This is a genomic window from Aquirufa sp. (genome assembly GCF_044239315.1).
Taxonomy (GTDB): domain Bacteria; phylum Bacteroidota; class Bacteroidia; order Cytophagales; family Spirosomataceae; genus Aquirufa.
Genome location: NZ_JBIIBQ010000010.1, coordinates 57,672 through 98,689 on the forward strand (window position 1 = coordinate 57,672; position 41,018 = coordinate 98,689).

Genomic DNA, 41,018 nt, shown 5'->3' on the forward strand with positions numbered 1-41,018 from the left:
TGTCGCTTGAAACTTAGCGAAGTCTTTGGTCTGAACAAAATAAGTTACCGAGATATCGATGGAATAGGCGCTAAAACCTTCAAAAATCACTTTAGGAGCTTTTTTCTTGCATAGAGGCTCATCTTGTATGAAAGCTTCTATGGCAGCGATAGCTGCTTCAATTTGCGCAGGTTTTGTGTTTAACTCACAAAGTATCGTGTATTTGGCTCGTCTAAAATCTCGTTCACTCATATTCTCAAGAGATTGTGAGGTGAGCAAGCGATTAGGAACTAGGATCAAATTTCCATCTGCGCCTCTGATTCGCGTACTTCTGAAGCCAATTTTTTCAATATCTCCACTAATGGTCCCTATTTGAATATTATCTCCTACTACAAAGGGTAAATCTAAAAAGATGGTGAATGAGGCAAATAAATTCTCTAGGGTTTCACGAGCTGCTAAAGCTAATGCCAAACCTCCAATTCCTAAACCGGTGATTAATGCTACTACATCTACCTCAAAAATCCGACCAAGGAAAACAAATCCAGAAGCCGTGATAATAAAGACCATGGATAGGTCGTTCAGGAAGGGAATGAATTGTTGTTTGGATTTTTGGTCTGCACCGTTCCACTTTTCTTGCGCAACTAAAATAACCACCTTCATTAAGCGAACTATTACCCAGGTAATGGTGAAAATAACCGCTGATTCGAAGGCTTTTTCAATCAGGTAAAGTAGTCCAAATTTTTCCATCGGCTCGATATTCCAAGCGGATGGCACATGTAAATTTTGGACTGCAAAATATAAGAAGATCCAAAATATGAGTAACTCGAAGGGTTTGCGGATGAGTTGAACACAATCTTGAATGGAGATGGATTCATCTGGGATAAAGCGGTAAACAATTTTCGAGAATGAATTAGAGAAAAAACGTCTTAATATAAAACTGATTAACATAATTCCTCCAAAAAGGATCATATCCCATGCTGAATTATCCAAATAGACCCCATTTTTTAAATCTTCAATCATTTTGTCAATCATTTTGAATTCAAATATAGCTAATATCTTAGTCGAATGTGAAATAAAATTACGACCTTTGCAGACTATTATTCCCGAAAGGGAGGATTTCAATTGTATGAATTTTATTTCTTTGGACAAGCCTACAACCTATACAAAAACGCTTCGTTTTCTACTAATCGTTTTGTTTCTAATCGTGTCTCCTGTTGTTTGGGCGCAAACCATTTTGAATTCACCGTATTCCTATTTAGGTATGGGAGAGATTCAGAGTGGCGATAATGCTACTCAAATGATGATGGGTGGAATTGGCGTATCTAACTCGAATGGTATTTATGCTAACATGGTAAATCCTGCTTTGTTAGCTAGAAATCGTTATACGAATTTTGAAGTAGGGGTAAATACGGAATACAAAACTTTACAAGATTATCGTCAGCAACAAAAGATTTTTGGAGGAAATTATCAATCATTAAATTTGACTTTACCTATCAGTTCACGCTGGACGATGTCCGTGGGAATTCGCCCTCATTCGGCGGTGGGATATGAGACGAAGTCGTTTCGCAGACTTAATTTATTGGGTGTGGATAGTTTGATTTATTCTTACAAAGGAAGTGGCGGGGTAAGTAAAGTTTCCATTTTAAATGGTGTTCGATTAGCTAAAGAGTTCTATGTTGGATTACAAATGGATTACTTATTTGGCCAAGTAAATCGTAACGTTGCGACACAGAATTTGTCAGATGGTCAATTCTATAAAGTGCAATTAGAAGATTTGTCTTCTTATTCTGATTTTCAGTTTAAGGCAGGTTTTGCTTATCGTCAAAAAATCAAGTCAGATATATTTTTGAATGTAGGGGCTACTCTTGATCTGAGCTCATCAATTAATGTAAATCAGACTAAGCGTTTCGCGACATTTGACGTTTCAGGTTTAAGTATTATAAATGCGGATACACTAGATAAACCTGCTGCATCTGTACAACAAATTCCGGTAACCAAGCGTTATGGTCTTAGTATCGAGAAATTAGCAAATTGGATGTTTGGAGTAGATTATACGACTACAGATTGGAGTAAAGTTACTAACAATTTAGGTCGGTCTACTTCTTTACCCACTTCTCATAAAGTTTCAATTGGAGGAGAATACACTCCCGATATTGAATCAATTTCAAATTATTTCAAACGTACTACCTACAGAGTGGGTGGTTCCATTGAGAAAACCCCCTATGATTTCCTAGGTAATGGAAGTTATGCGATGGATAAGAACGTTAGCTTTGGGCTTGCCTTACCGCTTCGCAATCTATCTCTTCTAAACATCGCCTACCAACTAGGTCGTCGTGGTTTGATTACAGAAAATGGGATGGAGGAACAATATCAAAGAATAACTTTGGGATTAACCTTTAGTGATCTTTGGTTCCAAAAGCAGAAAATCAACTAATTTGCTCTCATGCGCAATTCGAGCCTACTCTTTTTGCTCTTGGTTACTTGCACTTTTTTTTCCTGTCGCGAAAAGGCGGATGATTCTAAGACTTTCTATTCTGGTCCGAAATCTGAATTGTTTGGTATTGATATGGTTTATTCAGATTCTGCCAGAAAAGTCGTAAGAATGTTGACGGATGTCCAATTGACATTATCTACAGAGGATCGAGTCTATCCGAAAGAAGTTAAACTTTGGTTTTATGATAAAAAAGGAAGGATTACCTCAGAGGTTCGAGGTGATTCTGCACATTATTTTCGTGTAAAAAATACCTACAAGCTGATTGGACACGTTGTTATTAACAACATTGAAAAAGAAGAAACCCTGAAGACGGATGAGTTCAATTGGGTGGTTTCAGAAAAACGGATATTTACTGACAAGCCGGTTCAATTAAGAACCCGATCTGAATTAGTCAATGGGGTGGGTCTTGATGCCGCCCAAGATTTTTCTACCTATTCCTTGAGACAAGTACGTAATTCGGTCGTTGCCGTGGAGGGATTGCCTACCAATTAGCGACAGTTTTTTAGTGCTAATTTCACACTGTCTATTGGATAAATCTGCTTTTTAGCGCCCCATTTTTCACGCATGTACGTAGTCAATTCCGCGATATCTAATGTTTGAAGTTTAGCATTAGCAGGCATAAACCCATTACCTTTCTTTCCATTTCTAATTAAGCAAGCTAGCGCCTCCGGACTCAAATTCGATTTTTGAATCGAAGGGTACAAATCACGTAATCCCGCGCCATCTGCCTGGTGGCAATTTTCACAATGCGTTTGATATAAGGCCATGCCTTCAACGGAATATTGCTGCTGGAGTATTTCCTCCTTGCTTTGGCAAGAGAAAAAGAAAAATGCGACGATTGCGATAGGGATGTAATTTTTCATATTTCAAAGTTCAAAGCTCAAAGCTCAAAGTTCAAAGAGTTGTATTTGATCTTTGCTCTTTGAACTTTGGTATTTTTTAAAGGAGTAAAAATGCCAAAGGCATTTTTACTCCTTTAAAAGCAACTCCATATCCTCCAACAAATGATTCACTTCAGCTTCCACTGTACCATCATAAATGCCTCTGACATGTCTGTTTTTGTCTACTAAAATAAAGGCTCCACTATGCACAAATCCACCTGCCTCATTCGGATCTTCTTGCGCGGAAACTAGATAACTTTTTTGGCCTAATCTATAAATGGAAGCTTTATCGCCCGTCAATAAATTCCATTTAGGAGCCTTTACTTGCAAGCGTGTAGCATAATCTTTTAGAACAGAGGTGTTATCGAAATCAGGATCAATGCTATGTGAAATAATGCGTACATCGTCACGCTCTTTATAACGCTCATAAATGCGCAACATCTGTGTTTTCATTTTAGGGCAAATGGTAGGACAAGTGGTGAAGAAGAAATCAGCCACATACACTCTACCCGCCACGTCTTTCTCTGTAACGATAACGGAATCTTGATTTAAAAATTGAAACGCTGGAATCTGATGATATACCGTGTCACCTTTCGCGTTCACTGTTTTAGGTCCCAAGAAGGGTAATTTCTTTTCTTGAGAACAGGAGAATAGGATCACGGAGAGCAGTAAACTAAGGACGGTATTTTTGTGCTGCATTGAGGGTAGAATCTGTCAGTTTTTGAAGATCAGTTAATTGTGTGTATTGTTTCTTGAGATAAATCACCTTTGTTCCTACATCCATTTTTTCCAAACTATCGATAGAGAACTGGTGCATCCAATCCATCATGGATTTGTCTGCTTTATCTAAGGAACTAATCAGTTTGCGAACGTGTGTAGAATCTGCTCCGGTTGAAAGGCTGTCTAATTTCGATTTTAAAGAAACGATTTGTTCTGTTTTAGGCATTAAAACATCATGCAACTCGAGTACTTTTGTTTGTAATTCTTCACTTATTTTTTCCTCCGCTTGCGAGCAACCGACTAGCAAAAGACAAAAAGCCACTAATTTTTTCATACGTGTGATTGGATTAGATTTCGAACATTGTCGAGCAAATCTCGGTAGCCTTGTTGACCTCCGATCATTTTAGCGATTTCTTCTACGCGTTCTTCTTCTACTAACTCCCGAAGGTTCGAAACAGTTTTCAATCCTGCGTGATCTTTGTAAACAAACCAGTGCTTGGATCCAGCTGCTGCGATTTGAGGAAGATGTGTGATGGCGATGATTTGATGCCCTTGACCCATTTGGCTGAGCATTTGACCCATCTTGATGGCGATTTCACCAGAAACTCCGGTGTCGATTTCATCCAAAATAAGGGAAGGCAAAGCTCTTTTGTTCGCTAATAGGTGCTTTATAGAGAGCATCAAACGGCTCATTTCACCTCCTGAGGCGATTTGCTTGAATGGTTTAGGGGCTAAACCTTTGTTTGCAGAGAAAAGTAATTGAATTTTGTCCGATCCATTCGCTGCTAATTCTTTGGCAGTCATCTCCCAGGCCAAATTTGCATTCGGAATGCCTAAGGACTTCAAGGAAACAACTAGCGCAGAAGAAATCGCATCCAAAACCGCTGAGCGAGACGAGGATAAGTCTGAAGCAGCTGTAGAGGCTACACTAAAATTAGCCTCTACGCGCGCCTTAGCCTCCTCTAACAGCGTATCCATGGAAGAATATTGAGAAAGTCGCAAATCAAGCGAATCGACTAATTCAATTAATTCGGTAACGTTGGACGCTTGGTATTTTTGCAATAAGCGATTCAGTAAGTCTAATCGCTTCTGTTTTTGTTCTAATTCCAGAGGGTCGTAGACGAAATCCTCTGCTTCTCCTTCGACTTCCGCCCCTAGATCTTTCAATTCAATCCAAATCGATTCAATGCGTGTTTTCCAGTCTGCAAAATTCTCACCCCATTTACTCAAAGCCGTCGCTTGCTGTAGCGCAATGCGGCTTTGCTGAAGGGCTGAAACTTCTGACAAGCTAAGGGCCTGAGCTAATACGGCCAGTTTTTCCTGGATTTGTTCTGCATTTTGCAGTTTTTGGACCGCTGTATCCAAGGCTTCATATTCGCCTTCTTTTAATTGCGCTTTGCTTAATTCATCGTATTGAAATTGGATGAAATCTAATTCTTGTGTTCCTTTAGTAGATTCTTGTTCTAAGGAACGCAAGGCGGAAACGCTAGACGACCAGGTGGAAAATGCCGAAAAATAGGCCTTTTTCAACGTTTCATTCTGGGCATAGGCGTCCACCATGTCCAATGTAAAATCTGGATGGGACATCCACCACGTATCTTGCTGGGAGTGAATATCGACTAATTCGTTTCCGATTCGCTTTAAGGTTTCGAGCGTGACAGGAGTGTCATTCACGAAGCTGCGCGATTTTCCTTGTGGGTTGATTTCTCGTCGAATCAGACAAGGCTCCTCGAAGTCGATTTCTTCTTCCTCAAAAACAGCTTGAATGTGTGTGAAAGAGCTAAGCGAAAATTGACCTTCGATGATGCATTTCTTCGAGGCATCGAATAGACTTTTGCTGTCGGCTCTTTGACCTAATAATAAAGAGATAGCTCCTAATAAAATGGACTTTCCTGCACCTGTTTCACCAGTTATCACGGTCAGACCACCCGTCAAATGCAGGTCGAGCTGTTCGATCAACGAGTAGTTTTGAATATGTAGGTGCTTCAACATAGAGAAGGCAATTTACGCAAAAAAAATTGTTCGTATTTTTATTTCGTTCATCAATCAGCTTTTTGATAATTTTTATCAATATTTTGTACCTTTGGAAAAAATTTTCGCCTACGTTATTATAACCCCTAGCTAATGAGTGTTTTAGTAAATAAGAATTCAAAAATTATTGTTCAAGGTTTCACAGGTACAGAGGGAACTTTTCACGCGGAGCAAATGATTGCTTATGGTACCCAAGTGGTAGGTGGAGTTACCCCGGGTAAAGGTGGTGCTAAGCACTTAGATCGCCCTATTTTTAATACAGTAGCAGATGCAGTAGCTTCTACAGGAGCTGATACATCGATCATTTTCGTTCCACCGGCATTTGCTGCGGATGCGATTATGGAGGCTGCAGATGCAGGAATTAAAGTCATTATTTGTATCACGGAGGGCATTCCTACGAAAGATATGATCGTAGCGAAAGAATATATTTCGAACTTCGAAACACGTTTAATCGGACCTAACTGCCCAGGTGTCATGACCGCTGACGAATGTAAAGTAGGTATTATGCCAGGCTTCATCTTCCAAAAAGGTCGTGTAGGTATCGTATCTAAATCAGGTACATTAACATACGAAGCAGTAGATCAATTAACAAAAGCAGGTTTAGGCCAAACAACAGCGATCGGTATCGGTGGTGATCCTATCATTGGAACAACTACTAAAGAGGCAGTTGAATTATTAATGAACGACCCAGAAACAGAAGGTATCGTGATGATCGGTGAGATCGGTGGCGGTATGGAAGCGGAAGCGGCTCGTTGGATTAAAGCAGATGGTAACCGTAAGCCAGTGGTTGGTTTCATTGCTGGCCAAACAGCTCCGAAAGGACGTCGTATGGGTCACGCAGGTGCGATTATCGGTGGTGCAGATGACACGGCTGAAGCGAAAATGAAAATCATGCAAGAGTGTGGAATCCATGTGGTTTACTCTCCAGCTGATATTGGCGAGACAATGATTAAAGCATTAGCTGCTAAATAAGTTGAATTAATTTCAAGGAATGATTCCTTTCTTTTTAAAATCTGCTCATTTGATTCCTTCTCGGAAAACGATGAGCAGATTTTTTTTATGGGCTTTGTTATTGACAGCAGCTACTAGTCAGGCAGCCTGGAAGAAGGTATATTCCTTTGAACACGACTGGTTAGTGTACCAAGAGGCTTGGAAAAGTTTCTTGCCCTATGTCTCATCGAAACATTACAATTATCATTCAAAGTCCTTGGAGTTGCATCCGCAGGATTTCCCCAAAGCCTATTTGGCGATTACCCCTAAGGAAAATTACCATCTTTTTTTACAAGGAGCCTTGTTTAAGGACTTGAAGAAAGGGGTGACTTTTCGATTTCCGCTGGATAGTATAAAGCAAAAAGTTATTTTAACCGTCTATTCTGAAAACTTAGAGGGGTTACCAGGTGAATTCTCCATAGAACGCAACGAAAAAATTGTTGCGGTAGAAAAAGCTGATTTCTTTTCACTTCAAACACGATCGGGAGCGCCCTTCTCTAATTTCTTTTTATTAAGTATACTCTCTGTAATGGCCTGTTTGGGTTTATTGTTCTCTGCCTACCCACGTGTATTTATCTCCTTCTATCGCTATGCAGATTGGATTAGGTGGGAGGTAAAGGATGAGGTGTGGATGAGGCGACCATTTGCGTTACCTAATCTTTTGGTATTATTCACTTTGAGTTTAATCACCGCTTGTTTGGCCTATTTAACGGGTTTTAAAACTGCGCTTAAAGATGAGTTTTTCGGTAATGCGGATAACTTTGTAACTATCTGGCCCAGTGTTCTCTTTATTTTCTCTAAATTGGGCCTCTCTTTTTTACTATTTATCTCACGTTATTTTGTTTATTATTTATTTACAGATTTATTTAAATTGAAGGGCTTAGCCAATGTTCATTATTTTAAATCTCTTCAAACAAATTTGCAATTTTTCACCATTCTATTTGCCACACTTTGTTTTTATGCGGTTTACGTAGGCCCTGCTACAGCGATTGATTTTAGTCCCATTTTATATATCGTAGATTTCTATTTCATATTTCGATTCATTTATTTTTTCCAAAGCTTCCAGCGTAGTTTTTCCTTCCCTAAATTGTTTCTATTCATCTACCTTTTGATCATCGAAGGTCAGATTATCTTGTTTGGTATCAGGGAATTAATTTTTCCTTCTTACATCTAGGCCAAGATAAAATTCTGTAAAAAATTGTCGTATATTTGCACTCTGAATTTTAAGGCTGGTATTTTTCCAGTAAAAATTGATTGATTATGAGTAAAACTGCAATTGAAGAAACGAGTCGTTTAAAGAAAGTAAAGAGTATTCTTGTTACTCAATCTGCACCTGCAGATGCAAAATCCCCTTACTTTGAAATAGAAAAAAAGTATAATGTAAAGGTGGATTTCAGACCTTTCATTGAAGTTCAAGGAATTGCTTACAAGGAATTTAGAAAGCAAAAAATTGAAATTCTTCAGCATACAGCTATCATATTTACAAGCCGTCATGCGATCGATCATTTCTTCCGTATGTGTAAAGAGGCAAAGCAGGAAGTTCCTACAGATATGAAGTATTTCTGCATTACGGAACAGACAGCGAATTATTTGCAAAAATATATTGTGATTCGTAAGCGTAAGGTGTTTACGGGTACGAAGACAGCCCTAGATTTATTAGAAATAATTAAGAAACACAAGGGAGAGAAATTTTTGTTCCCTTGTTCTAATAAGCGCCAAAAAGATCTTCCAGATTATATGGGCACTAACGACTTCCAAATTACAGAAGCGGTTATGTATGAAACCGTTTCAGCAGATCTATCCGATTTAGAGAATGTATTTTATGATGTAATTGCTTTCTTTAGCCCTTCAGGAATCACTTCTTTATTTCAGAATTTTCCAGATTTTAAGCAAAACAATACACGTTTGGCTGCTTTTGGGCCCACAACTGCGCAAGCTGTGGTCGATGCTGGATTAATTGTAGATATTCAAGCACCTATGCCGAATGCTCCTTCGATGACCGGAGCTCTTGAACATTACATAAAGCAAGTAAATAAATAATAAAAAAGCCTCTTCAATGAGGCTTTTTTATTATTTTAGCCTACCTATTTTCATCCAACGAATGAAACGCAGCTTGAGTATCTTAATAAAGTCATGTCATTCCCTGCTTCTTGTGGGTTCTTTATTCGTTTGTTTTTCGCCCCTATTTGCCCAGCAAAGTCCGCAATTCAGCATTTTTTCTGCCAATTCTACCTTGATTAATCCGGCTTTTTCGGGTTGGAAATCGTCTAATTATGTGGCAGTACAATTCCGAGATCAATGGTCTGGATATACGACAACAACGGATGGTGCAGGGAATTTAGGAACTACCTGGGTGTCAAGCTCGTTTGGAGTAACGCCTAATGTAGGATTAGGAGTTATTTTTTATTCAGACAGAACGCCATCTGGAGTATCTCAACAGTCTTTTAAAGTACTAGGAGCCTATCATTTAAGGAAAGGTGAAGGTACTTGGTCCTTTGGATTTTCTGCCGGAACTCAAACTAAAACATTTGATGGTCGCTCCTTTCGTGTAAGAGACCCCAATGATCCCGTTACATCGTTATTTTCGGGTTCTACTGCCAGTCAAGCTATTCTTGATTTTGGGGCAGGAATTCTCTATTCAAAATCGAATTGGCAAGTAGGCATTTCTGTTGATCATATAAATTCACCTAATTTTTCTTTTAAAGGGTATTCTGTTTTAATGCCTTTGGAACAAGTCTATTCCTTAAATGGAAGCGCTGAGATTCCATTGAACGATTACTTTGATGTGTCTCCCTATGCCCTATTGAGAGCTTATTCTGGAAATTTAGTTCCTGAAGCAGGTGCAAGAATTTATTATAATAAACTTTTTTATGTAGGAACTGGTTATAGACATGGAGATGCTGCCATGGGCTTATTGGGAGTGTCTATTTTAGACAATAAATTAGATATCGGTTATTCTTTGGATTTAGCTGTAGCTAATTCGTTGGCTAAGAGGCCTTTATCTCATGAAATTGCCATCAGGTACCAGATTCCTGAACGAATGAAGAAGAGTAAAGTGGTACCTATTCGAACTCCAAGGTTTAGAATCTTGTAGTTTATGGATAAATTCATGGTGCTAAGTTTTTTAATTAATACTGATATATTCATTAAAAACATTTAAATTTGAAAGATTGTGTGAGTTGAGAATGATGAAGACAATTTATTTACATTATTTTCGTTCACCTAATTACTATAATAATCGAATATGAATTTTCGAATTTTTGAGATTAAGTTTTTATCGGTAATTCTTTTGTTAGCTGTTCTTTTTACAATGCCTAGTTGTTCTAAGAAGGCACCTAGCAATGGCAAATCACTTTCAAGCGAGAAGGGTAAAGAGAAAAAAGGTCCTTTAGGTGGTTTCTTCAGCTTTTTATCAAAAAAGGGCCCTAAGGATGATCCTGGTCTAATGTCTGGTGAGATTATTGCTACGACCAGAAAGGGCTGGAGTCAGCCTACTCCATTTGGTATGGTATTGGTGCCTGGAGGAAGTTTTATCATGGGTCAAGCCGATGAGGATATCACTTCCTCTGTCGCTAATTTTAATCGTAGGGTTACCGTAGTACCATTCTTCATGGATGATACGGAGATAACCAACAATGAATACCGCCAATTTACGAATGCTTTATTAAGGGATTCAGTTTCTGTTTTAGGTGAGGAGCGTATCATGTCAGATTACTATCCAGATACAACCGTTTGGAAAAAAGATTTCTCTTATCATAATGGAGACCCTTTAACAGAGAATTATTTTGCTAGTCCAGCCTTTGATATGTACCCTGTTGTAGGTGTAAGCTGGAAAGCAGCTAAATATTTTGCGCTTTGGCGGACTAAAATATTAAATGATTATCGGGCAAAAGAAGGTAAATACGCGATGCCTTCTATTCAATTACCTACTGAATCGGAATGGGAGTGGGCTGCTAAGGGAGGAAAGGCTGCAGCTAAATATCCTTGGGGTAATCCTTATTTAACGAACTCTAAAGGTTGCTTATTAGCTAATTTTAAGCCAAGACGTGGTAATTTTGATGCAGATGGCTATGCTTACACTGCACCGGCTAACGCTTACACACCTAATGACTACGGCTTATATAATATGGCGGGTAATGTTGCCGAGTGGGTACAAGATTCGTATTCTGAAAATTCTACGGTACTAAACTGGGATTCTAACCCAGTTAATTTAGATGCTAAAGAGCCTCGTAAAGTAGTTAAAGGTGGATCTTGGAAGGATTTTGCTTACTATTTAGAGACAGGTTCTCGCGTACATGAAATTGAAAATCAAAAAAGATCATATATAGGATTCCGTTGTTCCATGAGGTACTTGGGCAAGGCTCCTACTAAATAAACTAAAAAGTATAAATTATAAAATCAAATGGAAAAATCGATTAATGTCATTGCTAGTTTTGGTGCAGCTATTGTAATTGTAGGAGCCCTATTTAAAATCTTACACTGGACCGGTGCGAATGAGATGCTCATGGTGGGAATGTTTACCGAAGCGGCCATCTTTATTTTATTTGGCGTGTTGTATTTAAAGTCCAAAGAAGAAAAACAATACGACTGGGAAATCGTATATCCTGAATTGGCAGGTGGAGAGGCTCGTCCTGCTGCTGCTCGTCACACAGGTGATGTTCCAGGTTTAGATCCTGAAGCAGTAGCGCATTTGACTAAAAGCTTGAAATCATTAACAGATACAGCCAATAGCTTATCTGATATGTCGAAAGCAACGGGTGCTACACAAGATTTTGTTAAGTCTTTGAACTCTTCAGCTGAGTCTTTAGGTGGATTAAATAAATCTGTTTCAGATGCGTCTCAATCCTTAACAGCTATATCGACTTCTTCAGCAGAGGCAGCTAAGTACACGCAAAATTATGCAAAAGCAGGGGCTTCTTTAGAGAAGTTAAACTCTGTTTACGAAGCTGAAATCCAAGAGGCTAGCAAGCACATGAAGGCCATCAATAGCTTCTATGGTAATGTTAATGCTAGTGTGGAGCACATTGCAGCCACACAAAAGGATGCAGAATTATTCAAAGCTGAATTAGCGAAATTAAACGCGAACATTCAATCCTTGAATCAAGTATATGGTAGTATGTTAACAGCTATGAAAGGCTAATTATGGCAGGTTTAAAAGAAACTCCCCGGCAGAAAATGATCGGGATGATGTATTTAGTGTTAACCGCCTTGCTAGCATTGCAGGTGAGTGACGCTTTATTGCAGAAATTTGCCCTTTTAAATAGTAGTTTGGAAGTGGCTAATCAATCATCCCTGAAAAAAAGTAAAGGCATGGTACAAGGGATAGAGGAGCGTATAAAAGATCTTCCTAATCCTGCTGCCTATGCTGATGTATTAAGAAAAGCTAACGAAGTTAGAAGAATTACAGATTTACTAGTTTCCCACATTGAAAATGTAAAAGGTAAAGTACTGGAAGCTGGCGGAGGTATTGATCCGCAAACTGGTAATATTAAAAATCCGAAAGAAGAAGAGAAGATTTATGAATTAATGGTTGGTGGGTCTAAACAAGGAGAAGCCTACAAGCTAATTCCCATGTTTGATAAATATTTAAAAGACTTAACTGTATCAGCTGATCCAGGGACTAAGTTTCCTTCCTTAGCTCTGTCGGGTAAAGATGATCCTTTGACAAGTAAAGATCCTAATAATGCGAATAAGGATTTTGCGGAATTGAATTTTCAAACTACTCCAGTAGCTGCAGCTTTAGCCACTTTATCTCAGAAACAATCTGAGATCCGTCGCTACGAGGCGGAAGTATTGAATCAATTAGCCTCTAAAGTGGGTGCAAAGGAAATCAAGTTTGATAAAGTATTCGCTCAAGTATCGGCTAATGCAAATACAGTAGTAGCTGGAATGGAATACCAGGCTGAAGTATTTATTGGAGCTACTTCAAGTGGCTTTACGCCTCGCATGAGCATGAACGGTGCTTCTCTACAGGTATTGGATGGACGAGGTCAGATCAAGTTTAAAACTTCTGGAGGAAATTTTGATGCGAATGGTCTTTCTAAGAAAACTTATACAGCTTCTGTTTCTTATATGGGCCCTGATGGACCTAAGACAGAGACAATTACGAAAGAATATTTTGTTCTAAAACCGACTTATAATATTGAATCAGGAACTTTGCCAGCCTTGTATTTAGGTTGTGCGAATCGTTTGAGTGTTGCTAGTGCGGGATTAGGTGCTTTATGGAACCCTAGCTTTACCGCTGATGGTGGTGAAGCAATTGCAGGCGCTAATAAAGGTAAAGTAACAGTTGTTCCGTCTTCAGCAACGGTTACATTAAATGTAAACAATGGTGGTACTTTATTAGGAAAAGAAACTTTTCGTGTTCGCCGTGTGCCAAGACCTGATGTGAAGGTGTTCGGTAATGGATCTGAATTGGATGAGAAGAGAGGTGCGGTTGCATCAGGACTTCGTTCTCTTGATGCTAGAGCAATTGCGGAAGAGTCTTTTAAAACAACTAATCCGGAAGATGCTAATTTTAGAGTAACTCAAGTATATATAGCGTTAGCTAGGGGGCAAAGAAAAGTAGATGATATGACTTTGCCGGGTTCTGGATCTATTACTAAGCTTGCACAACAAGCACAAGCAGGTGATCGTTACTACATAGAAATTAAAGAGGTTCAAAGAAAGAACTTTAAGGGGGCTGTTGAGACGATTCCTTTTAATATGGTTAAAAATATTCCTTTAAATTAATCGAATGAAGATGAATTGGGTGAATAAACTTTTCTTGTGTGCATTAATGGCTGCTAACTTAACCGTTTTTGGTCAAGAGAAGCCTTCCAATGCTAATTCTGCTCATCCTATTGAGGAGCAAGATATTCATTATCGTTTACGTTTATGGAGAAGAATGGATTTAAATGAGAAAGTCAATAAGCCATTTTTTTCAATTAATCACCAGATATCTAAATTTTTAGTTGATTGGGTGCGTGCAGGGATTTTAACTCCCTATAAAAGCGATTCATTAAATGTTAAATTAACGTTAGAGCAGTTTAACGATAATTTAAAAATAGAGGAGTCATTAGGAGGTGGGGGACTTTCTGAAGCTGAAAGATCCGCAGGTTTTGGGGATGAAAATGCAGCGAGCCCTGCAGCTAAGTCGGCTGCACCCGCTGGTGGTGGTGATGATGGATGGGGCTCTGCGGCACCAGCTAAAAAAGAGGATGCTGCTGCGCCAGCGACTGATGCTTTTGCTGAAAAGCCTGTTTCTGCGGCTGCTGAATATTATTTTCCTAAAGATTTATCGATCATTGAAATTAGAGAAGATGCGATTATTGATCGTTTGAGATCTCGCCTCTATTTTGACATTCAATCGATTTCTTTAATCATACCTGCTTCTAACCCGAACAATGTCGCTGGATTTGATAAGCCAGTAGCGAGTTTTAAGTACAAAGATTTATACGATTTATTTAAGAATAACCCGGATTGTATTTGGTACAATGCACAGAATGATCTTCAGCATAAAAATATGGCTTATGCTTTCGATTTGCGGTTATTCAGTGCACGTATTGTTAAAACAGGTAATATCGATGATAAGTTCTTATCTGATTTATTTGGAGGCGAGAGACAAAGTCTCTTGCAGTCTCAAATGATTGAAAATAAATTATTAGAAATAGAGAGTAGTCTTTGGGAATATTAGGACTCATTTCTTTTGTTATAGCAATTTAAACCACCTTTTGGTGGTTTTTTTGTGTAATAGATGTAACTTGCGACGTCATTAGAATCTTATCCAAATTATGTCGTATCAACGCAAGACAAAAATTGTTGCCACAGTAGGTCCCACTTCAGAATCAAGAGAATCATTAATCCAATTAGCGAAAGCAGGTGTAAACGTTTTCCGTTTGAACTTTTCTCATGGAACTCATGAGGATCATTTGGCGCGTTTAAAAATGATTCGTTCTATATCTGAAGAAATGGGTTTGAATTTAACAATTCTTCAAGATTTACAAGGTCCTAAAATTCGTACACAATTGGTGGAGAACAATGGGGTGCCTTTAGAGGCAGGAAAGCAATTAATCTTTGCGATGGATGAAAATCTATTAGGTACATCTGAAAAAGTAGGTACAACCTATACTTCAATGTATTTAGATGTGAATCCAGGGGAACGCATCTTAATGGATGACGGTAATTTAGAAGTGAAAGTACTTTCTGTAGATAAAGTGAAGAAAGAGGTAGTTACTGAGGTGATCTACGGGGGAATTTTGAAATCTAAAAAGGGAATTAATCTACCAGGTACGAAGGTATCTTTACCTTGTTTGACGCCGAAAGATGAGGCAGATTTATACTTTGGCTTAGATCACGGTGTGGATTGGGTAGCACTTTCATTTGTTCGTAAGGCGAGTGATATTTGGGATATTAAAGAGAAAATTAAGGCTTATGGCAAGAATACACGCGTTATTGCAAAGATTGAGAAGCCAGAAGCGATTGATAATTTAGATGAAATTATTGCTGCGACGGATGCTATCATGGTAGCTCGTGGTGATCTAGGTGTGGAGATGGATGGTGCAGTAGTTCCGTATCTACAAAAAGTAATGGTAGAGAAGTGTACAGCAGCAGGAAAGCCTGTTATTGTTGCGACACAGATGTTAGAGTCGATGATCACTAATCCAGTTCCTACGCGTGCCGAAACGTCTGACGTTGCCAATGCGGTATTGCAAGGAGCTTCAGCTACCATGTTAAGTGGTGAGTCTGCTTCAGGCGCCTATCCAGTGAAAGCGGTAGAGACCATGGCGCATATTCACGAAGTGGTAGAGCAGCAGCAAAATGAGATTGAAATTATTCAAGGAAATGAAGCAGCGATTTACTTTAAGAATCACTCTTTAAGTACATCTGCATCTGAGAATGTGCCGTTTCAAGATCGTTTAATTGCAGGAGCTTGCCGATTAGCGCGTGACTCGAAGGCGAAAGCGATTTTGTGTATCACGAATTCAGGTTATACAGCCTTCCGTCTATCAGCTCACCGCCCTAAGGCTGATTTATTTGTGTTTACCTCAAATAGAGAATTGATGTCCACAATGGGTTTATTATGGGGTGCTCGTGTTTTCTTTTATGATCCAGGAGCTGGTGATACAGAGAAAACGGTAGCTGCGATGGTAGATAAATTAAAGCAGGATAATTTATTGTCGAAAGGTGATATTTTCGTGACGACATTGTCTGTTCCAGCAAATCAAGATAAGAAAACAAACACAGTTCAATTAGGTATTGTAGACTAAATCTAGAATTTAGGCGCCTCTTTTAGATTATGAAAAACAAAAGTTCTTTGATTTCATTTAGTTTAAGAGGTCTGTATACAATCTGGGCTGGGCTCGTTTTTGTCAGTATATTTTTAGCATTATACCCTTTCATCTTTGTTTTTTTACAAAGAAGATCATGGAAAAGAGTTGCACATCGGCTTGTCAGGCTGTGGGGACAACTCTTTTTTCTTTTTTCGGGGATTCGTATCAAAGTTACACATCATTTTAAGCCAGATCCGAAGCAAACCTACGTGTTCTGTTCGAATCACTTTTCTTACGTAGATATTGCGGTGGTGGTGGTGATTATTCATCAGTTTTTCTCCTTTGTGGGAAAGAATGCGATGAAGAAGATTCCGCTTTTTGGCTATTTATACGCTAGTCTGAATATTTTGGTAGACCGAAATGATAAGAATAGTCGGGCAAGTTCCTTGAGTCGATCGTTACGTGCCTTGCAATCGGGTAGAAGTATTGTCATTTTTCCTGAAGGAGGAATTGTTTTCAAGCAATTGCCTTATATGGGTAATCCTTTGAAAGATGGTGCCTTCATTATGGCGATTCAACAACAAGTGCCTATCGTACCGATGAGTTTTCATAATAATCACCAAATCATGGATGAAGACACCTTACTCATGCGTCCAGGTGTTTTGCATGTAGAAATTCATCCACCTATAGAGACTCTAGGTTTAACGATGGAAGATTTGCCTGTTTTACGGGAAAAAGTGTTTGAATCCATACAAAATCCTATCTTAGCGTATTACGGTTTAAAATAAGCGAATATGCGTCTTTTGCTTTTTGGTTTTTTAATGACCTTGTTTTCTTGTGGAACCGCCTCAGAGGAAGAAAACACGTCCTTACCACGACCTAAAGGATATCCTTTAATTGCCATTCCTACTCATCAATACCGGTCCCTTGAGCCAGGTCATCCCTTTTCTTTTGAAGTCTCTAACATTGCTGAGGTAAAAAAAGATACGGTCTATTTTGCGGAGCCACATTGGTTATATATTTACTATCCTCGTTGGGATGCCTTCATACAATTAACTTATAAGCCAGTTCTTCAGGATCCTGTACGTCTTCAAAAAATGATTCGGGATTCCTACTTGTTAGCCTCTAAGCATCAAATGAAGGCCACTCGAATAGAGGAAGGTTATATTACAACGCTCAGTGGTCGCAAGGCAGCAGTGATTGAATTAGAAGGTGAAGTAGCTACTTCTTTTCAGTTTATTGTGACGGATAGCACAAAACATTTTCTACGTGGAGCCGTGTATTTTAATACAGCCACTAAGAATGATTCTCTGGCGCCTGTTATTCGCTATTTGAAACAAGATGCCATTCACCTGATTCAAACCTTGCGATGGAAATAGGGGAGGAGAAAACCGTTTTTGTGGATGCCTTGCTTCCGCTTCCTATCCCTCGGTATTTTACATATCGAGTGCCTCGGGAATGGGCTGAATTTGTACAATCGGGATTGCGGGTAGTGGTACCTTTTGGGACGAAAAAAGTACTTACTGGAGTTATCGTTACGGTACATCACAACCCACCTAAGGAATACCAAGCGAAATATTTATTAGAAATTTTAGATGATGCCCCTTTAGTTACGGCCTCCCAAATTGCCCTTTTCCAATGGGTGGCGGACTATTATATGTGTTATCCGGGCGAGGTTTTCCAGGTGGCATTACCTGCTGGTTTGAAGATTTCGAGTCAATCGAAGGTTCAGCTGAATCCAGAATTTTCGAGCCCTGAAGCGCTGACGGATAAAGAATTAGCCATCTATGTTGAGATCCGCGATAAAGGCGCTTTGACCTATGATGAGTTAGCCAAATTCGCCGAAGTCAAAAGTCCTTATCATCTCATCAAAGCCTTAGTAAGCAAGGATGCAGTCATTATTTTTGATGAATTAAAGGACCGATATACGCCTAAAGTGCAACGTAAGGTCCGCCTAGGGACTTCTTTTGAAGACAAATTAGTCTTGACGGATTTGATTCAATCGCTGGAGGAGAAACCGAAGCAGATGGCGATTCTCTTGCATTACCTGCAATATATCCCGGTGTTAAGGAGCCCAGAAACGAATCAAAAAGGCCTGGCTAAAAACAGTTTTAGTCAAGCCGGATTGTCGGAAAGTTCCCTTCAGACCTTAGTCAAAAATCAGGTTTTTGAAATTTTTGATGTGGTCGTTTCGCGCTTTGATGAAATGGATGAAAATTTTGTTCCCTCCACGTTTACGTTAAATGCCCCACAGGATAAAGCTTATCAATCTATTTTGAGCCAATTTCAAGAGAAGGACGTTGTCCTGTTACACGGGATAACGGGTTCTGGGAAGACAGAGATTTATATCAAGCTAATTCAAGAAGCTTTAGCGAATGGGGATCAGGTCCTGTATTTACTTCCTGAGATTGCTCTGACGACGCAGATTGTGGTCCGTTTGAAGCGGATATTTGGAGAGCAAGTAGGGATTTATCATTCTAAATTCTCGGATAACGAAAGGGTGGAAGTATGGAAGTCGATTGTGGAGGGGAAATATCCATTCGTGGTGGGCGTTCGTTCGTCCGTGTTTTTACCTTTTAAAAATTTAGGGCTGATCATTATCGATGAGGAACATGAAACTTCCTTCAAGCAGGCAGATCCGGCGCCTCGTTACCACGCGCGGGATGTGGCGATCGTATTAGCGCATCAGCAAAAAGCAAAAGTTTTATTAGGTTCTGCGACGCCTTCGATGGAGACTTATTATCAGGCCAAACAAGATAAGTATGGTCTTGTGGTCTTGAAAGAGCGTTTTGGAGCGGCTCAATTACCTGCGATGCATTTCATCGATACGAAATATGCGAATCGCATGAAGCAGATGAAAGGTGGGTTTTCGGTTGACTTGATTGAAGTGTTAGCAGATAATCTGAAGCAGGGTAAGCAAAGTTTATTGTTCCAAAACCGCCGCGGTTATTCCCCTTACTTACAATGTCAGGACTGTGATTGGATTGCGACTTGTCACCAATGTGATGTCTCATTAACTTATCACGCTCGGGAACAGGAATTACGCTGCCATTATTGCGGACACCACGAGTCATTGATTCACCGCTGCGGAGCCTGCGGCTCCGCGCAAATGAAGACGATGGGTTATGGAACCGAAAAGCTGGAGGAAGAATTGCAATTACACCTTCCCCAGGCCCGTGTAGCCAGGATGGACCTTGACACAACGCGTTCGAAGACTGCCTTTACTTCCTTGATTACAGAAATTCAAAAGGGCCAAGTCGATGTTTTAGTAGGTACTCAAATGGTGGCTAAAGGCCTGGATTTCGAGGGTTTATCACTCGTAGCCATCTTTGATGCCGATAAGATTATTAATTTCCCAGATTTTAGGGCCCATGAACGTGGCTTCCAATTAATTACCCAAGTGGCCGGTCGTGCCGGTAGACGAGATGTGCAGGGCCAAGTATATATTCAGACAAATCAACCTAATCACCGCTTGTTCGGCTACATCCAAGAGGGAAATTACGAGCAATTGTATTCGGACGAGATGATTGAGCGTGAGGGCTACCATTATCCTCCGTTCACGCGCCTGATTAAAATCGTGATGCGCCATTACGAGGCTCGCAATGTGGAAACGGCGGCGAAGGATTTAGGTGTGTTGCTGAAGGCCAAATTTGGCAATGGACGTGTCCTAGGTCCAGAAAAACCTTTGATCGAACGAATTCGAAATCAGTACGCGATGGAAATCCTGATTAAGCTGGAGAAAGGTGTGGCCTTAGCTACATTTAAAAAGCAGCTTCGCGAAGAACTGGATACTCTTAGCACGAAGCCCACCTTCAAAGGCCTTCAAATTATTGTAGACGTAGACTGTAACTAGCGAACGTGCACCACTTCCTCGTAGGGTACACGCAATCGCGGTCCCCAAACACCCTCTTGCGTTCCTTTACCCACTGATACAATCATATTAATTTCTGCTCCAGCTGGCAGCTCCAAGTGTTTTTTCACGCGTTGTGCATCAAAACCTTCCATAGGGCAGGATTCAAAACCTTCAGCTGCGATAGAGAGCATGAATGTCTGTGCAGCTAACGCACATGATTTATGCACCATCACCCGTTGATCCGCTTTGCCGCCAAAACGCATCATCGGTTTTTTCAATCCCATCCAGAAACAGATATTCCAGCGGATGAAAGTAGATATACCAAAAATGTCATTGCGGTATAACAACGGAATTAGCTTACCATAGTATTGCAAGCCTCTTTTCTGCATTTTCGTAGGCTCTCCCTCGATGGAGTCCTTTACCTGTTGTAAGTTCCAGGCGGCTCTTTTTTTCCAAAGGTCCTGGCGAGTCACAAAAACCACCAAATGAGCGGTGTCTTTTGCGGCTGATTGGCCTAGGCATAGTGGTTGAAATGCTTTTTTCTCTTCTTCACTTTTGATCCAATAGAACTCCCAAAGCTGCATATTGCTACTATTGGGGGACAAAATTGATCTCTGTAAGCTACGTTCTATGACGGCATCATCCACTTTCACAGTGGGGTCATAGCGTCTATTTGAACGTCTCTTTTGAATTATTTCTTCAAATTGGGTTGAAAACATCTCGTTTTTTTGTGGCAAATATAGTAGAAAATCCCCGCTTTTGCCTTCGATTTGCTTACCTTTGTGGTTCGTATAAATTTTTTAAAAAGTAACCCACATTTATATGCTTAATCTCGTTTTATTTGGGCCTCCAGGGGCAGGCAAAGGTACTCAGTCCGCAAAATTAATTGCGAAATATGGTTTAATTCACTTATCTACAGGTGATTTATTGCGTGCAGAAATTACAGCTGGTACGACTTTAGGTCTGGAGGCTAAGAAATTAATGGATCAAGGAATTCTAGTTCCGGATGCCGTTGTGATCGGAATGATTGAGAATAAATTAAACGAGAACAAAGAGGCAGCAGGTTTTATTTTTGATGGTTTTCCTCGCACGGAAGCACAGGCACAGGCTTTGGACAACTTATTAGCAGGTCACCATTTAGCGATCAATCACATGATTGCCTTAGAGGTGAGTGAAGAAGAATTAACGCAGCGTTTATTAGATAGAGGCAAGACTTCTGGCCGCCCAGATGACCAGAACGAAGAATTAATTCGCAAACGCGTTCAAGAATACGGTGAAAAAACGGCTCCAGTAGCTGGTTATTATGCTGCTCAACATAAATTCTCAGGAATTAATGGTATCGGTGAAATTGAGGATATTTTCTCTCAAATTATCGCCATCATCGAAGGATAATTAATAAAATAGAATGACAACAAACTTCATTGACTACGTCAAAATCAATCTGCGTTCCGGCCGAGGAGGAAGCGGTTCATCCCACTTTCGGAGGGAAAAACACGTGCCTAAAGGGGGTCCAGATGGAGGAGATGGTGGTCGTGGAGGTCACATATACCTGGTAGGAAGTACCCAACTTTGGACCTTAATTCACTTAAAATACCAAAAACACATTATCGCGGATAGTGGTAATGGTGGTGAAGGTGGACGTCGTTCCGGTGCAGAGGGAGAGGATGTTTTCATCCAAGTGCCTTTGGGAACGATTGTTAAAAATGCGGAGACGAATGAGTTTATCGCGGAAGTAACAGAGGAAGGCCAACAGATTTTAGTCCTTCCCGGCGGTCGTGGAGGTCTAGGTAATCACAACTTTAAATCTTCTACAAACCAATCCCCTCGCCATGCGCAGCCTGGAGAAGCTGGCCTAGATGTTTGGGTGGTGATGGAATTAAAAGTGTTAGCGGATGTAGGTTTAGTAGGTTTCCCGAACGCAGGAAAATCCACTCTTTTATCAGTTCTTTCTGCAGCAACTCCAGAAATTGCGGACTATCCGTTTACGACTTTAGTACCTCAATTAGGAGTAGTAGAATATCGGGATGAAAAGTCCTTCGTGGTGGCGGATATTCCAGGGATTATTGAAGGAGCATCGGAAGGTAAAGGTTTGGGTTTGAGATTCTTACGACATATTGAGCGCAATTCGATTCTGTGTTTCTTGATTCCATCAGACGCTGAAAATTGGGGTGAAGAATACCGAATTTTGACGGGCGAATTAGAGAAATACAATCCAGAATTATTAGGAAAACGTCGCGTAATTGTCGTTTCTAAAATGGATCTTTCGATTCCAGAAATGGAAGAAGAAATGCGCGAAAGTTTGCCTAAAGATATTCCGGTATTATTGATTTCATCCGTAACTCAAGAAGGAATTCAAGAATTGAAGGACTTACTCTGGACTACCTTGTTAGATGAAAATAAAGATTTTGGAAAGCTAAAGGAAGCGCCCGTTTTACTTGATCTGCCCGTGGTAAATCCCATGGCAGATGCAATGATGGAAGATCCAGAAGCTTTAGACTAAATCAGCTACTTGTTGCGCCATGATGGCGATACCCTCTTGAAAAGTTCTAGGTGCATAACCTAGGACTTTTTTTGCTTTATCGAGTACAAATCCGGTTCGAGCCGGTCTTTTTGCCGTTTGCTGGAAGGTAGAAGAGTCTGCCTTTTGTAAAAGTGATTTATCTAATCCATAATAATCAGCTGTCATCACTGCCATCTCGTAAGGAGTCAAGAAATCAGAGCCAGAGATATTGAATATGCCTTCCACTTCATCTTTAGCCAGTAACCAACAGCCCATCGCTAAATCTTCGGCTAGTGTAGGGGTGCGGAATTGATCCGTTACGACTTGGATGGTTTTCCCATCTTCAAGTGATTTCTTCACCCAAAGCACGATATTTGAACGGCTCATATCTGGAACGATGCCATAGACTAAAACCGTGCGTGCAATACTCCAGCGAATAGTCGAATCAAATAATAACTGCTCCGCTTTTAACTTGCTTTCGCCATAATAAGAGATTGGATTAGCAATTCCTTCTTCCGTGTAGGGACCAGCTGCTCCATCAAAAATGAAGTCAGTCGATAAATGACATAAATAGGCGCCGTGTTTTTCGCAGGCCTCGATTAAATAAGCAACTGCGTCCACATTTAATACATCACAGCCTTTACGATCTGTCTCGCAAGTATCCACATTCGTCATAGCCGCCGTGTGAATAACCACTTCGGGTTTGAATTGATCAAAGATCGCATGTACTTCAGCAGGGACCGTGATATCTAAGGACGCATAGGTATATCCTTCCGTCACAGGTAGGCGGTTATCTCCACGAGCCGTGGCGATTAAATTAACATTCGACTGTGCGCGTAAAAGTTCGACGAGTTTTTGGCCTAATAAACCGTTGGATCCTGTGATTAATATGCGTTTTTTCATGAACCTAATTCCTGTCTGATTTTACGTAATAATTGGTGTGCACCTAGGTGAATGAGCTCCATGGCTACTTCTTTTCCTAATTGCGCTGGATCTGAGCCCGTCGCCGAATGAACAATATTTTCGATTCCGTCGAGGCTAAGTACCCCGGCTTGCAAAGTCAATTGACCTTCCTGATTTATCGCATGACCATACACCGGAACGCTACATCCGCCTTCTAAATGGGCTAATAAGTGTCGCTCAGCTAATATAGTAGCCTCCGTCGCCGGATGATTGCAGGCTTTGCGTATTAGTTCTTTTACCTCAGTGTCTAAAGAAACGGCGCATTGGATGGCTACTGATCCTTGACCTACAGCCGGAACAAATTGATCTAAACTCAGGTGCTGGGTGATATAAGATTCCATTTCCATTCGGTGGACGCCGGCAAAAGCCAATAGCATCGCGTCACATTCTCCATTTTTTAATTTCTCCAAACGGGTCTGTAAATTACCTCGCATCTCCACCGCGGTATGTTGTGGGTAGAAATGACTCAGAAAGGCGCGTCTGCGGGTAGAAGAGGTGCCTATACGCAATTGCTCGCTTGAAGCTAAAGTCTTCGCTGGATGAAGGCTTAAAACGACGTCCTGAGCCGCTTCGCGCTCCGTGAAGGCGATTAATTCCAGTTCTGTTGGCAAATGGGAGGGAAGATCCTTCGCCGAATGCTGAGCAATTTCGATTTCGCCCGCGCAAAGCATGGCTTCTAATTCTTCGGTAAAGACTCCTTTTGATCCGATTTTAGACAGCGAACGATCCAAAATCTGATCCCCCTTCGTCGTAATCGCAACGATTTCGTAGCCTAAACCCTGAGTAGCTAGCAAAGACCCCACGTGGTGGGCCTGCCATAAGGCTAATGCTGAATTTCGTGTACCAATGCGAACCGTCTTCATATTAAGAGTTTTTCGCGTGAAAAACGCGTAATAAGTGGAGTGAAAGATCAAGGTGTACCATTTTGGCTCGTGCATTACGTTCTAAATGGTAGTGAACCTCGGATATTTTTTCGGTCATCGCCGCAATCTTTTCGGTGCTCAAAGTCTTGGAGAAATTATCCACGAAGGCTTTTTCCTTTTCCAGCGATTTGATCAGACCGCTTGCATCCGAAATCTGGTACAAACATTGTCTGAAAATATGCAGGCTATAGGTCAAGATGCTTTTTTGATTCTCCTTCGCTAAACCGTCGAATTGATCGGCTAACTGCACTAATTTCGATAGATTTCGGGCATAAATGGCACGCATCCACTCCGCAAACCAGGTCGTCGTGCTTAAATTATCGGAGTTTGATTTTTCCAAAGCCTCGGAGATATTTCCCTCACAATTCACCGCAATTTGATGGGCTTTTTCGGAGTCTATTTCAGCCTTTTGGACTAAATATTCGGCTAAATCCTCCACATCTACTGCTCCTATGCTCACGCGCTGAGTTCTGGAAATAATCGTCGTTAATAACTTATCAGGCTCCGCACATACGAGTATAAATAAAGTAGAACTAGGCGGTTCCTCCAAGGTCTTTAATAAGGCATTTCCCGCTGAAGCATTCAGTGTCTCTGGATTCCAAAGCATCACCACCTTGAAAGGCGCCTCGAAGGGTTTTAGGCTGATTTTTTGGACTAATTTACGCGTTTCTTCTACGGGAATATTTCCTTGGCGATTGCCTTCTGCACCCATGTAGGCTAGCCACTCGGGCAAGGTTCTGAAGTAAGATTCCTGTATGAATTTACGCCAATCGGGTAAGAATGCGTCGGATTCTGCGTCTTTGATTTTCTTCGTGATAACCGTCGGATAGACATAGACTAGGTCAGGGTGAACACCGCGTTGCAATTTCTGGCAACTAGGGCAAACACCGCAGGCGTCTGATTCGGTCCGATTCGTGCAAAATAAATAAGTGACAAACGCATGCGCCATCGCGAGCTGAGCTCCTCCCGGAGGTCCTACGAATAATTGGGCATGAGCGATGTGTTGATTTTGCACCGCCAGCGACAAGGTTTTCTTGGTTTTAGCTAGACCCGGAATGTCTTGAAATCGCATGCAAATGGCTTTTTAGAAAGAAAGAACTAATTTCGGAAAGATGTGTCCGCTTTCCAAATTTCTTCCATGCTTTGGCGTAGATTTTCGGGTATTTGTTGGTTTTTCAAGGTAATCCAAGCGCAGGCCGCGGCATAGGCTTTCTCGAAATCAAAGGCACGCAATTCAGGATACTCCCCAAAACTAAACGAGGGAATGTAACGCGGCGGAAATCCAATGCTCGAAACATTGCAATGGCTGCCTATCACGGTTCCCGTATTAAAGGAAGTGCTTACTCCGGTGGTGACGAAATCACCAATGATTTGGCCTACCGACTTCAGACCCGTATTTCGTGGCGATTTCAACGCATAATCATAAAGCGAAACAGATTGTATGTCGTTTCGCAGGTTTGATCCATTCGTTAAAGCGCCTAAATTAGAGAAGGAACCCACGATTGAATTGCCTAGATATCCATCGTGCGCCTTGTTACTGAAGGGAAAGAAGATACAATGGTTGATTTCGCCTCCTACTTTGCAGCCTGGTCCTATCGTGGTATTCGGTCGGATCTTCGCTCCGATATTCGTGGTTGCGTCCTTTAGGAGCGCTGCTGGCCCTTGAATCAAGGTGCCTATTTGTATGTTGACTCTTTCCCCTATATAGATAGGGCCTTGGCTGGCATCTAAAATGCTTCCTTTTACGGAAGCGGATGGATAAATGTAGATTTCTTCCGAACAGATAAACGTATTGTTTCCTGGAGTAGGATTATTTCCCTTGATCTCAGCACGTAAAAACTCGGATTGAAAATTCAGTAATTCTTCGGGGTGTTTCAGGAAGGGGAGGTATCTCTCTATACTAGAAGTGCCTTTCCCTCTTCGGGCTAAAATCTGACCCTGATATACATAGGAAGTGTCCGCTGGTAATTGATCCAAAATTTCGAATGTGCTAGGCAGCGGAAGCAATGAACTCATCACCTGAATGTCCGCGTTTTCCGGAGTTGAAACCTGGTGAGGCCACTTATTTTCCAGGGTGCTTGTACCCACCCATAATTCAGCGACTTTACGGTGCTGAGTTAAGGGTTGAAGCGCGGCTTTAATAGCCTGATCCTCGAAAAGATAAACGGAGAGCTGCATTGGACAAATCTAGGATAAAAAAAGCCTTCCCCCAAAAATGGAAGAAGGCTTTTTACTATGGGCATTCGGAAAATTACTTCGCGTAACGCTTGTTGAATTTGTCCACACGTCCTGTTGTATCTAACAATACGTTCTTACCTGTATAGAATGGGTGAGATTGAGATGAAACCTCTAATTTGTATACCGGGTAAGTGGCTCCTTCGAATTCTGTTGTCTCTGTAGTAGCAACACATGAACGAGTTAAAAACTTGTAATCAGCTGATAGATCGTGAAATACAACTTCTTTGTATTCTGGGTGGATATCTTTTTTCATGATAATGGATAATAGACGATTCCCTGCCGTCTTGTTTAAATTATTTTTCCAAAGGGGATATTTGGACCTCACAATAAGGGATGCAAAATTACAAATTGTATTCTATTTTCCAAATCTTTTCTTTAACAAAATTTCAGAGAATTCTATACTCATTTTAGGCTATAAAAATTTTATAAAATATTTTTATAGCATTTTTCTAAGAAGCAATACGGCTAACGAATTGAGTGACGGGGGTTTGCATGTGGCATTTCAAATACGCCCTTTTTTTATATTTATTTTGGCCAAAAAATAGTTTGCACGAAGCCGGCTTTTTTTCTAATTTTACCAAGAGCACATTCAACCAAAGATGCTTCAATTTTTGGTTTAGAAAAGCATAAAAACAAAACCGCCACACACTCAATTTGTTAGTGTAAATTGAGTCCAAAAGCTAAGAAAAAAATTCTCTTAACGCAGGGAGTTTATGGTCTGTTTTTTTGTTGGTTGATTTAAACATTTATATAGAATTCGAGTTTTAATAATAATAGATAGATACACATGTACGTAGTAAAAAGAGACGGTCGTCGCGAATCAGTAAAGTTTGACAAAATCACCGCCAGAATTGAAAAGCTGAGTTACAGCTTAGATCCATTTTTTGTTCAGCCTTTAGAGGTTGCCAGAAAAGTGATCACTGGTTTGTTTGATGGCGTTAAGACAACTGAACTTGATAATTTAGCGGCTGAAACAGCTGCCTCTTTGACGACAAAACATCCAGATTATGCAGTTCTAGCAGCTCGTATTGCAGTTTCTAACTTGCATAAGAACACATTGAAGTCCTTCTCGGCTACGATGAAACGTTTGTTTACGTACATAGACCCTAAGACAGGACAAAACGCTGCGCTTCTTTCTAAGGAGGTGTACGATATCATCAAAAACAACGCAGTAGAACTAGACGAGGCCATCATCTATGACCGCGACTTTGGTTACGATTATTTCGGATTTAAGACTCTAGAGAAATCCTATTTATTAAAGCTTGATGGTCAAATCGCTGAGCGCCCTCAACACATGTTGATGCGTGTGGCGGTAGGTATCCACAAAAAAGATATTGCGGCGGCTATTGAGACCTATAATTTATTGTCTGAGCGTTGGTTCACTCACGCGACTCCGACCCTATTTAATGCAGGTACTCCGAAGCCTCAATTATCCTCATGTTTCTTGCTAACTGTACAAGACGATTCTATCGAAGGAATCTATGATACCTTGAAGCAAACAGCGAAGATTTCTCAGTCTGCTGGAGGTATTGGATTAAGTATCCACAACATTCGTGCCACAGGCTCTTATATCAAGGGAACGAATGGTACCTCGAATGGTATTATCCCTATGTTACGTGTATTCAACGATACGGCGCGTTATGTGGATCAAGGCGGCGGAAAGCGTAAAGGAAGCTTTGCGATCTACTTAGAGCCTTGGCATGCGGATGTTTTCGAATTCTTAGAATTGAAAAAGAATCACGGAAAGGAAGAAATGCGTGCTCGTGACTTGTTCTACGCTCTTTGGATTCCAGATTTATTCATGAAGCGTGTTGAGAACAACGAAGAGTGGTCTCTATTCTGCCCACATGAGTGTCCAGGTTTAGCGGATTCACACGGAGCTGAATTCGAAGCATTGTATGAGAAATACGAATTAGCAGGTAAAGCGCGTACAGTCGTTAAAGCGCAAGAATTATGGTTTAAAGTCCTTGAATCTCAAACAGAGACAGGAACCCCATACATGTTGTTTAAAGACCATGCAAACAACAAATCAAACCAAAAGAACTTAGGAACAATCAAGTCTTCGAACTTGTGTACAGAGATTATAGAGTATACAGCCAAAGATGAAGTAGCGGTTTGTAACTTAGCTTCTTTAGCCTTGCCTAAATATGTGAACGCAGACGAGAACGGTGTTTTACGTTTCGATCACAAGAAATTATACGAGGTGACCAAGATTGCAACGCGCAACTTGAACAAAATCATCGATGTAAATTACTATCCAGTTAAAGAAGCGGAAAACTCGAACCTACGTCACCGTCCTATCGGTTTAGGGGTTCAAGGTCTAGCGGATGTGTTCATCTTGTTACGCATGCCATTCGAATCTGAGGAGGCACAACAATTGAACAAGGACATCTTCGAAACTATCTATTTCGCAGCGATGGAAACATCGATGGAATTAGCGAAAGTAGAAGGTCCGTATTCATCATGGGAAGGTTCTCCTATCTCAAAAGGGGTATTCCAATTCGATATGTGGAACGTGACTCCATCTTCAGGAAACTGGGACTGGGAAGATCTTCGTACGAAAGTAGTAGAGAACGGTGTGCGTAACTCCTTATTAGTTGCTCCAATGCCGACGGCTTCTACTAGCCAAATCCTTGGAAACAACGAGTGCTTCGAGCCGTATACCTCTAACATCTACGCTCGTCGTGTGTTATCTGGTGAATTTGCCATTGTGAACAAGCACCTGTTAAAAGACTTGATCAAATTGAACTTATGGAACGATTCGATGAAGAATAAGTTGATCATCGCCAATGGATCAGTACAAAACATTCCAGAAATTCCTCAAAACTTGAAGGATTTGTACAAGACGGTTTGGGAGATTAAGCAAAAGACCATCTTAGAAATGGCTGCTGATCGTGGAGCGTATATTTGCCAGTCTCAAAGCTTAAATATCCACATCCAAGATGTGAACTTCGGTAAATTAACTTCGATGCACTTCCACGCTTGGAAACTTGGCTTGAAAACAGGTATGTATTACCTACGTACAAAAGCGGCAACGGATGCGATTAAGTTCACCGTGGAGAAACAAGCAGAACCTGCTATCGAGCAAACGAACTTAGTGAATGAAACGGAGTTAGTGTACTCAGAGGCAGCAGCGAAAGCAGCGGCAGCGAGTTTTGATAACAGTGCAGATCAAAATAAAGCAGATATGACTTGTTCTTTGGATAACCCAGAGGCTTGTGAGGCTTGCGGATCTTGATCCTAACCTAGCTGAAAGAAAAAATCACTTAACCTTTTGCGTTGAGTGATTTTTTTTTGCTTTTATAAATGAAACGGATGAAAAATATATTCCTACAACTCTTTTATGCGGATGCTATTTTAGAATTAGCCATACCTCTGTTTTTGCCTGAATTTGCAGAGTTAAGAATGATCACCAAGCCGCTATTATTGATCTTATTGATGGGGCACATAGTGATGGAGAATCCAAAGCCTGCTTTGTTCTTTACGGCTGTTTTTGCTTTGCTGGGGGATGTTTTTTTGATGCTTCCAGATAGTCCACTTTATTTTCAGCTTGGTTTGGGGTCATTTTTGATCATGCAATTGAGCTATATTCGGCTCTTTTTTAGGCAAGCCTCAGAACACGCGTGGATTCCAGTTCATGCGCGTAAACCTTTGGTCGGGATACTCATTTATGTATTTAGTTTTCTAGCCTTTTTAAATCCCTATTTGGCTGATGCGATGAAGATTCCGGTGACATTGTATGCTTTTGCACTTGGGTCTATGTTGTATTTTGCCATTCGGTTAAATAATCGAATGATCACCTGGGGGGCGTTTTTATTTGTGGTCTCGGACAGTGTTTTGGCTTTTGGGAAGTTTTATTATTCCTTTCCGGGGATATCGTTCGTTGTGATGAGTACTTATATAGTAGCTCAATTGCTACTAATCAGTGCTTTGTGTAAATTGCAGTTTAAGAAATAAACCATGACGACGCAGACCACCGATTCGCTTCTTTCCGCTCTGGGGCTTACGCTTCAGGGATCTCTTCACACGGATACCGTAATGAAGACTTTGTATGCGACCGATGCGTCTGCCTACAGGGAGATGCCTTTGGGAGTAGTGATTCCGGAGACTCAGGAGGATTTAGAGAAGATTATTCGGTTTGCGGATCAGCATTCCGTAGCTCTAATCCCAAGAACGGCGGGTACATCGCTCGCTGGTCAAGTGGTCGGAAATGGTTTGGTTGTGGATGTTTCCAAGTTTTTTAATCGAATTCTAGAGGTAAATAAGGAAGAATCCTATGTATGGGTAGAGCCAGGAGTTGTGCGAGATGTACTCAATGTGGAGTTGAAAAAACACGGTTTGTTTTTTGGTCCTGAAACATCAACTGCTAATCGCGCGATGATCGGAGGAATGGTTGGGAATAATTCTTGTGGTTCTAATTCAGTAATCTATGGTTCTACTAGGGATCATCTGTTAGAGGTGGAAGGTTATTTGTCTGATGGAACGTTGGTTCATTTTAAGGCAGAAGATCCCTTTCAGACGGTCAAATCGCTTCCCCATGGCAGTCGTTTACACGGCATTTACGAGAAAACACTAGCTGTTCTTTCTGATCCGAAACACCAGAAAAATATCACGGAAGAATTTCCCAAGCAGAGTATACATCGCCGAAACACGGGATATGCGGTTGATATGTTACTGCACACTCAAGCTTTTGAACCAACCGAGTTACCCTTTAATTTCTGTTCTCTTTTAGCGGGCTCAGAAGGAACACTTTGCTTTGCTACCCGCATTAAGTTGCACGTTGATCCATTGCCACCAGCTCATTTAGGTCTAGTTTGTGGTCATTTTAATACGATTGATGAGGCCTTGAGGGCTAATCTAATTGCCTTGGAATTCAATCCTTCTGCTTCAGAGCTGATGGATCATTATATTTTAGAGTGTACGAAGGCAAATCCAGAACAAAGTCAAAACCGTTTCTTTGTCGAAGGGGATCCGGGAGCGATTCTAGTTGTTGAATTACGTTCCGATTCTGCGGAAGATTTAGCGGCTCAAGCCCAGGCTTGCGAAGCAGCCATGCGCAAAGCGAGATTAGGTTATCATTTTCCTTTTGTGACGGGTGGAGATGTGAAGAAGGTTTGGGATTTAAGAAAAGCGGGTCTTGGATTATTGTCAAATCTTCCTGGCGATGAAAAAGCGGTGGCGGTGATTGAAGACACGGCAGTTGATGTAAATGACCTTCCGGCCTTTATCGCCGAATTTAACGAGATTTTACAAGCAAATAATTTATACTGCGTTCACTATGCCCATGCAGGTTCTGGTGAGTTGCACTTGCGTCCGATAATTAATTTAAAGACCAAACAAGGTCACGAGCAATTCCGTCATATCGCGGAAGAGATTGCTCGTTTAGTGAAAAAATACAAGGGTTCTCTTTCAGGAGAACATGGGGATGGCCGTTTACGTGGGGAGTTTATTCCATGGATGGTGGGAGAGGAGAATTACCAATTAATGCGGGAATTGAAGTCATGGTGGGATCCTAAGGGGGTATTTAACCCTAATAAGATCGTGGATACGCCACCGATGGACACGTTTTTGCGCTACGAAGCCGGTCAACAAACGCCGGAATTTAAGACAGCTTTTCGCTATGAGGGTCAAGATGTCTTGCAGCATGCAGAACAATGCAATGGATCTGGTGATTGCCGTAAGACACCTGTATCGGGAGGTACCATGTGTCCTTCCTTCATGGCCACCCGTAATGAAAAAGAGACGACCAGAGCACGCGCGAATATTTTGCGGGAATTTTTAACTCGTTCCGAGCAGCCTAATCGCTTCGCTCACGAGGAGATTAAAGAGGTGATGGATCTTTGCTTAGCTTGCAAGGGTTGCAAGGCCGAGTGTCCTTCGAACGTGGATGTCGCGAAGTTAAAGATGGAGTTTTTGTACCAATACCAAAAAGAGAGAGGACTTCCTTTGCGCTCTTGGTTAGTGGGGAACTTCGCTAAAATATCGAATTTAGCCTCTTATGTTCCCTTTTTGTATAATTTGGTGATGGGAACTCCGGCTATACGACGCATTTCAAATGCGCTAGTCGGTTTCCACCCAGATCGTACAATGCCTTTGTTGGCGAAGCAAACCTTATGGTCGTGGTTAAAATCGCACACGAGCCCAGCTCAAACAAAATCTCTTTACTTGTTCGTAGATGAATTCACGAATTTCAATGATGCGGAAATCGGTAGAACAGCCGTATTATTGTTAGAGCGCTTGGGTTATGAAGTGAAAACGATTCCGCATCCGATTTCGGGACGTGCGTATTTGTCCAAAGGAATGCTCGATGAGGCTCGCGTGTTAGCGATGCAGAATGTTCGCTTGTGGTCATCGTTGATTTCAGAAAATACGCCTTTAGTAGGCATTGAGCCTTCAGCTATTTTGACATTTAGAGACGAATATCCTGATTTAGTGTCGGATGAATGGGTGGGGAAAGCAAAAGAATTAGCGAAAAATACCCTTTTATTAGAGGAGTTTATCGCTCGTGAGGCAGATGCGAAACGTATTTCGTCTTCGGCGTTTATTTCCGAGAAGAAGTTAATGAAATTACATGGGCACTGCCAGCAAAAAGCGATCTCTTCGCTGGTGGCTGCGAAGAAGGCGCTATCCTTACCAGAGAATTTTGAGGTGCAATTAATTCCTTCCGGTTGTTGTGGGATGGCGGGTTCTTTCGGCTATGAGAAAGAGCATTATGATCTGTCGATGCAGATAGGGGAATTAGTTTTATTCCCTACCGTGCGATCACAGCCGGAAGAGGTCGATATCGTCGCGTCGGGAACAAGCTGCCGTCATCAAATTCATGACGGCACGAAGCGGCATGCGAAGCATGCCGCGGAGATCCTATATGCTGCTTTGAAAGATTAGAATTTCCAGCGAACAAAGGCTTCCATGGCTTCGTATTCTGCGAGGCCTAAGGCATTGTAGATAGATGCCGTTGCTCGGTTTCGCTCTTCAGCTCTTTGCCAAAATTCCCTTGAATCATCTCCCTGGAACACTACCCCATCCTTTTGAGATTGGTGTTTGAAGATACCCATTCTCTTTTTGAATACTTGATCTGGTGACATAGGTACAGCCATTTCGATTTGATCGATATCCCATTCTGCCCAAGCACCTTTATATAGCCATACCCAGCAACTTTTCATGTATTCTCGGTGTTTTAAGCGAGTTACAGCTTCTAAAATAGCATCTAGGCAAACTTTGTGAGTACCATGTGGATCTGCTAGGTCTCCGGCTGCATAGATTTGATGTGGCTGAATTTCTTCTATTAGATCCATCACAATTTTGATATCTTTTTCACCGATGGGCTTTTTGCGAATTGTTCCCGTTTCGTAGAAAGGCATTTCAAGAAAGTGAGCATTTTCTTTTTTGATCCCTACAAAACGGCAGGTATTTTTCGCTTCTCCTTTTCTTATTAAGCCTTTGATTTCTCTAACGGCAGGAATATCTACCTCAGAGTCAGGTTTATTCTTTAAGAATTTGATAGCTTCCTTATAGATGCGATTCGCTTTCGCATTTGGACTTTCAAATTTCTCATTGAAATCAACGACAAATTCAGCAAATCGAAGGGCTTCATCATCTGCAACGGCAATATTTCCCGTTGTTTGGTACGCTACATGCACATCATGTCCTTGGTCGTGAAGTCGTTGAAACGTTCCTCCCATGGAGATAATATCATCATCAGGGTGCGGGCTAAAAATGAGCACCTTCTTTTTTGCCGGGAAGGCACGCTCTGGTCGATGCGTGTCATCTGCATTGGGTTTTCCGCCTGGCCAACCCGTGATAGTATGCTGTAAATAATTAAAAACTTCGATATTAATCTCATAGGCCTGGCCATATAAGGAAAGTAGGTCTGATAAACCATTTTCATTATAGTCTTTCGATGTAAGCTTCAAAACGGGCTTCTGCAAACTTAATGAAAGATGTGTGACGGCCTTTTTAATCATATTTCGATCCCAATTAACTGAATCGACTACCCAAGGGGTTTTGATGCGAGTTAACATAGAAGCAGCTGTTTCATCTAAAATGAAAGAGGCATTGGGATGTAATTGCAAGTAGGAGGCAGGAATGTCGGAGTTGACAGGTCCTTCTACGGCTTTTGCCACACTATTCGCTTTATGTTCTCCCCAGGCAATTAAGACAATCTTTTTTGACTTCATTATACTGTCGATACCGAGCGTTATTGCTTTTTTAGGTACCTTTTGCAGTCCACCGAAATCAGCAGAAGCATCAATCTTAGTTGCAATGTCTAAGGTCATTAAACGTGTTTTCGAATTAATCGTGGAGCCAGGTTCGTTGAAACCGATGTGCCCGTTACGTCCAATTCCTAATAAATAATAATCGAAGCCGCCTAGTCGCTCAATCTTCGCTTCATAGTCCCTACAAAATTCTGGAATTTTTTCTAGCGCTAGAGTTCCGTCTGGTAAATGGTAATTTGTTACCGGTATGTCAATGTGATCAAAGAGTTGTTCCTTCATGAAACGCACATAACTTTGAATGGAATCAGGCTCCATTGGATGGTATTCATCCAGATTAAAGGTGATCACATTTTTAAAACTCAAGCCTTCTTCCCGGTGAATACGGATTAATTCCTGGTATACTTTTTTAGGTGAAGAGCCCGTTGCAAGCCCTAAAATACTGGGTTTTCCTGTCTGGTTATTTTGGCGAATTAAATCGGCGATTTCTTTCGCTACTGATTTAGATGCTAAGTCTGAATCTGCAAAAATATGGGTTGGAATACGTTCAAAGCTGATTTCTTGTTCCATAATTTTATTTTTTGGTATTTTTAGAAGCTATGATTAATAAATCCAAAGCAAGTATATTAAAAATACGTAAAATGGTTTTTAACGCGGGATTGCCTTTACCTAATTCAATGCTATGAATGGTTTTAATAGCTACACCACTTTGTTGGCTTAGTTCTTCTTGTTTTAAGCCAATAGCATTTCGTTTTTCCCGAATGATTTGTCCAAATACTTTTAAATCCATAAGTTGATAGGTTTTTGACAAATGTAAATAAAAATTCTATAATTAAATAATATCGGAATTATATTACTGATTTCGATTTATAACGCCTATTTTCCATTTGTCATAATTTAACCTTAGGGCAAAAACAATTCCCGTATCTTTGGGTTTTTAACAATATGCGACCATTAATACTTTTTGTTTTTCTTGTTTTTCCAGGAATTGTTTGGGCTCAGAAATCTACCGTTAGCGGCTATGTTAAGGAGGCTGCAAGTGGAGAAGGGCTCATAGGCGCAAGTGTTTATGTAAAAGAACTTAAAACGGGTAACGTAACGAATACGTACGGATTTTATAGTTTAACACTTCCGTTTGGTAAGTATACCCTAGTATTCTCCTCTTCAGGCTTTAAAAAGCGTGAGCAAGAGATTACGGTTGCTGCTAAGTCTCAAGAATTGTCTGTAGAACTAGTATCCGATTCCAGAGAATTAGCTGAAGTAATCGTGAATGCACGCGCAAATGATGAAAATGTGAGTGGCATTGAGATGTCTGTAAATAAGGTGGACATTAAAACAATACGTAAAATTCCAGCCCTTTTAGGTGAAGTGGATTTAGTTCGGGCTATTCAATTATTACCTGGGGTTTCTACAGTGGGAGAAGGTGCTTCTGGCTTTAATGTTCGCGGTGGTGGCGTAGATCAAAATTTAGTTTTATTAGATGACGCACCTGTGTACAATTCATCTCATCTTTTTGGCTTCTTCTCCGTTTTCAATCCAGATGCGGTAAAAGATGTTAAGTTGTTTAAAGGGGGTATTCCAGCTATGTATGGTGGTCGTGCATCTTCAATTTTGGATGTAAAAATGAAAGAGGGTAATGCGAAGAAATTAGAGGTGAACGGAGGAGTAGGGGTCATTTTCTCTCGTCTATCTTTAGAGGCTCCTATCGTGAAGGATAAAGCCTCATTTATCGTGGCTGCACGTCGATCTTATATTGATGTTTTAGCCAAACCCTTTTTGACCGGAGATAATGCTAATTCGTCATTTAATTTCTATGACTTGACGGCTAAAGTGAATTACACCATCAACTCGAAGAATACAGTTTTCATGTCGGGTTATTTTGGTCGTGACGTGTTTGGGACCGGATTTGGTTTTGATTGGGGAAATTCCACCTTGACAACGCGTTGGAATCATGTGTTCTCGAATAAGTTATTTTTAAATGCGACAGCTTTCTACAGTAATTACGATTACATGTTAGATTCTGACATTGAAAATAAGCGGCCCAATGATTCTTTCAAATGGACATCTAATATCGAGAACCTAAGTATCAAACCTGATTTCACCTATTATGTAAGACCTGATAATACCATCAGTTTTGGGGGTCAATTGCTTTCGTATGATTTTACGCCTGGAAAAGCCAATGCAACTTCGAACGGAGAGAAAAGACAATTTGGTCAAGCTAATAAACGGGGGATAGAATCATCTGCCTACATTGGACATGATTGGAAACTTAACGCTTGGTTAACGGTTCAGTATGGAGTTCGATACTCTAATTATGACTATAAAAGTTTGAATGGTGAATATTATGATCGAATTTCGGTTCCAGTTAGTACGGAAAATCCATCAGGGTACGTATTGAAAATTAATCAAACAGACCCCGACGCAGTTGTAGCTTCTTATGGGAATTGGGAACCTCGTTTTGGCATGAATGTAACGGCAAACGAGTCGACTTCTTTGAAATTAAGTTATAATCGATTGGCTCAGTACATTCACTTAATGTCTAATACGGCCGCATCTACTCCATTGGATGTTTGGACTTCATCAACAAATAATATTAAACCTCAGATTGTAGATCAGGCAGCTTTAGGATTCTTTAAGAATTTTGGGGCTGATGGGAATAATTATGAATCTTCCGTCGAGGTGTATTACAAAGACATGCAAAATCAAATTGATTATGCTGATCGAGCTAATTTATTTCTTAATCCCTATTTTGAAAAAGACTTATTATTTGGGGATGGTAGAGCATATGGAATTGAATTTTTCTTAAAAAAGAACGTGGGAAAATTAACGGGGTGGGCAAGTTATACTCTAGCAAGAACAGAACGTAAAATAGAGGGCCTTAACAATAATGATTGGTATGCTAATCGATATGATCGGACACATACACTAAATTTAGTTGGTCAATATTCTCTATCAGATAAATGGTCATTCGGGGCAAACTTCGCCTATATTACAGGTGTTCCCTACACGGTTCCGGCCCAGAAATATGTTTTTGACGGTATTGCCTATCCTCAAACCATACCTGGTACACGTGGAAATATTCGTGTCCCTGATTATCATCGATTAGATATTTCTGCTACCAAGAAAAATAAGAAAGCCTTATTTGGAAAAGGTACTTCTGAGTGGGTTTTCTCCGTATACAATTTGTATAACCGTAAAAATCCTTTTTCCATTTACACTAGACCTAACGAAGATAATTCTGTAAAAACAGAAGCGGTTCAATTATCCATCATTGGTTCTTTTGTTCCTGCCGTCACCTATAATTTTTCCTTCTAAGATGAAGCCGTATTACCTACTCGTTTTACTTTTTTTGTTTACATCTTGTGAGGAGGTTGTGAATTTGCCTAGTCCGGTTTCGGATAACTACCTTGTAGTGGAAGCTAGTTTGACTAACTTAAATACGCCTCAGCAAATTATATTATCACGCTCCCAAGATTATTTTGATCAGACTAATGTGCCTAAAATAAATGGGGCAGAGGTAGTGGTCACAGACACACTTGGAAATAGGTTTAATTTTAGGGAGAAAGTTGCCTCTAGTGGAATTTATGTGTGGGAACCTAGTGAGCTTCAACCTACTATTGGTAAGATAGGAACCACTTTTACACTTCGTGTGAAGTGGCAAAATGAAGAATTAACGGCTAAGGCTCGATTGAATCGGGTTCCTCCGATAGATTCTATATTATATCAATTCGATGAGGCTAATGGTCGTCAATCAAGTGATGATAATCCTAAAGATGGCTACGAGGCTCATTTTTACTCACGAGACATACGAGGTGCTGGAGATTGTTATCGAGTAAAAACGTACAGAAATGATAAGTTATTTAATGATCCTTCTAGTTTAACCTTGGTTTATGATGCGGGTTTTCAAAAAGGAGCCATGACGGATGGTTTACTTTTTATTTTACCCATTCGTCGTTCTATTTCTCCTCGACTTTATGTTGAAAAAGATAAAATTAAGGTAGAACTTTGGTCTATCTCAGAGGATCAATTCAATTTTTATTCACAAGCTCGTTTAGAACTTAATAATGCGGGTTTATTTTCAAGACCCGCGGCTAATATTCCAACAAATATTAAGAATGTTAATCCAGCTTCACGACTACAAGGTGCAGGTTGGTTTGGTGTTTCAGCAGTTAGTAGCTTAGAAACAGTTGTTGATCCTAAAAAAGCACGCAAGGGACTAGATTAAATTATTCGAAATAAAATAACAGGCTAATCGTATGTGAATTGTATTGATTGAGCCTAGAGAACGGAGATGAACCACCTAATGGACTTAGATACAAGTTATTTACGCCATGAGAAAATTTCAATTCAGGATTGAATTTAAAAAATTTATAAAATTTTTCGAAGCCGAATCCATATTCCAAGGATACATCAGTGGTTTTCGCCTGAATTTGCTCCCCTGTTCTTTTTACATTTGCCTCAATACCTAGTTTAAATCCGCCCAATATATAAATTCGGTGATTCTTTCTTCGAAGTGAGCGGTACTTCAAATTTACGGGAATTTCTAGCCACGTAGATTCTCTGAAATAGGTTTTTGTTGGATTTATACCTGTGGGTTTTACTTCATTAAACGCTATTTGGCGCTCATACAAGGCGATATTTATTCCAGAGCGAACCTCATAATGTTTATCATAAGCATAATTAACAGTACCTCCAATTTGGAATCCTGATGTCTTAGGTGAGCTTGCATTTAAGGCTAATGAAGGCGCTGCATTTGATAGGTTTTTAGGAGTAGCTTCTAAAAGAAAATTAGTAGATGCGTGACTAATCATAAACCCGAAATGGACGGGTTTATTGTCATAATATTCATCATTTAATTGAACGTATTTATGTACCTGGCTTTTTAGGGAAAAAGAGAGGCAAAGGGCTATAATAAATCCGTTGAAGATGCTTTTTTTCACGCGTTTTTTGCTTTTTTATGTCCTAAGTAGATAGAACAAATTCCTCCCGTCATCGGGATCCATTGGGTATTTATAAATCCACATTCTTCATAAATTTTCAAAAAGTCTTTTCCATCTGGAAAGGCTTGAACGGATTCAGGAAGGTAGGTATAAGCAGCTGGGTCTTTGGATATTAATTTACCTAGTACCGGCAAACAAAATTTTGAATAGAAGCTGTAAAGCTGCTTCATTGGAAAATTTTTAGGATTCGAAAATTCTAAAATCAAGCAATGTCCACCTGGTTTTAATACACGGTTCATTTCTTTCAAACCCTTATCTAATGTTTCATAGTTTCTTACACCAAAACTAACGGTAATTGCATCGAAACTATTGTCTGAAAAAGGAATTTTTTCAGAATCTCCTTTTTGCAAGGAAATGATGTTATTTAATCCTAATTTTTTAATTTTTTCGACTCCAAAGGATAACATACCCTCAGAAATATCAATTCCAACTATTTTTTCTGGCTTAATTTTTAAGGCTTCAATAGCAAAATCTCCAGTACCAGTAGCAATATCTAAAACAGATTTGATTCCCTTATTTTGTAATAATTTGATCGCTTTTTTGCGCCAAATAATATCAATCCCCCCACTTAATAGATGATTGAGAAAATCATATTTATGCGAGATGGAATTAAACATGTCAGCGACCTGTTCTTTTTTTCCTTTGGACTGATTCTTGTAGGGGACTACCATAATAATAGGGAATTGGTTACGAACTAAACCAGTTCTATAAGCCAATGTTTCATAAAATTACCAAAAAAAATCGTTTAAAGCGCGCTCATGTGGAAAACAGTCACCATGATCCACATGATGGCAAAGCTGATGACTAGTGATATGTTCACTAAAGAAGCGGCAAGTGGTGTATTTAGATTCAATTCATCTGAATAGGTGATAACGGTCATTCCTACGGGTAAGATCAGACAGAGCATCAATAGGTTCCTAAATCCTAAATCGAAGGGCAGGAGATAGAAACAAATGCCACCAACTAAGAAACCCATAAAATA

The 41,018-nt window shown here is 40.4% G+C and carries 36 protein-coding genes and 1 pseudogene (1 of these 37 only partly in view); 21 read left to right on the forward strand and 16 right to left on the reverse strand.

From position 1 onward, the window contains the following. Positions 1–999: the 5' portion of a mechanosensitive ion channel family protein gene (locus ACILP5_RS05290; protein WP_395617613.1), read on the reverse strand. The gene continues 69 nt to the left of window position 1, outside the view; the window shows 999 of its 1,068 coding nt (coding positions 1–999); the start codon lies at positions 997–999; its stop codon lies beyond the left edge, outside the window. A gap of 106 nt (positions 1,000–1,105) precedes the next feature. Between ACILP5_RS05290 and ACILP5_RS05295 the strand changes: the two genes are divergently transcribed. After that, positions 1,106–2,413: a hypothetical protein gene (locus ACILP5_RS05295; RefSeq protein WP_395617614.1), complete on the forward strand. Its 1,308-nt coding sequence runs from the start codon at positions 1,106–1,108 to the stop codon at positions 2,411–2,413. 9 nt (positions 2,414–2,422) lie between these two features. Next, complete coding sequence (lptC, locus tag ACILP5_RS05300) at positions 2,423–2,965, forward strand: LPS export ABC transporter periplasmic protein LptC (RefSeq protein WP_395617615.1); 543 nt, start codon at positions 2,423–2,425, stop codon at positions 2,963–2,965. On the opposite strand, the gene ACILP5_RS05305 is transcribed toward lptC, so the two are convergent. The 4 genes from ACILP5_RS05305 to recN form a co-directional block, all read right to left on the reverse strand. Further along, a complete protein-coding gene (locus ACILP5_RS05305) occupies positions 2,962–3,336 on the reverse strand; it encodes a c-type cytochrome (protein ID WP_395617616.1) in 375 nt (124 codons plus the stop codon). The genes lptC and ACILP5_RS05305 overlap by 4 nt on opposite strands. A gap of 105 nt (positions 3,337–3,441) precedes the next feature. After that, complete coding sequence (locus tag ACILP5_RS05310) at positions 3,442–4,053, reverse strand: SCO family protein (RefSeq protein ID WP_395617617.1); 612 nt, start codon at positions 4,051–4,053, stop codon at positions 3,442–3,444. Continuing rightward, complete coding sequence (locus tag ACILP5_RS05315; protein WP_395617618.1) at positions 4,028–4,408, reverse strand: hypothetical protein; 381 nt, start codon at positions 4,406–4,408, stop codon at positions 4,028–4,030. The genes ACILP5_RS05310 and ACILP5_RS05315 overlap by 26 nt, the downstream gene beginning before the upstream one ends. Next, a complete protein-coding gene (gene recN / locus ACILP5_RS05320) occupies positions 4,405–6,066 on the reverse strand; it encodes a DNA repair protein RecN (protein ID WP_395617619.1) in 1,662 nt (553 codons plus the stop codon). Before recN ends, ACILP5_RS05315 begins: the two co-directional genes overlap by 4 nt. 132 nt (positions 6,067–6,198) lie before the next feature. Between recN and sucD the strand changes: the two genes are divergently transcribed. The 12 genes from sucD to priA all read left to right on the forward strand — a co-directional run bounded on the left by sucD (position 6,199) and on the right by priA (position 20,199). Continuing rightward, a complete protein-coding gene (sucD, locus tag ACILP5_RS05325; protein ID WP_395617620.1) occupies positions 6,199–7,077 on the forward strand; it encodes a succinate--CoA ligase subunit alpha in 879 nt (292 codons plus the stop codon). Positions 7,078–7,147: 70 nt separating this feature from the next. Then, positions 7,148–8,269 (forward strand): hypothetical protein, encoded by a 1,122-nt coding sequence (locus tag ACILP5_RS05330; protein WP_395617621.1) that lies wholly within the window; start codon positions 7,148–7,150, stop codon positions 8,267–8,269. An 86-nt stretch (positions 8,270–8,355) separates the two neighbouring features. Further along, positions 8,356–9,135: a uroporphyrinogen-III synthase gene (locus ACILP5_RS05335; protein ID WP_395617622.1), complete on the forward strand. Its 780-nt coding sequence runs from the start codon at positions 8,356–8,358 to the stop codon at positions 9,133–9,135. Between the two features lie 61 nt (positions 9,136–9,196). Continuing rightward, positions 9,197–10,189 (forward strand): PorP/SprF family type IX secretion system membrane protein, encoded by a 993-nt coding sequence (locus ACILP5_RS05340; protein ID WP_395617623.1) that lies wholly within the window; start codon positions 9,197–9,199, stop codon positions 10,187–10,189. A 150-nt stretch (positions 10,190–10,339) separates the two neighbouring features. Next, complete coding sequence (locus ACILP5_RS05345; protein WP_395617624.1) at positions 10,340–11,470, forward strand: SUMF1/EgtB/PvdO family nonheme iron enzyme; 1,131 nt, start codon at positions 10,340–10,342, stop codon at positions 11,468–11,470. Positions 11,471–11,497: 27 nt separating this feature from the next. After that, positions 11,498–12,235: a gliding motility protein GldL gene (gldL, locus tag ACILP5_RS05350; RefSeq protein WP_395617625.1), complete on the forward strand. Its 738-nt coding sequence runs from the start codon at positions 11,498–11,500 to the stop codon at positions 12,233–12,235. A gap of 2 nt (positions 12,236–12,237) precedes the next feature. After that, positions 12,238–13,827, forward strand: a complete 1,590-nt coding sequence (gene gldM / locus ACILP5_RS05355) for a gliding motility protein GldM (protein WP_395617626.1) — start codon at positions 12,238–12,240, stop codon at positions 13,825–13,827. 4 nt (positions 13,828–13,831) lie between these two features. Then, complete coding sequence (gene gldN, locus ACILP5_RS05360; RefSeq protein ID WP_395617627.1) at positions 13,832–14,770, forward strand: gliding motility protein GldN; 939 nt, start codon at positions 13,832–13,834, stop codon at positions 14,768–14,770. 97 nt (positions 14,771–14,867) lie between these two features. After that, positions 14,868–16,343, forward strand: a complete 1,476-nt coding sequence (pyk, locus tag ACILP5_RS05365; RefSeq protein WP_395617628.1) for a pyruvate kinase — start codon at positions 14,868–14,870, stop codon at positions 16,341–16,343. A gap of 29 nt (positions 16,344–16,372) precedes the next feature. Further along, positions 16,373–17,134, forward strand: a complete 762-nt coding sequence (locus ACILP5_RS05370) for a lysophospholipid acyltransferase family protein (RefSeq protein ID WP_395617629.1) — start codon at positions 16,373–16,375, stop codon at positions 17,132–17,134. Between the two features lie 6 nt (positions 17,135–17,140). Further along, complete coding sequence (locus tag ACILP5_RS05375; RefSeq protein WP_395617630.1) at positions 17,141–17,725, forward strand: gliding motility lipoprotein GldD; 585 nt, start codon at positions 17,141–17,143, stop codon at positions 17,723–17,725. Further along, complete coding sequence (gene priA / locus ACILP5_RS05380) at positions 17,716–20,199, forward strand: primosomal protein N' (RefSeq protein ID WP_395617631.1); 2,484 nt, start codon at positions 17,716–17,718, stop codon at positions 20,197–20,199. Before ACILP5_RS05375 ends, priA begins: the two co-directional genes overlap by 10 nt. On the opposite strand, the gene ACILP5_RS05385 is transcribed toward priA, so the two are convergent. After that, the gene (locus ACILP5_RS05385; RefSeq protein ID WP_395617632.1) at positions 20,196–20,918 is read right to left on the reverse strand and encodes a nitroreductase family protein; all 723 of its coding nucleotides are present in this window, start codon (positions 20,916–20,918) and stop codon (positions 20,196–20,198) included. The genes priA and ACILP5_RS05385 overlap by 4 nt on opposite strands. A gap of 103 nt (positions 20,919–21,021) precedes the next feature. On the opposite strand from ACILP5_RS05385, the gene ACILP5_RS05390 reads away from it, so the two are divergent. Continuing rightward, entirely contained in the window at positions 21,022–21,591 is a 570-nt protein-coding gene (locus ACILP5_RS05390) for an adenylate kinase (protein WP_395617633.1), read from the forward strand. A 13-nt stretch (positions 21,592–21,604) separates the two neighbouring features. Further along, complete coding sequence (gene obgE, locus ACILP5_RS05395; RefSeq protein WP_395617634.1) at positions 21,605–22,699, forward strand: GTPase ObgE; 1,095 nt, start codon at positions 21,605–21,607, stop codon at positions 22,697–22,699. Here obgE and ACILP5_RS05400 read toward each other — a convergent pair. From ACILP5_RS05400 to ACILP5_RS05420, 5 genes are all read right to left on the reverse strand, one after another. After that, positions 22,691–23,602, reverse strand: a complete 912-nt coding sequence (locus ACILP5_RS05400) for an SDR family oxidoreductase (protein WP_395617635.1) — start codon at positions 23,600–23,602, stop codon at positions 22,691–22,693. The genes obgE and ACILP5_RS05400 overlap by 9 nt on opposite strands. Next, a complete protein-coding gene (gene hemC / locus ACILP5_RS05405; protein WP_395617636.1) occupies positions 23,599–24,525 on the reverse strand; it encodes a hydroxymethylbilane synthase in 927 nt (308 codons plus the stop codon). The genes ACILP5_RS05400 and hemC overlap by 4 nt, the downstream gene beginning before the upstream one ends. Before the next feature lies 1 nt (position 24,526). After that, a complete protein-coding gene (locus ACILP5_RS05410; RefSeq protein ID WP_395617637.1) occupies positions 24,527–25,657 on the reverse strand; it encodes an ATP-binding protein in 1,131 nt (376 codons plus the stop codon). A 26-nt stretch (positions 25,658–25,683) separates the two neighbouring features. Beyond that, entirely contained in the window at positions 25,684–26,763 is a 1,080-nt protein-coding gene (locus ACILP5_RS05415; RefSeq protein WP_395617638.1) for a hypothetical protein, read from the reverse strand. A gap of 73 nt (positions 26,764–26,836) precedes the next feature. Continuing rightward, on the reverse strand, positions 26,837–27,076 hold the full coding sequence (locus ACILP5_RS05420) for a type B 50S ribosomal protein L31 (RefSeq protein ID WP_130896059.1): 240 nt from the start codon (positions 27,074–27,076) through the stop codon (positions 26,837–26,839). 534 nt (positions 27,077–27,610) lie between these two features. On the opposite strand from ACILP5_RS05420, the gene ACILP5_RS05425 reads away from it, so the two are divergent. The 3 genes from ACILP5_RS05425 (at position 27,611) to ACILP5_RS05435 (ending at position 33,708) form a co-directional block, all read left to right on the forward strand. Continuing rightward, a complete protein-coding gene (locus ACILP5_RS05425) occupies positions 27,611–30,061 on the forward strand; it encodes a ribonucleoside-diphosphate reductase subunit alpha (RefSeq protein WP_395617639.1) in 2,451 nt (816 codons plus the stop codon). Between the two features lie 77 nt (positions 30,062–30,138). After that, positions 30,139–30,780: a lysoplasmalogenase gene (locus tag ACILP5_RS05430; protein ID WP_395617640.1), complete on the forward strand. Its 642-nt coding sequence runs from the start codon at positions 30,139–30,141 to the stop codon at positions 30,778–30,780. A gap of 3 nt (positions 30,781–30,783) precedes the next feature. Beyond that, a complete protein-coding gene (locus ACILP5_RS05435; RefSeq protein WP_395617641.1) occupies positions 30,784–33,708 on the forward strand; it encodes an FAD-binding and (Fe-S)-binding domain-containing protein in 2,925 nt (974 codons plus the stop codon). On the opposite strand, the gene nagB is transcribed toward ACILP5_RS05435, so the two are convergent. Then, positions 33,705–35,606 carry a glucosamine-6-phosphate deaminase gene (gene nagB / locus ACILP5_RS05440; RefSeq protein ID WP_395617642.1) on the reverse strand — a complete coding sequence of 634 codons (1,902 nt, stop codon included), beginning with the start codon at positions 35,604–35,606 and terminating at the stop codon, positions 33,705–33,707. The two genes, ACILP5_RS05435 and nagB, sit on opposite strands and share 4 nt — an antisense overlap. Before the next feature lie 4 nt (positions 35,607–35,610). Next, entirely contained in the window at positions 35,611–35,826 is a 216-nt protein-coding gene (locus ACILP5_RS05445; RefSeq protein ID WP_395617643.1) for a helix-turn-helix domain-containing protein, read from the reverse strand. Positions 35,827–35,981: 155 nt separating this feature from the next. Between ACILP5_RS05445 and ACILP5_RS05450 the strand changes: the two genes are divergently transcribed. Together ACILP5_RS05450 and ACILP5_RS05455 are read left to right on the forward strand one after the other, a co-directional pair. Next, on the forward strand, positions 35,982–38,351 hold the full coding sequence (locus tag ACILP5_RS05450; RefSeq protein WP_395617644.1) for a carboxypeptidase-like regulatory domain-containing protein: 2,370 nt from the start codon (positions 35,982–35,984) through the stop codon (positions 38,349–38,351). A 1-nt stretch (position 38,352) separates the two neighbouring features. Beyond that, positions 38,353–39,261: a DUF4249 domain-containing protein gene (locus tag ACILP5_RS05455; protein ID WP_395617645.1), complete on the forward strand. Its 909-nt coding sequence runs from the start codon at positions 38,353–38,355 to the stop codon at positions 39,259–39,261. Position 39,262: 1 nt separating this feature from the next. Here ACILP5_RS05455 and ACILP5_RS05460 read toward each other — a convergent pair whose 3' ends face one another. The 3 genes and pseudogenes from ACILP5_RS05460 to ACILP5_RS05470 form a co-directional block, all read right to left on the reverse strand. After that, positions 39,263–39,847, reverse strand: a complete 585-nt coding sequence (locus tag ACILP5_RS05460) for an outer membrane beta-barrel protein (protein ID WP_395617646.1) — start codon at positions 39,845–39,847, stop codon at positions 39,263–39,265. Positions 39,848–39,972: 125 nt separating this feature from the next. Further along, positions 39,973–40,710, reverse strand: coding sequence for a bifunctional demethylmenaquinone methyltransferase/2-methoxy-6-polyprenyl-1,4-benzoquinol methylase UbiE (gene ubiE, locus ACILP5_RS05465; protein ID WP_395617647.1), 738 nt, complete (start codon positions 40,708–40,710; stop codon positions 39,973–39,975). A 71-nt stretch (positions 40,711–40,781) separates the two neighbouring features. Further along, a pseudogene (locus ACILP5_RS05470) lies at positions 40,782–41,018 on the reverse strand (hypothetical protein); the annotation flags it as partial.

What these genes read in the sequence shown, in the direction of transcription:
- ACILP5_RS05295 (WP_395617614.1), top strand. Translation starts at nt 1,106, where the DNA reads ATGAATTTTATTTCTTTGGACAAGCCTACAACCTATACAAAAACGCTT.
- lptC (WP_395617615.1), top strand. Translation starts at nt 2,423, where the DNA reads ATGCGCAATTCGAGCCTACTCTTTTTGCTCTTGGTTACTTGCACTTTT.
- ACILP5_RS05305 (WP_395617616.1), bottom strand. Translation starts at nt 3,336, where the DNA reads ATGAAAAATTACATCCCTATCGCAATCGTCGCATTTTTCTTTTTCTCT.
- ACILP5_RS05310 (WP_395617617.1), bottom strand. Translation starts at nt 4,053, where the DNA reads ATGCAGCACAAAAATACCGTCCTTAGTTTACTGCTCTCCGTGATCCTA.
- ACILP5_RS05315 (WP_395617618.1), bottom strand. Translation starts at nt 4,408, where the DNA reads ATGAAAAAATTAGTGGCTTTTTGTCTTTTGCTAGTCGGTTGCTCGCAA.
- recN (WP_395617619.1), bottom strand. Translation starts at nt 6,066, where the DNA reads ATGTTGAAGCACCTACATATTCAAAACTACTCGTTGATCGAACAGCTC.
- sucD (WP_395617620.1), top strand. Translation starts at nt 6,199, where the DNA reads ATGAGTGTTTTAGTAAATAAGAATTCAAAAATTATTGTTCAAGGTTTC.
- ACILP5_RS05330 (WP_395617621.1), top strand. Translation starts at nt 7,148, where the DNA reads ATGAGCAGATTTTTTTTATGGGCTTTGTTATTGACAGCAGCTACTAGT.
- ACILP5_RS05335 (WP_395617622.1), top strand. Translation starts at nt 8,356, where the DNA reads ATGAGTAAAACTGCAATTGAAGAAACGAGTCGTTTAAAGAAAGTAAAG.
- ACILP5_RS05340 (WP_395617623.1), top strand. Translation starts at nt 9,197, where the DNA reads ATGAAACGCAGCTTGAGTATCTTAATAAAGTCATGTCATTCCCTGCTT.
- ACILP5_RS05345 (WP_395617624.1), top strand. Translation starts at nt 10,340, where the DNA reads ATGAATTTTCGAATTTTTGAGATTAAGTTTTTATCGGTAATTCTTTTG.
- gldL (WP_395617625.1), top strand. Translation starts at nt 11,498, where the DNA reads ATGGAAAAATCGATTAATGTCATTGCTAGTTTTGGTGCAGCTATTGTA.
- gldM (WP_395617626.1), top strand. Translation starts at nt 12,238, where the DNA reads ATGGCAGGTTTAAAAGAAACTCCCCGGCAGAAAATGATCGGGATGATG.
- gldN (WP_395617627.1), top strand. Translation starts at nt 13,832, where the DNA reads ATGAAGATGAATTGGGTGAATAAACTTTTCTTGTGTGCATTAATGGCT.
- pyk (WP_395617628.1), top strand. Translation starts at nt 14,868, where the DNA reads ATGTCGTATCAACGCAAGACAAAAATTGTTGCCACAGTAGGTCCCACT.
- ACILP5_RS05370 (WP_395617629.1), top strand. Translation starts at nt 16,373, where the DNA reads ATGAAAAACAAAAGTTCTTTGATTTCATTTAGTTTAAGAGGTCTGTAT.
- ACILP5_RS05375 (WP_395617630.1), top strand. Translation starts at nt 17,141, where the DNA reads ATGCGTCTTTTGCTTTTTGGTTTTTTAATGACCTTGTTTTCTTGTGGA.
- priA (WP_395617631.1), top strand. Translation starts at nt 17,716, where the DNA reads ATGGAAATAGGGGAGGAGAAAACCGTTTTTGTGGATGCCTTGCTTCCG.
- ACILP5_RS05385 (WP_395617632.1), bottom strand. Translation starts at nt 20,918, where the DNA reads ATGTTTTCAACCCAATTTGAAGAAATAATTCAAAAGAGACGTTCAAAT.
- ACILP5_RS05390 (WP_395617633.1), top strand. Translation starts at nt 21,022, where the DNA reads ATGCTTAATCTCGTTTTATTTGGGCCTCCAGGGGCAGGCAAAGGTACT.
- obgE (WP_395617634.1), top strand. Translation starts at nt 21,605, where the DNA reads ATGACAACAAACTTCATTGACTACGTCAAAATCAATCTGCGTTCCGGC.
- ACILP5_RS05400 (WP_395617635.1), bottom strand. Translation starts at nt 23,602, where the DNA reads ATGAAAAAACGCATATTAATCACAGGATCCAACGGTTTATTAGGCCAA.
- hemC (WP_395617636.1), bottom strand. Translation starts at nt 24,525, where the DNA reads ATGAAGACGGTTCGCATTGGTACACGAAATTCAGCATTAGCCTTATGG.
- ACILP5_RS05410 (WP_395617637.1), bottom strand. Translation starts at nt 25,657, where the DNA reads ATGCGATTTCAAGACATTCCGGGTCTAGCTAAAACCAAGAAAACCTTG.
- ACILP5_RS05415 (WP_395617638.1), bottom strand. Translation starts at nt 26,763, where the DNA reads ATGCAGCTCTCCGTTTATCTTTTCGAGGATCAGGCTATTAAAGCCGCG.
- ACILP5_RS05420 (WP_130896059.1), bottom strand. Translation starts at nt 27,076, where the DNA reads ATGAAAAAAGATATCCACCCAGAATACAAAGAAGTTGTATTTCACGAT.
- ACILP5_RS05425 (WP_395617639.1), top strand. Translation starts at nt 27,611, where the DNA reads ATGTACGTAGTAAAAAGAGACGGTCGTCGCGAATCAGTAAAGTTTGAC.
- ACILP5_RS05430 (WP_395617640.1), top strand. Translation starts at nt 30,139, where the DNA reads ATGAAAAATATATTCCTACAACTCTTTTATGCGGATGCTATTTTAGAA.
- ACILP5_RS05435 (WP_395617641.1), top strand. Translation starts at nt 30,784, where the DNA reads ATGACGACGCAGACCACCGATTCGCTTCTTTCCGCTCTGGGGCTTACG.
- nagB (WP_395617642.1), bottom strand. Translation starts at nt 35,606, where the DNA reads ATGGAACAAGAAATCAGCTTTGAACGTATTCCAACCCATATTTTTGCA.
- ACILP5_RS05445 (WP_395617643.1), bottom strand. Translation starts at nt 35,826, where the DNA reads ATGGATTTAAAAGTATTTGGACAAATCATTCGGGAAAAACGAAATGCT.
- ACILP5_RS05450 (WP_395617644.1), top strand. Translation starts at nt 35,982, where the DNA reads ATGCGACCATTAATACTTTTTGTTTTTCTTGTTTTTCCAGGAATTGTT.
- ACILP5_RS05455 (WP_395617645.1), top strand. Translation starts at nt 38,353, where the DNA reads ATGAAGCCGTATTACCTACTCGTTTTACTTTTTTTGTTTACATCTTGT.
- ACILP5_RS05460 (WP_395617646.1), bottom strand. Translation starts at nt 39,847, where the DNA reads ATGATTAGTCACGCATCTACTAATTTTCTTTTAGAAGCTACTCCTAAA.